Raw genomic sequence first — 47599 nt, 5'->3', positions numbered from 1 at the left:
GCAGGTGGTTTTTTGTTTCGCACGCACACGAGCTCAACTAGGTCTAAAGACAATAATAAAAAAAGTCTCTTACATCTACATGTAAGAGACGAGAATTACCCGCGGTACCACTCTTTTTGATCGGCGATCCACTCAAAAATATCAATTTTTCGTAGAAACACGCTTCAAATGGGCCAATCATCCATCTTGCACCATCATGGACTCGCTACCAATCAACTACCATTTTACTTCTTTTCTACGGTTAAGCGGGTGACGAGAATCGAACTCGCGACATCAGCTTGGGAAGCTGGAATTTTACCACTAAACTACACCCGCAAGACAAATTATAGTATAGCATAAAAAATTCCATGTGTCAGCCGCTTTTTAACTGATTTTTTTCATATTCTTCAGTCGGACGATTACTCGCTTATGAAAATCATTAACCGCAATTTCATCTTCTTTTTCATGTTCTAGAATCGAAACTAACGCTGAATTTTCATAAATCTTCTCAATATTCCCAGTAAAGTCATGGTTTAAAGCACCAAATTTCTTGCACTTTACTTTTTCACCGATTTTAAACTCATTACTCATTAAAAACCACCCTCAACTAATTATTGTATGATTTTACACCTAAAAGGTTGACTTAACAATCAAAAAACTCATTATTCTTCTAAACAAGGAACTTTTTTGGCAACTTGTTTTTCCTGCGCCTGCCGACTTTGAGCTCGCAGCATTTTAATCGCTTTAAAATAAGAAAACAATAATACTGAACAAGAGCCAAACCAAGCTAAAGGATTAGCAAAACAAGTTCCAATATATCCCCATGAAGTAGCTAATAGTAAAGCCGCCAAACTGCGCATGGTCAATTCAGCTATACCAGCCAATGTCGGGACAATACTTTGACCGAGACCTTGCAAAGTATAGCGTAAAATAAATAACGTTGCCAGTACAAAGTAAAATGAACCATTAACATTAAAGTAGACCTGTGCCAATTGCAGCACTTTAGTAGCGGAACTGCCAACGAACAGTGAAACCATTGCCTGACCAAAAAAGATGACTGAAAAACCCGCTGCAAAACTAAATAGAATTGAAACAAACAGGCACTGTTTAACTCCCTGTAAAATTCGATTATATAAATGAGCTCCATAATTTTGTGCAGTAAAGGTTGCCATCCCAATACCAAACGACATCATTGGCTGAATTGCTAATTGATCAATTTTGCTGGCAGCAGTTGTCGCCGCTACAGCGGTTGTTCCTAAGCCATTCAATGCCGACTGAATCATAATTGAGCCAATCGCAATAATTGAAGTCTGAAACGCCATTGGCAAACCGATATAAAGATGACGACCGATTTCTCTCCAGGTAATTGCTTGAAAATCCTGCTTTGTTACTTGCAATAAAGGAATTCGTCGAATAATATACCAAACACACAAAACCACTGAAAAAACTTGTGCAATTACGGTGGCGTAACCGGCACCAGCAACTCCCATTTTAAAAACCAAGATAAATAATAATTCCAATACGATATTTAACAAAGCTGCAATAATTAAAAAATACAATGGTGTGCGACTATCTCCCAAAGCCCGAATAATATTCGAAAGCAAGTTAAATGCCATCGATGAAAAAATTCCAGCAAAGATAATGGAAATAAAAGTTTGCGCATCAGCTGCAATTGCGGCTGGAGTTTTCATTAATTGCAAGATGTTTTTAACAAAAAACAGACTCAAAGCTGTTAAAACAATAGTCATTACCGTACAAATTACAATATTAACTGCAAAACTCTGTTTAACTTTTTTATAATTATGTGCACCAAAATACTGCGCAGTTAAAATTGATAGCCCTGCCGTCAATCCTTGCGCAAATCCAATAATCAAAAACTGAATACTTCCCGTTGAACCAACAGCTGCTAAGGATTTGACTCCCAGTGTTTGCCCGACGATTAAAGTATCTGAAATGCTATAAAATTGTTGAAACAAGTTTCCAATCAATAATGGAAAAGTAAACATTAAAATCAGTTTGATTGGACTTCCTTTGGTCAGTTCTTTCACTACGATCCTCCTAAAAATTTGACACAGAAAAAAGGCTTGCAAAAATCATGTTTTTAAATCATAGCACATAATTTATGAATTGCAATACCTTCTTAAGAACTTTTTTAATTTATACTATATTTAATTGTTAATTACCATTCCTGACCGTATCTGCTTTGTAAATAATCTTGAATTGCTTTAATAAATGCTTTGGTTGATGGCGTTTGTTTGGCCTCTGTATGAGTTACTAAACAAATCGTTCGATAAAAATGTTCCTTAAAAGGATAGAAAGTTACATTACCGGATAATTTTTGTAAAGCCAGTTCCGGTAAAATACCCAAGCCCAAGCCACTTTCAACCATTGCAATAATTGAAGCATCATCAATACTGTAATCAATCGAATTCAGCGAAACATCATAAGTATCCAAAGCTTTTTTCGTGTCACGATCATAATCGATCTGCTGCAAAATAAAATTTTTACCGCGAATATCATCAGCTGTTACAGTGCGACTTTCTGCCGGTTTAAATTTTTCAGGTGCAACACAATAAATTGGATCACGATGCAGCGGAATAACTTCCAGCTTTTCTTTGATGGGTAACGCACTAAAGCCGATATCCAATGTTCCAATCCGAACTTGCTCTGCAACCGCATTAAAGTTGCCTTGTGAGACTGAAAGTTCAATTTCCGGATAACTTTTTTTAAACTCACGAATAATATCTGGCAGCCAATTAATGCAGACACTACTGAATGCTCCAATGCGAATTCTTCCTTGATTTAAACCATTGATTCTTGCGGACTCTTCAGCTAATTTTGCCTCTGCATTCAAAATGTCTTGAATTACTGGTAAAATCTTTTCACCGTCCGGCGTTAATTTAACACCTGTTCGATTTCGAATAAATAAAGAAAAACCCAATTCTTTTTCCAAATTCGAAATTGAATGACTGATTGCTGACGGTGTCACGTTCAGTTGATTTGCAGCTGCAAAAAAAGTTTTCTGCTTTGCTACCTCGCTAAAAACTTCATACGCAAAAGTTGACATTTGAAACTCCCCCTGTTTCTAAAGTGAATTCAATTCACTTTAGAATGAATAAAATGAATTTTACTTAATTATAAAACTAAGCTACACTAATATCAAGCACAACAATACGAGGAGGAGCTTAATTATGTTGCCAAAAAATGCATTTCGTAACTCTCAAAAATCGTCCGGTTTAGCTGATTTATTTTCATTAAGTGATCAAGCTAACACTATTTCATTTTCCGGCGGTTATCCCGATGCTGCCCTTTTTCCTAAAAAAGAACTTCAAAAAGCTTTTCAAAAACGATTGACAACAGCTGCTCCTGACTTGTTTCAATATCGTTCCGTACTTGGTGATCTTAACTTGCGGCAAAAACTAGCAAATTACGCACAAAGCTTACAAATTGAATGTTCAACTGAGCAAATTATGTTTACCCAAGGCGGCCAGCAGGCTATTAAATTACTAGCAAGCCTTTTTCTTAATGCAGGAGATGGGTTAGCTGTTGAAGGACCTACTTATGTCGGCGCGATTGCCGCTTTTAATGAATATCAACCAACCTATTATGAAATTCCAATGGAAGCAGATGGGATGAATCTGGACGTTTTAGAAGAACAATTACAGACTAACCAAATTAAATTGATCTACACTATTCCAAATTTTCAAAATCCAACCGGTTATTGTATGAGTATCGCTAAGCGCAAGCGTTTGGCTCAATTAGCTGCTGACTACAATGCATTGGTTATCGAAGATGATCCTTACCGTGAATTACGCTATGCTGGACAAGCTATGCCACCAATCAAAGCATTTGATAAAACTGGCAACGTTGCTTTAATTGGCAGCTTTTCTAAAATTTTATCGCCTGCTTTGCGTACTGGTTGGGTAATTGCCAAACGATCAATCATCAATGACTTAGCAAACTTGCGCTTAGCATTTGATTGTCAATCACCTAACGTTGTCCTCGAAGCAATTGATCAATACTTAACTGACAATAGTTTAACTGATCATATTCAGCAGTTACGACGCAGCTACCAGCAAAAATTAGCTACTATGCTAGCTTGTCTGCAAAAATATTTGCCAGATGAATGTCATTTTTCAAAACCACAAGGTGGCTTCTTCGTCTGGGTAACTCTGCCAGCTGGTTTAGATGCCCAAAAACTACTCCAACTCAGCAAAAAAGTAACTTTTTTACCCGGAAGTAGTATGTTTGTCAACTCACATGAAGAAAACCATCTACGCTTAAACTTTACCGGTGTCAGTTTAGACGAGATCCAGTACGGTTGCCAAGAATTAGGAAATTTAATGCGAACAGCACTTCTTACCGTGCAAAATTAAATCAATATTAGTTTAACATTTTCATTAACAATAAAAAAGCTATTTAAACTATTTTAAAAGGCAGCTGGAATAACTATTTAACAGATAGTTGTTCCAGCTGCCTTTTTAGGCTAATTAAAAATCTGATGTGTCGCTTTAGTGCCAATATCGTGCCGATAAAAGCAGTTAGATAATTGCTTTTGGGCAAGATAATGATAAACAGCCGTCTGAGCAGATATTAGGGTATCCGCTTGAGCAACGACTGCTGCCAGTCGCCCGCCAGCGGCTCGTAAAGTAGTTGGTGAATTACCAGTAACATTTGCAAAATCGATTTTAACATCAGCCTGCTCGGCCAGTTCAGGTAACAATTGGCCTGTTTGCGGCGCTTGTGGATAACCTTTAGCAGCAATCACGACTGCTAAACAAGCTTGATTGCTTACGCTGACTGGTGCTAATTGCCGTTCAGCAAGACAATCGGTAATCAATTGTGCAAAATCACTTTTTATCCGCGGTAAAACAACTTGCGTCTCGGGATCACCTAAACGAACATTATATTCAATTACTTTAGGACCTGTTGCCGTTGCAATCAAGCCGATATAAAGAATCCCGCGATAAGCAAATTTTTCTTGTCGCAAGCCTTTAATACTAGGTTCAACAACTTCTGCTACAATTCGCTGATAAAGTCGTTCGCTTAACTGTGGCAAGGGACTATAAGCACCCATTCCACCTGTATTAGGTCCCTGATCACCATCATAGGCTCGCTTATGATCTTGCGCCATTGGTAACAGCTGATAATTATCTTTACCGACAACTGCAAAAAGAGAATATTCTGCACCGCTTAAATACTCTTCCAACACAACCTCGTGCTGCCCTTGAGCAAATAATTGCTTAATTGCTGCTACAGCTGCTGTTCGAGTCAGTGCAACCGTTACTCCCTTTCCAGCTGCTAAACCGTCAGCTTTAACTACTACCGGTAATTTAAACGCTGCTAAGCCAGCTAATGCAGCTGCCGGTTGTGAATATGCCTGATATGCTGCTGTTGGCACTTGGTAACGCTGCATAAACTCTAAAGCAAATTTTTTTGAACCTTCCAGCTGAGCAGCTTTGGCAGTTGGACCAAAAATTTTCAATCCTGCTGCTTGAAAGCGATCCACGATTCCTGCCACTAAGGCGTCTTCCGGACCAACAAAAGTCCAACTAATTTGTTTTGTTACTGCAAATTCGATTAATTTTGAAAAGTCAAGCTCATCAATGGCAACTGCTTGAATTCCAGTAGCTTGCATTCCCGGATTTCCAGGTGCACAAAAAACTTCACTAACCAGCGGACTTGTTAAAAGCTTGCGGCAAATTGCATACTCTCTTCCCCCAGAACCGATTACCAAAATTTTCAAACCTGTCTTACTCATTAAATTGCCCCCTAATTAATGCCGGAAATGTCTGATGCCCGTCGTAACCATTGCAATTCCATACTTATCTGCCATGGTAATTGAGTCTTGATCGCGAATGCTGCCGCCCGGCTGAACAATTGCTTTAATTCCATGTTTGGCTGCATATTCAACACAATCATCCATCGGGAAGAAAGCATCACTAGCTAAAACTGCCTGATCATCGATTTTGCCTGCTGCATGTTTAATGGCAATCTTAGTTGAATCAATTCGATTAGGCTGACCTGCACCGATTCCCAGTGTCTGCTGGCCATTAGCAACCACAATTGCGTTACTTTTAGTGTGTTTAACAGCTTTCCAAGCAAATAATAAATTATCCAATTGCGTTGGTGTTGGCGCTGTTTTGGTCACAACTTGCCAATCTTGTGGATCTTCTGTCAGTGTATCTTGTTCTTGCATTAATAAACCACCCATGATTGAAACTGTCTCTTTGTTCGCTGGTTCATCTTTAGCTGCAAAATCCAACTGCAAAATTCGCAAATTTTTCTTTTTAGCCAAAATATCATACGCTGCTGGCTCAAAATCAGGCGCAATAATAATTTCCAAAAACAATTTATGCATCTTAGTAGCTGTTGCCAAATCAACTTTGCGATTTAAAACAATAACACCGCCGAAAATTGAAATTGAATCGGCTTCATAAGCCCGATCCCACGCTGTTTCTAATTTTTCCGCCTGACCGATTCCGCAAGGATTCATATGCTTTAACGCCACTACTGTTGGCCGTGAAAATTCACGAGCGATCCGTAAGGCTGCATCAGCATCTTTAATGTTATTATAAGATAACTTTTTGCCATGCAGCTGTTTAGCATTGGTAATTGAATATTGCTTTTTCGGTAGAGCATCCCGATAAAACCAAGCCTTTTGATGACTGTTCTCCCCATAACGCATCGTTTCTTCTAATTCATAAGTCAACGTTAATTTTTCTGGCGCTTCAACACCAACCTGTTGCGAGAGATAGTTTGCAATTAATGCATCATAAGCTGCAGTATGGCGAAAAGCTTTAGCAGCTAATTGTGCCCGCGTTTTCAAGTCAACTTTATCTTGCTGATCAAGCTGATCACTGATTATTTGATAATCAGCACTGTCAACCACTACAGTTACATCACGGTAGTTTTTAGCAGCACTGCGCAACATGCTGGGACCGCCAATATCAATATTTTCAATTGCATCCGCTAAAGTAACATTCGGTTTAAGAATAGTTTGCTTAAAGGGATATAAATTGACACAAATTAGATCAATTGGATGAATGCCCAGTTTTTTCATTACTCGTTGATGTTCCGGTAATTCACGCCGCCCTAATAAGCCTCCATGAATAAATGGATTTAGCGTTTTGACCCGTCCATCCAAAATTTCTGGAAAGCCGGTTACATCTTCAACCGAAATCGTTTTAATTCCTGCATCAAGCAATACTTGGCGTGTCCCACCAGTTGAAATAATTTCAAATTGATGTTCACTCAACTTTTTTGCGAAAGGAATCAGGTTAGATTTGTCGGAAACGCTCAATAAAGCTCTTCTCATTGATTTTTCTCCTTTTTTTCAAATACTGTCAATAATTGCTTGACTACCTGCGGATATAGCTGGTGTTCACAAGCATGAACACGGGTCTCAAGTGACTCCAAGGTATCAGTCGGTAAAATCGGTACCCGCTGCTGTGTAATGATCGGTCCTGAATCTAAACCGGCATCAACATAGTGAATCGTCACCCCAGTTTGTTTCCTGCCATCTGCCAAAGCGCGTTCAATCGAATGCAGCCCTGGATATTCGGGCAGATAAGCCGGATGTAAATTGATAATCCGCTGCGGATACTGATCAAGAATTCCATTGCCAATTACCCGTAAATAACCTGCTAAAACAATAAAATCAATTTTTTGTGCTGTCAGTAACTGACTAATCCGCTGTTCATAAGCTGCCTTGTCACCGCACTCTTTTACGGTAAATGACTCCCAGTTAATTCCTAAACACTGGGCGCGCTCAATTACTGGTGCTTTGGGATGATCGCAAAACAACAGCACCAGCTGCCCGGGAATTTGTTTACGTAGAAATTGCTGAGCTAGAATTTCAAAATTAGTTCCATTACCGGAAGCAAAAATTGCTACCCTCATAATTGCGCCTCACTTAATGATAATCTTTGCTTGCTCCGTTGGTCGTGACTGCAATTTTCCAATCAGAAAATTTGCTTGACCGGCCGCTTGCAAGCGCTGCTGAACTTTTTCGACTGCTGTTGGATCGATCGCTAAAACTAACCCGATTCCCATATTAAAAGTATGCAGGCAATCATCCAAGCTTAAATTTCCAAGCTCTTTGAGGTATGAAAAAATCGGCAAAGTTGGCCAGCTGTCAAGGTGAATCACCGCCTGCAATTGATCACCAAACATTCGCGGTAAATTTTCATAAAGACCTCCACCGGTAATATGGCTAATCCCTTTTAATAATCCGGCTTTGATTAATGGTAAAACAGCTGCAACATAGATTTGCGTCGGCGTCAGTAATTCTTCTGCCAAACTGTGTCCTTGCAATTGATCAGGATGATCGTTCAGTTTTAAATGATGATCTTTAAAAAGAATTTGTCTCACCAATGAAAAACCATTTGAATGCAATCCGCTAGCCGGCAACCCAATTAAAAAATCACCAGCTTGCGGCCGATCAGTCGTTAACAAATTACTTTTTTCAGCCGCTCCAACTGCAAATCCAGCTAAATCATATTCGTCAGCCGCATACATATCCGGCATTTCTGCCGTTTCACCACCGATGAGTCCCATGTTAGCCTGACGGCATCCGGCAGCTACCCCATTAACGATTTCAGCCATTTTAGCCGGCTGGTTATGACCAGTAGCAATATAATCTAAGAAAAATAATGGTTCAGCCCCTTGAGCTAAAACATCATTTACACACATAGCCACACAATCAATGCCAATTGTTTCGTGTTTATTAGCCATTTGGGCAATCAATAGTTTAGTTCCCACACCATCGGTCCCTGAAACCAAAACTGGTTGTTGTAAGTCAAGTGCAGTTAAATCAAACAATCCTCCAAAGCCACCAATTCCCCCCATTACTCCAGGTCGGTTGGTTGTAGCAACCGTTTGTTTGATTTTTTTGACCATTTCATAGCCGGCGGTAACATCCACTCCTGCTTGTTGGTAACGATCCATTATTGTATCACCTCACGTGCTTGTTGTTTTTTCAAAGAAGCCAGATAACCAGCTTCATAATCATACAAAGGAGTTGGATAATGCCCGTCAAAATAAGCAACACACAGACCACCATTAGGAGCATTTTGACCATCAGGAAGTGAAATTGCTTTAATTAAGTTATCAATCGTTAAAAATTCAAGTGAATCTGCTCCCATCAACTCACACATTTCAGCAACCGAATAATTAGCTGCCATTAATTCAGAACGAGTTGAAATATCAATTCCATAAAAGCATGGAAATCGCAATGGCGGTGAAGCAATTCGCATATGAACCTCTTTGGCACCGGCTTCACGCAATAAACGAACTATTTGTTTACTAGTTGTCCCACGAACGATTGAATCATCAACGATCGCTACTTTTTTACCTTCCACTACTCCGCGAACAGCTGATAATTTCATTTTCACACCACGTTCACGCAATTCTTGGGTTGGTTGAATAAAGGTTCGCGCAATATATTGGTTTTTAATCAAACCCATTTCATACGGCAAGTTACTTTCCTCAGCATAACCACTGGCTGCTGATAATGATGAATTTGGAACACCAATTACCATATCTGCATCAGCTGGCGCCTGTCGAGCCAGCAACCGGCCCATCATTTTTCGAGCATTATGCACCGTTACACCATGGATAATTGAATCTGGCCGCGAAAAATAAATATATTCCATGGAACAAATTGCTAATTGTGTGTCGGTTGTATAGTGATCTATATGCAAACCTTGTTTATCAATAATAATCAATTCACCCGGCAGTACATCACGAACAAATTTTGCTCCAATCATATCAAAAGCGCAAGTCTCACTAGCAACCACATAAGCGCCATTAGCCAATTGTCCAATTGCTAATGGACGAAAGCCATTGGGGTCTAAAGCGGCAATTAAACAGTCTTTACGTAAAAGGAGAAAAGCAAAACCACCGCGGACTTGATTCAAGCTTTTTTTCAAAGCCGCAACAAAATCTAAGTGTTGATTTTTTCGAATCAAATGAATCAAAATTTCTGTATCAGAACTTGATTGAAAAATGGCTCCGTCATCTTCAAGCTGTGACTTCAGTGTTCGTGCATTGGTTAAATTGCCATTGTGTGCCAAGGCAACATCACCATCATGAAAATGGAATAAGAATGGTTGGACGTTGGCTAAAGTGTTATTACCACTGGTACCATAGCGAACATGACCAATTGCTGAACGTCCTACCAGCTTTGTTAAATCCTTTTTGTCTGCAAATACTTCAGACAACAGTCCGCGATTGCGAAACTGATAAAGCTGCTGGCCATCACTGCTGACAATACCAGCTCCTTCTTGACCACGATGTTGAAGACTATGCAACGCAAAATAAGTTAGGCGACTGGCATCTGCCGCATCAAAAACGCCAAAAACGCCGCACTCTTCATTTAAGCCTTTGATTTCATCAGACATGGTATTGCGTCCTCCCATAATTTCTGTGCCCGTAATAAATCCAATTGATAAGTAGCCGTTAAGGTTTTTAATTCAAATTTCTTTTGTGGAATTACTTCACCGATCAACAATGCTTTGTCCTGCATTAATTCAGTGAATTGTGCAACTTTAGCTGGAGCTACTGAAATTAAAAACCGTCCGGGCGTTTCACTAAATAATTGCGCATCAGTCAATGGTACTGTGACTTGCAACCCCAAATCAGTTGCAAAAGTACTTTCTGCTAAAGCAATTGCCAAGCCACCTTCACTAAGATCATGCACACTACTGGTCAAACCAGCTTGAACGGCATGCAAAACTTGCTGCAAACCAGCAACCTGTTGCTTTAAATCAATGTCTGCCAATTGACCGCTGATCTCATGCTGCAGCATTTTTTGTAATTCACTGCCAGCATAATCATCGGTTGTTGTACCAATTAAAAATAACTTATCTCCGGCATTTTTTAACTTAATAGTTTCATATTTTTGAATATCATTGATCAAGCCAACCATTCCAACCATTGGTGTCGGATAAATCGCCTGTTGATTAGTTTCATTATAGAGAGACACATTACCGGAAATAACAGGAATTTCCAAAGCACGACAAGCAGCTGCCATCCCTTTGACCGATTGATGTAATTCCCAATAAACTTCAGGATCATGCGGATCACCATAATTCAAACAATCGGTAATTCCCAATGGTTCAGCTCCGCTGGCAACCAGATTGGCTGCAGCTTCGAGAACTGCTAATTTACCGCCGATTTCCGGATTCAAATAAACAAACCTTCCGTTACCATCGGTCGTCATTGCCAATCCCTTAGTTGTCCGTCTGATTCTTAAAACGGCCGCATCACTTCCAGGACCAACGACCGTATTAGTTCGAACCTGCGAATCATATGTTTGCGTGATTGAAGTTTTGGCTGCTATCGTCGGTTGCTGCAGCATCTGATAAAAAGTCGCTGCAAAATCAAATTCTGTTGGTTGCCAAACGGGCTGGAGAGCAGCTTGTTGCAAACGACTTGGCATTACTTCAGTTCCTTGTTCTTCTAAGACATCATCGGTCAATGAGCTGACTGGAATATCAGTAACTTTATTACCTTGGTGATGCAATATATACTGATGTCCGGCCGTTACCCGGCCGATAACGACAGCTTCTAAACCATAACTTTCAAATAAATCTTGGACTGGTTTTTCAAAACCTTTTTTTATACAAAGCAACATGCGCTCTTGCGATTCACTGAGCATAATTTCATAAGCTGACATTCCTGGTTCACGTTGCGGTACTTGATCCAACTCTAATTCCATTCCACTATCAGCTTTTGCTGCCATTTCACAGCTTGATGAGACTAAACCAGCGGCTCCCATATCTTGAATACCTATCAGCCAATCTTGATGTTTGTGAGTCAACTCTAGACAAGCTTCAAGTAATAGTTTTTCCATAAATGGATCACCAACTTGCACAGCAGAACGTTGAGTCTCCTTGTCGTCCGCAAAATCAGCTGAAGCAAAAGTCGCTCCATGAATTCCATCACGACCGGTTTTAGCTCCAACATACATTACAGCATTACCGATTCCTTGAGCTCGTCCTTTTTGCATATCAGCTTGGTCCATAAGACCAACACACATTGCATTAACCAGTGGATTGCCTGTGTAACATGGATCAAAAGTTGTTTCGCCGCCAACCGTTGGAATCCCCATACAATTACCATATCCGCCAATTCCTGCTACTATTTCATTAATCAAATATTTAGTTCGTGGTTGATCAATTTCACCGAAATGGAGCGAATCAAGCATGGCAATTGGTCGAGCTCCCATACTGAAAATGTCACGAATGATTCCGCCAACGCCGGTAGCTGCCCCTTCATAAGGTTCAACCGCTGAAGGATGATTATGGCTTTCAGCTTTGAAAACAACTGCTTGCTGATCGCCAATATCTAAAATACCAGCTCCCTCTCCAGGCCCTTGCAAGACCCGTTTCCCAGTACTAGGAAATTCTCGTAAAACCGGTTTTGACATTTTATAAGAACAATGTTCACTCCACATAACGGCAAATAAACCAGTTTCAGTATAATTTGGCAGTCTTCCTAATAATCGTTGGCTGATATAATCATATTCTTTTTCACTCAGCCCCCAAGCTAAATAAGGCTTTTGCTGTTGAATTTGTTCAGGCGTTAATTTCTTTGTCATTAATGTGCTGCCTCCTTAATCGTTTGGCCCGCTAATAATGACTTAAAGAGCCGCAAACCATCAGTATTGCCCAAAAGCTGCTCAACTGCTCGTTCCGGATGAGGCATCATCCCTAAAACATTTCCCCGCCGGTTAGTAATTCCAGCAATATCATTCAAACTGCCGTTGGGATTTTCCGTTGCATAACGAAAAACTACTTGATGGTTGGCCTCTAAAGCTGCTAAAGTTTCCTGATCAGCATAATAACTGCCATCAGCATGTGCAATCGGCAACTGAATTACTTCTCCAGCTTGATACTGATTCGTAAAAACTGTCTGATTATTTTCAACACGTAATGCGACCGTTTTGCAAACAAATTTCAAGGAATCATTTTGTTTTAACGCTCCTGGCAGCAAACCGGCCTCGGTTAAAATTTGAAAACCATTGCAGGTGCCAAAAACGGGTTTCCCTTGAGCAGCAAATTGCTGAATTGCCGGCATAATGTTACTAAAACGGGCAATCGCTCCACAACGCAAATAATCGCCATAGGAAAAGCCGCCTGGCAGCATAACCGCATCAAACCCAGCTAAATTATCTTGCTGGTAAGAAACATAAGCTGCTTCAACTTTACAAACTGACGTCAAAGCTTCATACAGATCGATATCACAATTTGATCCCGGAAAAACAACAACTGCCACTCTCATTTTTGTTCCTCCAATACTTGATAATGATAAGTTTCCAAATTGAAGTTAACTAGCAGTTTTTCAGAAATAGCCGCAATCGTCTGATCAAGATCCGCTGTCTCCAGCAAAGTTACATCGAAAAACTTGCCAACATTAATTTCCTTAACTTGGGGAAAACCCAAACTTTTTACTGCTGTCGTAATAGTTTCACCTTGGGGATCAAAAACTGATTCTTTATAAGTTACATAGATTCTGACTTTTTTCATGCTTTTCCCGCCTCCAGCTTACTAGTTAACCGCCGTAACACTTCTTGATAAACCGGTGCCAGTTCGCCTAAGTCCCGACGAAAAACATCCTTATCCATATGCTGCTGTGTTTTCATATCCCATAATCGGCAATTATCCGGTGAAAATTCATCAGCAAGAATAATTTCACCGGCAGCAGTTTTGCCAAATTCTAATTTAAAATCAACTAATTCCAGTCCAATTTCTGCAAACAACGAACGTAATAACTGATTAACCTGGCGAGAAATTTTCCAAATTTTTTCAATTTCAGCTGCAGTTGCAATTTTTAAGGCATACGCCTGGGATTCATTCATAAATGGATCATCCAGTTCATCACTTTTGTAATATAATTCCTCGACCGGCTTAGTAAATCTCAATCCCTCTTCGACTCCAAAACGTGAAGCGAAATGACCAGCACCGATATTACGAGTTACCACCTCAAGCGGAATGATCTTCACTTTTTTTACAATTTCTTCTGTTGCCGACAATTTCTTGACAAAATGAGTTGCAACACCGTGGTCTGCCAAATACTCAAAAATCAAGGTAGAAATTTGATTATTGAGTTCACCTTTCCCACTAATTTGATCCTTGCGTTTACCATTAAGTGCAGTTGCTTGATTTGTATAAACTACTCGAAGTAATTGATCATTATCGGTTGTCCAAAGTTGTTTTGCTTTCCCGGCATAAATCATTTTTGCCATTAGAAACTGCCATCCTTTCATTAAACACGAATATTATAGTCAATCACGTTATTAATGATCGCTATTTATCATAAAGACTAACAATTTTGTGTCATTTAGTCAATAGGTAAAACACGAACTTAATTTTATTTAATAAGCATTAAGTTAACCAATAGCTAGATAAAAAATAAAAAATCAATTATAGCAGCTGATAAGTCTGCAATAACTGAAGATTAATTTTATTAAAATAAATATTAACAGCCGATATTAGTCATTATTTGCTGCTCGTTAAACTTAAGCTGGTACTTAACATTTAGGCAAAAAAAGACTGGTCAAAATTTATTTGTCCAGTCTTTGGAAGTAATCTTAAGCAAAATCATGCTTGCGCATTAACATCCATATTAAATTAAATTCTATACTGCTTTCATTCTAATCCGACTCGCTGGAAAATTTCATCCACGCGACGTAAATGCCAGTGGTAATCAAACGCATCATCTAGATCAGCCGCCGACAAACGTGACGTAATTTGCGGATCTTTTTCTAATAAAGGACGAAATTGAACCTGTTCATCCCAAGACTGCGCCGTTTTTGGTTGGATTAGATCATAAGCAGCTTCACGGCTCATCCCTTTATCAATTAATTTCAGCAAAACTCGCCCACTATATATCAAGCCAAATGTCCGTCCCATATTACGTTTCATATTTTCTGGAAAAACTGTTAGGGTATCTAAAATCTTGCCGAAACGATGCAGCATATAATCAAGCAAGATCGTTGTATCAGGTAAAATAATTCGCTCTGCGGAGGAATGAGAAATATCACGTTCATGCCACAAAGAAACGTCCTCATAAGCTGTTATCATATGTCCACGAATCACCCGAGCTAAACCACAAATATTCTCTGAGCCGATTGGATTGCGCTTATGTGGCATTGCTGAAGAGCCCTTTTGTCCTTTAGCAAAATGTTCCTCTACTTCACGTGTTTCTGATTTTTGCAGACCGCGAATTTCAGTAGCAAATTCTTCAAGACTGGTAGCAATTAAAGCCAATGCTGCCAAATATTCAGCATGTAGGTCGCGTGGTAATACCTGACTGGAAATTTCTTGAGCTCGAATTCCCAATTTTTGACAAACATATTTTTCAACAAAAGGATCAATATTGGCGAAAGTACCAACCGCTCCACTGATCTTACCAGCTTCAACCCCAGCTGCCGCATGCTCAAATCGTTCAATGTCACGTTTAATCTCCGAATACCAACGTGCTAATTTCAAACCAAAAGTCGTTGGTTCAGCATGTACGCCATGTGTTCGTCCCATCATAACTGTATTTTTGTACTTTATAGCTTGACGAGCAACAATTGCTTTAAAATCAGCTAAGTCCTGTCGCAAGATTTCGTTAACCTGCTTCAACTGATAGCCATAGGCTGTATCGACAACATCAGTGCTGGTCAGACCATAATGGACCCATTTTTTTTCAGACCCTAGTGATTCTGAGACACAACGGGTAAACGCAATTACATCATGATGCGTAACAGCTTCAATTTCTTGAATTCTTTCAACATTGAACTTTGCATGCTGATGTAATTTTTCAACATCTTCAGCTGGAATATGTCCTAACTTTGACCAAGCTTCGTCCGCTGCCAGTTCTACCTCCAACCAACACTGATATTTTCGTTCATCATTCCAGATTGCTGCCATCTCAGGTCGTGTGTATCTTGAAATCATTATTTTCTCCTTTATACTATTCCCAAATTTTAGTTGCTTGAACTTCTGCTAAAGTTGCCGTTGGATCATCAGTCAAAATAGTTATGTGCCCCATTTTGCGATCCCGACGAATTTCTCCCTTGCCATAATCATGAAACTGCCACTGAGGTTTTTGAGAAATCAATTTTTTGACACCTGCTACATGCTGTCCTAAGACATTCACCATAACAACCGGTTTCAGCAAATCGATCTGTGGCAGCGGCCAATTGCAAATTGCTCGGTTATGTACATCAAATTGTGAAAAATTGCATGCTTCAATCGAATAATGGCCTGAATTATGTGGACGTGGGGCAAGCTCGTTAACATAAATCTGCCCATTTTTCCCTAAGAAAAACTCTACCCCTAAGATACCACACAAATTAATCGCTTCAGCAATTTTTTTAGCCATTTGTTGCGCCTGCTGTTGAGCCGGTACTGGGATCCTAGCAGGAACAATACTTTCATGCAGAATTTGATGGTGATGAATGTTTTCACTAACCGGGAAAAGTGAAACGGCACCAGCCAAGTTGCGGCCAACCATAACTGAACACTCATGCGAGAAATCGACCCATCCCTCCAGAATGCATTCGCCATGTGTCAGCAATTGCTTTGCCGCGGAAATGTCAGCTTGATCATGCAACACAACTTGAGCTTTACCATCATAGCCGCCTTCACAGGTTTTTAAAACTGCCGGAAAACCGATTTCAGCCACAGCAGCGGTTAATGCCGCTTGATTTTTGACAGCTGCAAATGGTGCCACTTGCAAACCATTATCACGTAAAAAACTTTTTTCACGCAAACGATTTTTAGTAATTGCTAACAAATGTGTCCCTTGTGGAATTGAAACATCCGTCTGTACCGCTTCTAGAGCTTCTAAATCAACATTTTCAAATTCATAAGTTAAAACATCCGAGCGTTTTGCTAATTCAGCAATTGCCGTCCGATCTGCATAGTCAGCTACAATCTGGTCATCAGCTGCTTGTCCAGCTGAACAATCTGGATTCGGATCAAGGATCAAAACTCTAAATCCAGCTTTTTTAGCTGAAAAAGTTAGCATTTGTCCCAATTGTCCGCCACCAATAATTCCAATCGTCTTTCCCGGTTCAATCATCTTAGTCAAGTTGTTCACCGCTTTTCAATGCTGTGTCATGTTGTCTTTGGCGAAAATCAATAAGTTTGGTAGTCAATTGCTGATCAGCGACTGCAAGAATTTCAGTTGCTAACAATGCAGCATTTTTTGCTCCTGCAACCCCGATCGCCGTTGTTGCCACTGGAACACCTGCTGGCATTTGAACAATTGACAATAATGAATCCATCCCATTAAGCGCATGACTTTGTACGGGTACACCAATTACCGGTAAGGTTGTATTAGCAGCAAGCATTCCCGGTAAATGAGCTGCTCCGCCAGCACCTGCAATAATTACCTTGATTCCACGGCTAGCTGCATCTTGTGCGAAAGAAAACATTTCAGCTGGCATTCGATGGGCTGAAATAACTTTTTTTTCAAAATCAATCCCGAAATCAGCTAAAATTTCGCTGGCTGGTTTCATTGTTTCCCAATCTGAGATACTTCCCATAACAACACTGACTTGTTCACTCAATTTGATCCCTCCATTTGCCATAAGCTTAGCAAATTGAGATATAGTTGTCAAAAAAATATCGAACTTTAATTTGCTTTTTTGGGATTTTATCCGTAAAAATTACTCAATTGTAGTTAAATACCCGCTTAAAGCTTGAATTCAGCCCACAAAAAAACCGTTATTCGACTTATATCCGAATAACGGCTATTATTTTCTAATAATAACAAACCTGACAAACTGCCTTAATCTTCAGCAGCTGTCATTGCCTCTAAAATGGCACCTAAACGATCTTTTTCTGCTGCTAGTTTACGTCTTCTTTCATCGTAAGCATTCAGCAAGTGCCGTCCACGATTGGTTTCGCTGATTCTCTCACAAACTTGATCCAGTTCAGCCAATTTCGCCTCAACTGCCCGATACTCATAGATAATATCAAACTTGTTGCTCATGACAAAACCCCCTAAAAAAAGAATCTGACTAAGTCGACTTGAATAATCTAACACTTTTTTCTTCGTTTGTGAACCTTTTTGGATTTTTTTCTTTTAAAAAAAATTAAATCAGAGATTCGCTGCTTGTTTCAGGCTGGTTTCTTTGATTAATTGTTCAACATCACGAGCAATCATCAACTCTTCATTTGTTGGAATCGTCATGACTTTAACTCTTGAACTAGGTTGAGAAATGATCACCGGTTTGCCATGAATCTGATTTAATTCCGGGTCAAGGTCAATTCCCAGATAGGCAATTCGCTTAGCAATCAATTCTCTGACTTCTGATGAATTTTCGCCAATTCCAGCAGTAAAGATCAAACCATCTAAGCCACCCATTTCTGCTGTGTACGCACCAATATATTTCACGATATCTTTAACAAAGATGTCAATCGCTAATTGTGCTCGTTCATTTTTTTGTTTAGCTGCTGCTAAGATGTCACGCATATCCGAAGAAATACCGGAAATCCCCAACAAACCAGATTTTTTATTCAAATCGTAAATTACTTCTGGCATTGAATGCATATTTAACTTCTGCATCATGAAAGAAATCATCGCAACATCCGCATCACCCGATCGAGTCGCCATTGTAATTCCGGTTAGCGGAGTAAATCCCATTGATGTATCAAAAGATTTGCCATTTTTAATGGCACATAATGAAGCTCCGGCGCCTAAATGACAACTAATCAATTTCAAATCACTTAACGGGCGCTGCATTAGACCAGCTGCTATATTAGCTACATAACGATGACTGGTTCCATGGGCTCCATACCGCCGTACCCCATAATTGTGATACCACTCATAAGGTACACTGAACAAAAAGTTTGTTTTAGGAATCGTCTGGTGAAATGATGTATCAAAAACGGCAACCGATACTGCTTTCGGCAACAATTTGCGAAATGCTTTGATTCCCATTAAATTAGCCGGATTATGAATCGGCGCATATTCAGCCAAATCATTGATTCTGCGAATTACCTGACCATTGACGATTACAGATTTTTTAAAATATTCACCACCAGCAACTACTCGATGACCAACGCCGATAATTTCATTAAAATCAACAATTATTTTAAGTTCCTTCATTAGCTCTAGTAAGCGCTTAACAGCGTAAGAATGATTCTCAATCGGTTCCTCGCTGGTATAATTATCTGTTGTTGATTTAATTTCAATTTTCCCTTGAGCCATCCCAATTCTCTCGAAAACACCCTTTGCTAAAACTTGTTCAGTCGGCATTTCAAATAATTTAAACTTCAAACTTGAACTGCCAGCGTTAATTGCCAATATTTTTGCCATTGCTATCCCTCCAAACGACATTCAAACGCTTTCATAAGTATAATATAACAAATCTCATTCGTTTTTTCACGGTATTCATCAAATAATTTCCAAAATTTAAAAATAACTTTTATTTTACTACAAAAGAAACTACAATAAATTATTATTGGAGGGAGTAAAGTTGAATAATAAACAACAGTTAATTAAGCTTCTATCACAACAAGCAGAAATTCAGGAAATTTTTACAATTTTAAATCAGCAGCAAATTTCTGAGGCTGTTTTATGTGCCGGAGCTGTTCGCAATTTAGTTTGGGATGCACTTACCCAACAAAAATACAATATCTTACGTGAAAATATCGATATTATTTTTGCGGATCAGAGTCTATCCTATGAAAATCTACTAACTAAAAGGGCTATTATTACACAAAAACATTCAAAATATCTTTGGAACATTCAAAATGTTTGTCAAAATGACGCTGCCAGCCATCAACCATTTGGCAAAACAATCGAATCGGCATTAACCACCATCCCCGAAACCTGCAGCGCTGTTGGCATAAGTATCTCAGTTCAAGGTAAATTTGAAATATTTGCCCCCTTTGGACTAGAAGACCTATTTAACTTGGAAGTTCACCCCAACCCCAACTGGTCAACAGACACAACAAAACTTGCAGCTTATCAGCGGCGGCTTCAATGGAAAAATTGGTCAGCACGTTGGTCGAATTTAAAATTTTTTGCAAAATAAAAACTAGGCAAATTGCCTAGTTTTTTTTATTTACCAACCAATCTGAGCTGCATTAGCAGGCAAAGATAGTTTGCCCGCGTCCAACTCTGCAAAAGCCTGGGCTAAAATAGCAAAAGCCTGTTGCAATTGTTCTTCAGTAATTACTAATGGTGGCTGGAAACGCAAAATATTTTCTTTTAGACTGATCATAATCGCACCCAATTCAAAAACACGATAAATCAATTTAGTTGTTGCGGCTGCATCAGGTTTTTTTGTCTGTGGATCAACAATATCAATTCCACCATCTAGACCATACATCCGCCAAGCGCCAATAAAAGCATATTTTTGTGCTTGTTCAGCAAAAAAGGCTACTGCTAATTTACCCAGACGTGCTGAACGTTCTGGTAATTTTTCAGCTTGTATAACATCCAATGTTGCCAAAGCAGCAGCCGTAGTTACCGGATTGCCAGCAGTCGTAAACAAATGCCCCGGTGCTGCTAAAGAATCCATCACATCAGCGCGACCAACAACTGCGCTTAAAGGCAGACCAGATGCAATTGATTTGCCAACTGACATTAGATCAGGTTCAACTCCAAAATGTTGAATTGACCACATTTTTCCAGTCCGACCCAATCCCTGATTAACTTCATCAACCGCAAACAAAATTCCATTTTGATGGGCAAATTCAACAACTCGACGTACAAATTCAGTTGGTGCTTTAACAATTCCGCCATCTCCTTGAATTGCTTCCATCATAATAACTGCCGTTTCTTCAGCCGGCAAGTATGTCTGGAAGGGTTCAAGAAAAGCCGCAAACATTCGATCAACAAAATCTGCTTCACTTTCATTTGGTAAACGATGCCATGGATCAGGATAAGGAACTTTGACAACTCCCGGCAACAAAGGCCCAATTTTGCGCGCCATATTCAAACTGACAGCTGAAGCTGACAAAGAACCATATGTTGAACCATGATAAGCCCCCATAAAACTGACGACATATTGACGACCAGTATAAGCGCGAGCAAATTTAATAATACCGTCATTTGCATCAGAACCGGAATTCCCCCAAGCGACTTTAACTGGTCCACTTATTGGGGCAATTTTTGCTAATTTTTGTGCTAGCTCAGCTGCTGGAACATTGGCAAAATAAGCCGGCGTATATTGAATAATTTTAGCTGCCTGTTGTTGAATTGCCTGAACCACTTTTGGATGTGCATGACCTGTATTGGTTGATGAGGCACTTGCTAATAAATCGATATAACTATTACCATCAACATCTTTTAAAAGTGCTCCCTTGCCTGATTCAATAACAATATCAAAATAATTGATACGGGCAGTTTGTGACAAAGATTTTGCTTCGGCGGCCAACAACGCTTTATTTGTTTTCACCATTATCACTTCTTTGATTTTTAGCTAAATAGGAGTGTCTAATACCATATGAAAAATAGAGAATTACGCCAAAAATAAACCAGAAAAGAGCATACAACTTAGCATCTTTACCTAAGCCCCAAAAAACTAGAAAGGCACCTAAGAAAGCAATTGTCGGCAAAACCGGATAAAACGGCATTTTAAAACTCGGTATCGGTAAATCCTTGCCTTCACGCGGGCGCAGTGCATACATACCCAGTGAAACAAACATAAAAGCAATTAACGTTCCAGCTGAAACTAATTGTGCTAAGAAAGCAAACGGGAAAACAGCTCCTAAAACGATCCCAACAATTGATAAAAGCAACAATGCATGATTAGGTAAATCATTATGATTCAATTTTCCTAACCATTTTGGCAGCATACCATCACGACCAAATGAATACAATAAGCGTGAGCCAGCCAGCATCATACCTATTAAAGCGGTAAACATCCCAACAACAGCAACTGCCTGAACAACAGAAGCAATCGTTCCATGCCCACTTTGACGCAATGCCCAACCAACCGGTTCAGCATTATTTGCATAAGAAGTGTATTTGAACATTCCGACTAATACCAATGAAACACTAACAAACAAAACCACTGCAATTACTAATGAGCCCAAGATTCCTCGTGGCATAGTCTTTTTGGGATTTTTAGCTTCAGCGGAATTCGCTGCAATCGAATCAAAACCAATATATGATAAGAAGATTGACGAAACACCAGCGTAAATTCCTTGCCAACCACCGAAAGCTGAACCATCAGCATTTTGATGATACGCAGGAATAAATGGTACATAATTTGCTGCTTTTAGAGCCGTCATCCCAACAAAAACAAATACTAAAATTGCTAAAACCTTCAAAACGACTAAAACATTTTCGACCCGAGCAGCTTCTGAAACTCCATGTGACAATAACAATGCCACTAAAATAACAACAACAGCTGCAATTAAATCTATCATCCCACCATTTGAACCAAAAGCACCAGCTAATTGTTTGGGTAAAGCAAAACCCAATGGTTGCAATAATCCCTGCAAGTTAGCAGAAAGCCCTGAGGCAACAAACGCCACTGCAATAAAATATTCAGCTAGCAAAGCCCAACCAGCGACCCAACCAAAAAATTCTCCAAAAATAACATTAATCCAAGAATATGCTGAACCGGCAAACGGCATCGTCGAAGCCATCTCAGCGTAAGCAAAAGCAACCAAACCAGCGACAACAGCAGCAACTAAAAATGATAAAGCAACCGCTGGACCAGCATGTTGCGCCGCAACTACGCCCGGTAATGTAAAAATTGAAGTTGAAACAATCGTCCCGACCCCTAAAGCCAAGAAATCCTTGACTGTCAGAACTTGCTTCAAATGTGAATCTTTATCCTGATAAACATTTGGATCCTCTTTCAAAGTCAACCTGTCAAACAATTTTCCCATAAAAACCCCTCCATGATGTAACAACAATTAAGAGAATTATAACAAATATATTAGAAATGTCAATTTATTTTTAACAAATTCCTATGTTAACTTAATCTTTCAATGAAAAATCAACCGTTATTCTTTGTTTTCAAAACATTGCTTTCATTTTAATGGCTATTCAATCAATAAATTAATTTACTTTTAAATAATTAAAAATCAACGTAATAGAAAGTTTTGATAGCGTAATCAGCCAAACGATTTAAAAAAATATTTTGCTTGATATCAATAAAAAAAGCGATCTCAAAATTTTTGAGTGCACAAAAAATAGCCCTTCTAGGCTATAAAATTTGCTATTATTTCGCAATTAGTTCAGAGCAATACCCACTACCGAATTAATGTTGCGTATAACTCTTAAATACATGCTGTGTTAAACGATTAATATAAATAGTTGTAACTGTGTAAAGAATCAGGAAATAAAGTAACACTACCAACTTAACACCCATTAAAGCGATAACAAAACTGGCAAAAATTAAAATTTGACTCAAAATTGTCCACTTTCTTTTTTCATGGATAACATCCAGCAGCTGCTGACTTTTATCTTGATATAACTCATTGAGCCGCGCTTTACCAATCTGGTTACGCAATCGTTTGACGGAAAGACTCAATTTAAAGTTGTAGGAAATCAAACCAATTAAAATTACCATCCCCACTAATTCAGGTTTAGACATATGATCTACCTCCCGTCAAAATTATTATTGGTGAATAATGATTACATCACAACTTGCTGACCGCGTTACAAAATCAGTCACTGAACCGATTAAAAAGCGTTCAACCGGATTAGAACCTGTTTTACCCATTACAATCAAATCTATCGGGTAATCCCGCAGAAAGTCATTAGCAATTACCACCCTTGGTGATCCAAAACGAGCATGAACTTGAACTTGCTCAAAATGATGTTGCTCAACGATCTTGGCTTTCAATTTATTCAAATATTCTTCAATTGCATTAAAAGAAGAATAAATTACATCTCCACTGCCATCCATTATACTACCAAATGCATTACTGAAATTTCTGATATCAATTACATTTAAAATTTCAATTTTTCCATGATTCCTTTTAGCGATTTCTACTGCCTGCTCTAAGGCTTTTTCAGAGTTCTTAGAACCATCGACCGGAACTAAAATATCGCGATATGTCTGCTGCATTGTCTGTCACTTCTTTCTCTTTTGCTAAGTATATTATACCATTATCGATTCTGGTCTGTCCGCTGTCAGCTAATAACTTACAATTCAAAAAAAGGACTCGAATACAACAGCAACTTGCAGCTAATTATTTTAAAATAAATTGATGGCAAGCGGTACGCACTTGCTCTAATTGTTTTATCTGATCAATCCCTTGACTGAAAATTTGAGAAATCTTTTCTAATAAGATCTGGTAATCCGGATCACTCATTTGCTGATTTTTCAATTCAGACGAACATGATTTTTGTAAATTTCTAATTACTAAATCTGCCAACAGTCGATCATTGTTCGTTAAAAACTCAATCGCCTTTTGAGTTTCTGCTAAATAAATTTTAGCTCGATCTAACTGGTAAGTATTTTTATTCATATCTTTCTCCTCCAATGACTGCGCTTACATTTATTGACAATTTTAAAATTTTTCTTCTGCAAAAGCAACTTAAAGTATAACTAATTAATATTTTTCTTGCCATCCTACTTTCTTAAAAAAGAACTTGTCTTATTGGAATAAGTATAATATAATTAGCTTTGTTATTGTTTTGCCCTCGTGGCGGAATTGGCAGACGCGCAGCGTTCAGGTCGCTGTTTGGTTATCCAAGTACAGGTTCGACTCCTGCCGAGGGCATATTTAACTAAAAATGAATCATTTCGAAGTCTTTAAATCATTGATTTAAAGGCTTTTTTATTTTCTAAATTAGCATATCTTAGCATTGTTTATTTTATTTTGTTGCAGTCAATAATTTTACGGTGATTTGCTATTATCCAAGTAAAGCTATTTTTCATCTGCATTTAATCCTCACTTGCCAGATAAATACACAATTTATCATTTAAATACTAAATTACAGCCCAAAGTATAATTTGTAATAAAATAAGCTAGTTTTCCACGCCAGCTTACGTAAAAAATCTATACTATATATATTGCATTTAACATTTTACGTTATTTTGCAAACGCTGTCAATAAAAAGACAAATATCAACATAAAATAATATTTTTCATAGCTATATCCTTATCTTTCTGCATCTTTTTGCACTTAAATTTTGTATTTAAACATAGCTGTTAATATAACAACCGTTGTTGATGAAAAAAGGACTAATTAAAGACTCTTTTTTGTCATGATTCTTATTGCAAAAAATCGCCAAACACAATATGATTCCCCACATCACTGTCGTTTCGTATGTTACACTTTTTAAAAACACGCCTTACCAGTTGGCAAATTTCCCATTTTAAACTATTCTTTTAGTTACCTGCATATTATCAGATCTCAGGCCATAATTGTAAACGATATCATCGATGTTAAAAAAAAGAAGTAACTTAATCGTTACCCCTTTTTAGTGTGTTCTCATTAAGTATCGATGAAAGTTGAACAAAGAAACAAAAACTTTTATATTATTAGCAGCATACAGAAAGTTTTATAATTTTATTGTATCATAAATTATTCTTTTTTCAACAAAATTCATTTTACAATTGCTCTAGTTCACTTACTTTCGGGTAATTATGACCTTACACTTCTGTATTCAAAAGATTAACTGCCTTTCTCTTCGAACCTCTAACAATCATTCGCAAAAACTTAATGCACTTTATTTTTTTATTAACGAAATAGCGGAATCACTAGCGAACTATTTTTTTAAATTAGCCAAATCATTATTTTAATTCATTGATTTTAAGTTTTTTTCTTGTTAATATCAGTATAAATGTTGAAATCATATAAATAGCCCGCTGGCTTATATAGAAAATTACCATTTTCTGTGCTTACAGCGTCAGATTCCGATTTAACATTGGCTAAACCTTTCAACATTGATAACACAAAAAAAGCCCTCCTAAAACTCGCAGAAGGACCGGCAAAATTATAACGAACTTACACCTGTTATATAATTAAATATTATCTAGGAGTGACTCTATGCAACAACCTTATCAAAGAATTCTACTCGCTATTGACTTAAGCAATGATATACCTGACGCACTTGAAAAATCAGCAAGCTATGCCCGCCATAATAATATTCAATTGGATATTTTATTTGTGTTGGACCCAACAATTATTGTTTTTGGTAACGCTCAAGCAGAACTGTCAGACGAAAATCTGTATCATTTAGAGAAAAAAGCCAGTAAACAACTAAAAGAAATCAAAAATAAATTATTAGCAGCTGGATCTTCAGTTTACCAGATTCATACTCACTTACGCTTTGGCGATCCACGAATAATTATTGCACAGGAATTCCCGGCTGAATATCGAAATGACTTAATCATTTTGGGTAAAACACAAAAAAATCACTTACAACGTTTCTTTACAGGTTCCGTATCCAGCTATGTAATTAAAACCGCCCACCCCGACGTAATAATTATGCGCTAATCATTTTTGCTGGGAAATCTAACAGCGGTTCCGTATCCATGAAGCAAAAGATACTTTGGTCCTGGACCCACAGGAACAATTTGCGGAACAAACCGTACTTGTAAAATTCCATCACCATTTTTGGCAAGCACCCGATCGACCAGCTTTGTTTTTACTTCACTATATAAATCGTCATACTCAGCAACCTTATCAATTTCATCAGCTTGCAATGTACGCTTAACGGTTGCATTCACAATCCCTAAAATTACATAAGAACGATTCACATCGCCTGTTGTCAAAAACACTATTTTTCCTCCTCCAACCTGCAGCAACAACGGTAATCGTTAACTAAAAATTCGATAGTTGCGTTTATTTATATTGATTACCTCTTGAGTAGTGCTTTTAGAATTCATTTTTAGCAAATTCTTTAACATGCGTTCAAGTTTCTGATTATCAGTTAACCGTTTTAAAACTTCCTTATCAATTTTGACCGCTAAACGTTCCTTTTTACTAGGTACCAAATAAGTTTTTGAAGTTTCGTCTTCTGCCAGCACATTCGTTTCAAGTTCTTGAATAAAACTTTTCTGCATGCTTTAAACCTCCTATTTATTTATCCATTATTAATTTTACCTCTAAAAACACAAAAATTCAAAGCATCTTAATCGGAAGTGTTCGTTTTCTTAGTTGAAAATACTGTTTCAACTTCTTTTAATGTTTAAAATTAACAACTTATTCGGTATTCAAACAACAAATTTTCTTCACTAACTGCTATCCATAAAAGTGTATTAGAATAAAAGTAGCGATAAATTATTAACGGAGGTTTTTAAATGAAATTAATCAGTTCAAACATCTTACAGCAAATTATTACTATCCGTCCAGCTAACAGTTATAAAGGAACTTTTGGTCGTCTGCTGGCAATCGGCGGTAATATAAACTATGGCGGTGCAATTATCATGACTTCCAGTGCAGCAGTTCATGCCGGTGCTGGTTTAGTAACCTGTGCTTGTCATCCGGCAAATTTAACCGCTTTGCATACAATCGTACCTGAAGCAATGTTTCTCGACTACCAAGATCAAACTGGCTTATCAAATTCAATTCAACAAGCTGATGTGATTGTCATTGGCCCTGGATTGGGGAATGATCAACTCGCTGCCAAGTTATTACTAACAGTTTTGCAGCGAATTACTAAACAACAACAGCTGATAATTGATGGTTCTGCCCTGACAATTCTAAGCCAACATCGAGAATGGTACAAATTATTGCCGCCTCAAACCATTTTGACACCTCATCAAATGGAATGGCAACGGTTAAGTGATATCAAAATTTCTGAACAAAACAACATTGAACAGAATTTAAAGATGCAACAAACATTGGGAGCAACCGTTGTTCTGAAAAAAAATGGTACTGTCATTTATCACTATGATCAAACTGTCACTAAACTAGCTATTGGAGGTCCATATATGGCAACTGGCGGGATGGGCGATACCTTAGCAGGAATTATTGCGGCATTTTTAGCCCAATTCAAACAAGCTGCAACTAATCAAGTTATTGATGCTGCTGTTTATTGCCACAGTGCCATTGCAAAACAGCTAGCTGAAAATAATTATGTTGTATTACCCAGTGCCATTATCAACGCCTTACCGCAATTTATGCGACAAGTTATTACTGATGCTTAAACCCAGCGTTTATACCCAAGTAGAACGCACAAGATGAATTCGTTTTCATTTTGTAACACTATTTTTATAATTCAACCATAAAAAACAAGCACTGAGTAAATCAAAAAGAATTGATTTATTCAGTGCTTGACTACTAATAACGAATCTTACTTAATATGCAACCATTTTCTTAAGCGACTTACGCGTGCACCAATAATCTTGTCTGCTAAACGTGTTTTTAAACACAAGTAAAGGTAAAGAAACGCCCCAACCGATGCTGCAATTACCAACACCAGAAATGACCAGAGCCGATATTCCAAATTAATCACTGAAGATGCAGCTAGGACAATTAACAATGCCACGGCAAAAGTTGCAAACGAAAATAGCAGCAGCCCATCAAATCTTCGCTCTAACCGATCTAGATCAAGATGATATTTATAATAAAAATAACGAATCATCAAAATATTGGAAACCATCATCCCAATTCCGGTTGCCATTACCGGTCCAAAAGCTTGCAACCAAACTGTTAAAGGAACTTGAACCACAACTTTGACTAAAAAACCAATAATAAAATATTTAACTGCTTTTTTGTTTTGATAAATGCCCTGCATTAATGATGACAAAACAATAAACAATCCGATTGGTAAAGCAACATAAGCTGAAAAGCTCAAAACATAAATTCCAGTAATATTGTATTGGTAAAAAACGATATATAATGGTTTTGCTACTGCTGCCATTCCTAAAGAACACGGCAGCATCACGATAAGAAACAACTCCAAGGCATCTGCCAATTGTGTCGCAATTTTTTTATGGTCGTTTTTGGTATAAGCTTCTGATAGTAATGGAACTGCTGTTGCTGCCATCGCCGACGCTAAAGCCACCACGATCATAATCAATTTATTGTCATTTCCAGCAAAAATAGCATATAAATCATTGATCGTTTTCAAACTAATATGTGACAGCGAAATCATTGTTGGTTTAAAAGTAAAATAGTCTAACTGATTATACAAGGTAGTCGAAGCACCAATTAATACAAATGGTACTGATTGCAGCAATAAGTCTGCCATCAAACGTCGATCACTGATTTTTAACTGATTGGTACTTTGAAGTGCATATTGTTTTAATTCTTTGTGTTTACGCCAATAGTACCAACCTAAAATCAGCAAGCCACCTAATGCACCAATAAAAGCCGCAAAGGTTGAATGAATAACCCCTAGTTGATAATTACTATGCATTACTTGCATAATAATATAAGTAGCTGCCAACATATAAATAATTCGCGCAATTTGTTCAACTAATTGCGACATCGCCGATGGGAACATGTCTTGATATCCTTGAAAAAAACCACGAGTTAAACTCATTACCGGTATCAAAATCAACGCCAACGCCAGTGAACGAAAAACGGGAATAACATCCGCTTCCCCTAATGAAAGCAGCGGCGCTAAATACCACATCAGCAAAGCGCTTAAAAAACCAATTGCCAACATTAACAACAGTGACTTCTTATAGAGCCGCTGACCAACTGCGTATTCATTTTGAGCATTATAATGAGCAACTTGTTTCGCAACAGCCGATGGAATCCCTGCAATTGAAATCATTAAGAAAACACTGTAAACAGTGTATCCTTTAGTGTATAGCGCATTAGCAGCCAAGTTATCTTTTCCAAACCAGGTATACCAAGGAATAATATAAATAGCTCCCAAAACGCGCGAAAAAACACTACCAGCGGTCATCCAAGCAGAACCACGCAACATTTTATCTTTTGCTGTTGGTTCTTTTTGCGGACTCTTTTTTGCTTGCATCTCAGTTTGTGAATTAATTGACATTCTTTTATCCTGCCTTTAACCAGTTTAGCTTTAATCGACTTAAAAATTCGCTGCTAAGATTTTAAAACTATAATTTATTTTACTCTTAATTTTCGACTTGTGCCTTTTTTATTGCTAAAGTATAAATCAAACTCAAGCCAGCAAACCAAACCGCCGCAAAGATCAATGAAATCAAGGTACTCCGTTCAAATGCCAGTAATACTGTAACCATTAAAAAGAAAATAATTGTCAGATAATTTGAAAAAGGAAATAATGGCATCGCAAATTTTTTGTTTTTGGTTTGTTTTGCTTTGCGACAACGATAGTGGCAAACCATTAAAACAATCCAAACAAAAATAAAACTGACTGTAGCCACCCCAGAAATAATTTCAAATACAGTTTTAGGAATTACATAATTCAATAAAACAATAACTAATAATGTCAATGAAGAAAAAAGCAATGATTTAACTGGAACACTGCGATTGCTGGTCGTCCCAAATGAAGCTGGTGCCTTTTTGGTCCGCGATAAAACATATAAGGTACGGCTAGTACTAAAAATAGCACTGTTACAAGCTGATAAAGCTGCCGTTAAAACAACGAAATTAATTACACCGGCAGCGATTTTTACACCTATACCAGCAAAAACCTGCACAAACGGACTTGAAGTCGTTGTAATCTCATTCCAAGGATAGATGCACATTAAAATAAACATCGAACCCAGATAAAAAAGACCAATTCTAATCGGCAAACTATTAATAGCCCGCGGCAAATCATGTTCAGGATCCGCTGTTTCACCTGAGGTTAGCCCGACCATCTCAATTCCGGTAAAGGCAAAGATAACCATTGGAAAAGCTGCCAAAAAGCCCTTAAATCCTTTGGGGAAAAAGCCACCATAATTAACCAAATTACCTAAAGATACTTGATGTCCGCCTACTTTAGTACCTAACACTAGTAAAACTATCCCCGTCACGATCAAAGCTACAATTGCTAAAACCTTAATGCTGGCAAACCACGACTCCAACTCACCATAAACCCCAACACTTAACAAGTTAAATCCCAATAATACTAAAATAATAATTAATGGTGTTACCCACTGGGGAATAATTGGAAACCAATACCGTAAATAAATCCCACTGGCTGTTAAGTCAGCCATTGCTAAACTTTCCCAACACAACCAGTAAGTCCAGCCAATGACAAATTCAAAACGATCTCCCAAATAACGTCTAACAAAATCAATAAAAGAAGTTAATTTAAGATCTGATAGAACTAATTCACCAATTGCTCGCATCATAAAGAAACAAATTATACCGGCAATCAGATAAGCCAAAATAATTGCCGGACCAGCAGCTTTGATAGCACTCCCTGATCCTAGAAAAAGTCCCGTTCCGATTGCTCCGCCGATCGCAATCATTTGAATATGACGATGAGTTAGTCCCCGTGACAATTCATTTTTCATAATTCTTTCCAATCCTCCTCCAAGGTCAGTGATTTCATCAAAAATGACAACGTATGTTGTAAAGTATATTGAATTATCTAACTAATTGCAAGTTTAAATTAAAAAAAGCTCTAATTGTTTGACCAAAATCAACAGCTAATCATAATTGGTCAAATCAATAGAGCTCTTTTAAGAAAAAACTAATGTTTAAAAAATTCCGATCAGTTTACTTAACAACTACACTAACCAATTTATCAGGTACCACAATCACCTTGACAATCTTTTTATCAGCAATTGCTGTCTTTATCTTGGCGTCAGCCAAAGCTTGCTTTTGCAATTCAGCTTTAGCCGTTCCCTTAGCAATTGTTAGATGCTGTCTAACCTTGCCGTTAACTTGAACAACTACTTGAACTGTATCTTCAACCAACTTGCTTTCATCATACGTTGGCCATTTTTCGTAAGTAATAGTCCCCACATGACCTAGTTTAGTCCACAATTCTTCTGCTAAATGCGGAATAACCGGTGAAATCATTTTGACGAAACCTTCCATATACTCCAATGGCAATGCATCAGCCTTATAAGCTTCATTAACAAAAACCATCAACTGGGAAATTGCCGTATTAAAATGCATTGCAGTATAGTCTTCAGTCACTTTCTTGACTGTCTGATGATATACATGGTCCAATTTACCGTCATTTAATGTTGTAACCCGATCACGCAGATTATCCTGATCATCGATTAAAAGCCGCCAAATCCGCTTGATGAACTTATTGGCTCCATTTAAACCATCCTCGCTCCAAGCAATTGAAGCATCAAGTGGTCCCATAAACATCTCGTATAATCGTAATGTGTCTGCTCCATATTTTTCAACAATTTCATCTGGGTTAACTACATTTCCCTTAGACTTCGACATTTTCTCATGATTGTCACCTAAAATCATCCCTTGATTAACTAACTTATGGAACGGTTCTTTAGTTGGAACGACCCCGATATCATATAAGAATTTATGCCAAAAGCGTGCATACAGCAAATGCAAAACAGCATGCTCAGCTCCACCGACATACAAATCAACTGGCATCCAATCCTTCAATTTTTGATAATCGGCGATTGCTCCTTGGTTATGTGGATCAACGTAACGTAAGAAATACCATGAACTACCTGCCCATTGAGGCATAGTATTAGTTTCGCGTTTACCTTTTCGACCATTCTTATCCACAACATTTACCCAATCATCCAAGTTAGCCAGCGGACTTTCACCAGTTCCAGAAGGTTTAATGTCCTTAGCTTTTGGCAAACGTAATGGTAACTGGTCTGCGGGAACCAATGTTGTTTCGCCATCTTCCCAGTGAATAATCGGAATTGGTTCACCCCAATAACGTTGACGTGAGAAAAGCCAGTCTCGTAAATGGTAGTTAACCTTTTTCTTGCCAATCTTTTTTTCTTGCAGCCAATCAATTATCTTATCAATTGCGTCTTGTTTATTTAAGCCATTTAAGAAATCAGAATTAATATGTGTCCCATCACCAGTATAAGCTTCCTTAGCAATATCGCCGCCCTCAATTACTGGTACAATTGGCAAATTGAATTTTTTAGCAAAATCATAATCCCGATCATCATGAGCCGGTACGATCATTACTGCTCCGGTTCCATAGGTTGCTAAAACATAGTCTGCAATCCAAATTTGAACTTTTTTACCATTAAGCGGATTAATCGCATAACTGCCGGTGAAGACACCAGTTTTTTCTTTAGCTAAATCGGTCCGTTCCAAATCAGATTTATGGGCTACCTTGTCAATGTAAGCATCAACTACTGCTTTTTGCTTAGGAGTTGTTAATTCCTTAACTAAATCTAATTCAGGCGCCAATACCATTCCGGAAACACCAAAAATGGTATCTGGTCGAGTTGTAAAGACCTCGATTTTAAGATTTTTTTTACCAGCAACAGCAAATTTGATACTAGCACCGACTGAGCGGCCAATCCAATTGCGTTGCTGTTCTTTAATATTTTCCGGCCAATCCAAATCATCCAAATCATCAATTAGGCGATCAGCGTATGCCGTAATTTTAAGTACCCACTGGCGCATTGGTTTACGAACAACTGGAAAGCCACCACGTTCAGTTTTACCGTCAATAACCTCTTCGTTAGCAACAACCGTTCCTAAATCTGGACTCCAGTTTACCGGAACTTCCGCTTCATAAGCCAAACCCTTTTCATAAAGCTTTTCAAAAATCCATTGTGTCCATTTATAATAAGAAGGATCTGTTGTATTAATTTCCCGATCCCAATCGTATGATAAGCCAAGAGACTTTATCTGACGTCGAAAATTATTAATATTGACTTTGGTAAACTCCCGTGGAGAATGTCCGGTGTTTAGCGCATATTGTTCAGCTGGCAACCCAAAAGCATCCCAGCCCATCGGATGCAGTACATCAAACCCTTGCATCCGTTTCATCCGAGCAATAATGTCAGTTGCGGTATAACCCTCTGGATGGCCAACGTGCAGCCCTTGACCAGATGGATAGGGAAACATATCTAGTGCATAATATTTCTTTTTATCAGTATTTTCCGTCGTTTTAAAAGTTTTGTGTGCTTCCCAATAATGCTGCCATTTTTCCTCAATCTTTTGATGATCATACGCCATAATAAATAGATCCTTCCCTTTTAAAAAGTTAAAAAAAGTCCTATACTGACCAACGCCAATATAGGACGAGTAAATAAAACTCGCGGTACCACCTATTTTCCAGTCATACAACTGGCACTTTAAAGTTTGCTAACGGTAAAACAACCGTTCCCGCCTACTTTATTCAACAGGAATTATTTAAGGTGAGTTCGTCTGAAACGGAAAATAGGCACTTTCAGCCACGATGCCCTCTCTACAAAATACCGACCTCAGCTACTATTCCTTATCTAAATTATATATTGCTATGTTGCACTCATAATAGCAAAAATTTAAACCTGCTGCAACTGATTTCTTAGAATTTAACTTAAACTTGTAATTCTTTTTTTAACTGGTCAACCTTGTCTGTATGTTCCCAAGGTAAATCAATATCAGTTCGACCAAAATGTCCATAAGCTGCTGTTTGTTTATAAATTGGCCGTTTTAAATCTAACATTTTGATAATTCCAGCTGGGCGTAAGTCGAATACCTTGCGAATTGCCGCAACCAAATCTTGATCTTTAACCTGACTAGTTCCAAAAGTGTTAACCGAAATCGAAACCGGCTGAGCAACACCGATTGCATAGGCCAATTGAACTTCAACTTGTGAAGCAATTTTAGCAGCAACAATATTTTTAGCGATATAACGAGCTGCATAACTAGCTGAGCGATCAACTTTAGTTGCATCCTTACCTGAAAAAGCTCCACCACCATGATGAGCAGCTCCACCATAAGTATCCACAATAATTTTCCGACCAGTTAAGCCGGCATCGCCTTGCGGACCGCCAATTACAAACCGACCAGTAGGATTAACAAAATACTTTGTCTTATCATCCAACAACTTAGCTGGAATAACCGCTTTAATGACTTTTTCAATAACATCATGGCGAATTGTTTCAAGAGAAGTATCAGCACTATGCTGTGTCGAAACAACTACTGTATCAACTCGAGCTGGATGATTGTTTTCATCATATTCAACTGTTACCTGAGCTTTGGCATCCGGTCCAAGATATTCCAAAACCCCTTGTTTTCTAATTTCAGCTATTTTACGCATCAAACGATGACTAAGCGCAATTGGTAGTGGCATCAATTCCGGTGTTTCATCAATCGCATAGCCGAACATCATTCCTTGATCACCGGCACCAATTTGATCAAGCGGGTCACCTTCACCCTTGCGCTCTTCCAAAGACTGATCAACACCCTGCGCAATATCTGGTGATTGCTCATCAATGGCCGTCATGACAGCACAATTATCACCATCAAAACCGTATTTGCCATCGGTATAACCAATATCCTTAATTGTTTGCCGAACTACTTTTTGGATATCAATGTAGGCACTTGTTGAGATTTCACCAACAACTACCACCAAACCCGTAGTTACAGTTGTTTCACACGCTACTCGCGCGTCTGGATCTTTAGCTAACAGAGCATCTAAAATTGCGTCACTGATTTGATCTGCAATCTTATCCGGATGTCCTTCTGAAACTGATTCTGATGTAAATAAATGTCTTTCTGACACAAAAATTCCCCCATTCAAAAATTTGGTTACAAGGCAGCTTCACATAAAATGAATCCTCTCGGGAATGTGCTGTAACATTTTTATTTTAACACAAAACAACTATCGATTTACGATCTTTTTGTATAAAAAATGCTTTTCATGTTAACAGCTCCAACCTGAAATCCAGTGTGAAAGTTTAGCTTATCAGCTTAATTTTGATTCGCATAAATTCAGTTTAGTGTTATTTTTCTGAAATTTTCAACTTTAAATAATTTCAAAAAGAATAATTTAATGTGACTTAATCAAAGGTAAAAAAAACCTGTTTCAAACAATTGTTTGAAACAGATCTTCTTTACTTTAGCAAACAAATTATTTAATTGATGGTGTTCCCAACCAACCAATAATTTCTTCAACTGTATCAGTAATTGCTTGTGCTCCGTCAGCTAAAAGCTTACGTGGGTCATAGCCCTTACCCTGCTGATCTTTACCAGCTTCAATATATTTACGGGTTGCAGCAGCAAAAGCCAACTGGCATTCTGTGTTGATATTAACTTTTGAAACACCCATCTTAATAGCTTTAACAACTTGTTCCTGAGGAATTCCAGAACCACCATGCAATACTAATGGTGTTTCAATAACATCTGCTAATTCCTTTAAGCGATCAAAATGCAGACCCTTCCAGTTTGCTGGGTATTTACCATGGATATTACCAATACCACATGCTAAATAGTCAACACCGGTAGCAGCGATTTTCTTTGCTTCTTCAACATCAGCAAGTTCGCCTTCGCCGATAATTCCATCTTCTTCACCACCGATAGAACCAACTTCTGCTTCAACCGAAATGTTCTTAGCATGTGCTAATTTAACAATTTCTTTGGTCTTTTCCAAGTTTTCTTCGAATGGCAAATCATGGCCATCAAACATAACTGAAGTATAGCCAGCTTCGATACATTCTTTAGCAGCTTCATAGTTGCCATGATCAAGATGCATGATAACTGGTACAGTGATGTTCATAACACGCATTTCATTTTCAACCAAGCTCTTAACTAACTTGTAATCACCCATGTACTTTGCAGCACCCATTGACACCTGAATCAAAACAGGCGTCTTGGTTTCTTGAGCAGCCTTCAAAATGGCACGAGTCCATTCCAAATTATTTGTGTTAAAAGCACCGACCGCATAATGACCCTTACGAGCTGCAGTAAAAATCTCATTACCGTTTACGAATGACATAAAACAGCCTCCTAAATTATATTACTCTTTTGAGTACACTTTTATTTTAACACAAAAATAAATGAAAACGCAGGATTAATTTGAAAGTTTTTCACTAAGTTTTCAAAAAATTTAATTTTGTTTTTTGGTAGCATGTTTCTGTACTTTAACGGGATCTACCAACGGACAACCAGTATCATCGCAATCATGGCAGCCGGCACTGGCATTACGCTTAATAAAACGTGTGTAAATAACGTAGCCGACTCCTGAAAAAATTAGCACTGCTAAAACAATTGTTGCAATCATTTTAAAGCTCCCTCTCCAATTTCATTTTTTACTTGATATAAATCATCACTGGCATTGCGTTTGAAGAATAAGCAATACAAGATAATCAAAACTGCGGTGGCTGTTAATACAACACTGGCGAACGACCAAGTAGTAACCATTTGAACGCTTTGATAAATCAACATTGCAGTTAAATAAGCCAGCGCCGTTTGGTAACCAAGCGCTCGCAATGTCCATTTTGTATTACCGAATTCTTTATACATTGTACCAATAGCAGCAAAACAAGGTGCACATAATAAGTTAAAGGCTAAGAATGAGTAACCGGCAATCGCTGGGTAAGCTTGCCGTAACGCAGCTGAGAATGCAGATGCTGTTGAGCTGCCAAAAGTTATCCGCAGTGTCCCAACGCAATTTTCTTTAGCAATTAAGCCTGCGATTACTGCAACGGTCGTATGCCAATCGCCAAAACCAAGCGGGGCAAAAATCGGAGCAACTACTTCACCGATATAACGAAGCATACTATGGTTCTGATCTGTCATTTTCAAAGTAAAGGTAAAACTTGAGAAAAACCAAATCAATACACACGAAGAAAAAATAATTGTCCCAGCTTTTTTAATAAAGCTTTCAGCTCGACTGATAACCTGTCGTAAAACATTGCCCGGCTTCGGAAAATGATATGCCGGTAATTCCATAACAAATGGTTGCGGCGGTCCAGCAAACAAACGAGTTTTCTTTAAAAAGATTCCCGAACCGACAACTGCAAGCATCCCCAAAAAATAAGCCGATGGTGCAACCCAACTTTGATGTGGGAAAAATGTTCCAGAAATCAGCGCAATTACTGTTAATTTAGCCGAACAAGGCATGAAAGTCGTCAACATAATGGTCATTTTGCGATCTTTTTCGTTTTCAATTGTTCTAGTCGACATAATTCCGGGAACTCCGCAACCAGTTGAAATCAACATGGGAATAAATGATTTACCTGATAAATTAAAGCGATGAAAAATTCGATCCATAACAAAAGCAATTCGCGCCATATAACCGCAATCTTCTAAAATTCCCAAACATAAAAAGAGCATCATTATCTGTGGTACAAATCCTAAAACCGAACCCAAGCCATTAATAATTCCGTTAAGAACCAACCCCTGCATCCAAGCCGCTACATGCCACTGAGTCAACCAGCCTTGAACGGCATCGGGGATAATTTTACCAAACAAAACATCATTAACCCAATCTGTTCCCATTGTTCCGATCGTTTGAATTGACAAATAGTAGACTAACCACATTACAAAAAAGAAAATCGGCAGCGCCAGCCAGCGATTGGTAATAATTCGGTCTACCCGATCACTCATGCTAACAACAAAATCAGTTTCATCAACTACCGACATTTTAACAAATTGTGAAATTAAATCGTAGCGGGCATTAACAATGATACTATCGCTTGTATCTTGAAAAACTTTTTCAGCGGTAATAATTATTTTTTCAATTTCTTTGCTTTTTTCGGCAGTTAAATTCAGTTCTTGGTTAACTTGTTCATCTCGTTCAAATAGCTTAATTGCATACCAGCGCAGCCTTTCTGTTGAAACGATTCCTGTTATCTGCTGGCTGATCATCGTTAGAGCCGACTCTAAACGATCATCATATTTAGGAAATGAATAGGTTGTTTTTCTTTGTGTTTCTGCTATCATTGCCTGTTCCAACTGTGGCAAATTCTTTCTTTTAAGTGCTGAAATTCCAACCACTGGAACTCCCAGTAGATAAGATAATTTTTTCAAATTTACTTTTCGTTGTTGTTTTTTTAACATATCGATCATATTAAGAGCAACAACTAATGGGCGACCAGTTTCCATCAATTGCAACGTCAAATATAAATTTCGTTCGATATTAGTTGCATCAACAATGTCAACTACTGCGTCTGGAGTTTGCTCAACCAAATATTTACGTGATACGACTTCTTCAGCCGTATATGGTGATAACGAATAAATTCCTGGTAAGTCCTGGATCATAAATTGTTTATTACTGCGCAAAAGTCCTTGCTTTTTCTCAACAGTTACTCCTGGCCAGTTGCCGACTGACTGATTTGAACCGGTCAACCAGTTAAATAGTGTCGTTTTCCCGCTATTCGGATTGCCGGCTAAAGCGATCATCTTCATTTGCTTACCTCCTGCACCATGATATAATCAGCTTCTTGTTTACGAACACTTAATTTATAGCCTCGTACTATTATTTCTATCGGATCGCCTAAAGGAGCAACCTGATGAACTTCAATCATCGTATTTTTGGTCAGCCCCATATCCATCAAACGTCTCTTTACTGGCCGATCACCGATAATTTTACCAACAATTGCTGATTTTCCAACTTCCAACCGTGATAACGGCTTAGTTGCTACGGTTGCTAACTCATCAATCCCCTTAACCAAAATGTTAGTTGCTAACGTATGACTGACAGCTAAACGCTGCCCACGTAAAAAGATAACTAATCCACTAGTATTTTCCGAAGGCGTAACAACGGTTAAATTCGTATTCAAAACCATCCCCAATTCCGCCAAACGCCGAACAAAACGTGGTTCACCGACAATATCAACTACAATATACTGACCCTTGGTTTTAACTTCTGCTAAAGATTCCATATCTCCACTTCCAGTCATAAATGAGAATCATTTTCATTTAACTTTAAATTAGCATATTTTATTTTAAATTTCAATCTGATTTTGAGCTTTTCTTTTTTATTTTAAAATCCAAAGTGATAAAAATGCTGTCAAATATACTGTTTTAACTCCAACAGATCAAAAATATTTTTAATTACCTCAGGCGATTGCAAGCCATATTTACATGGAAAATGTCAAAAACAAATTGACATCTCTCTAATTTAAGTTCACTTTTTTACCCATATAATCTAACATTTATATCATTTGCTGGTCAACCTCTGGAGTAATTAACGCAAATTACACTGTCGATATTAGCAATCAATTTCAGGGATTTTCTTATAAATAAAAAAATCCCCTAATAAAGGGATTTTTGAGTTTTTGAATTGTAGTTTTCTAGTACTTCAACTATTGACCAAATTTAAGTAATCGGACTTAAACTGTCATAAATTTAAATTTTTAAGACCAGCCGCTACCCAATTCAACAATTTTGCCGGAATTAGTATAAACGATCCATTCGGCAACATTAGTTACATAATCACCGATTCGCTCAATATGGGCCGCAACTACAATGTACTCCGTTCCGACATTAACAAAATCCGGATCCGTCTGCATACAACTCATCGCTTCTTTCCGAATCAGCCGCAAATAATCGTCTGTTTTAGAATCAGCTTGAGCAATTTGCCGAGCTGATTTTTCATCGTTGTTCACGTAAGCATGAATTACCTGCTGCAGCATTTCATAAGCATGCTGACTCATTTCAGCAATTGCATCTTCAATTAATGAATTTTTCTTATCCGCAGGGATTCGTAATGTTGCCCGGGCAAAACTAGCCGCATGATCGCCAATTCGTTCAAGATCTGAACTGGCTTTTAAAATTGTAATTAAAATTCGCAAATCACTTGAAACCGGCTGCTGTAAAGCAATTACTTGGGCGGCTTTTTTTTCTAGGTAGATTTCTTGCTGATTGATCTGTAAATCATGATCGACTACTTGTTTAGCCAATTGTTGATCTTGTTGTTTAAAAGCTTGGGCTGCCCGTTTAATTGCAGTTGCCACTTCAAGCCCCATTGATGCAAAGTCTTGATGCAAACTTGCTAATTGCTTTTCTAAGATTTTTGCCATTCTTTTTCCTCCTTAACCAAAACGTCCGCTAATATAATCATCAGTTGCTTGCTGCTGTGGCCGCATAAAAATATCCTTGGTTCTTCCCGTTTCAATCAATTCACCATTTAAGAAAAAAGAAGTTCGGTCTGAAATTCGGGATGCTTGCTGCAAATTATGTGTCACAATAATAATTGTGTACTCATCCCTAATCGTCAACAGCATGTCTTCAATTAAACCGCTAGACACCGGATCAAGTGCACTCGTTGGTTCATCTAATAAAATTACATCCGGTTTAACCGCTAAAACACGAGCAATACAAACCCGTTGTTGTTGACCACCGGAAAGTGACAGAGCACTTTTATGCAGATCATCTTTAATTTCATCCCAGACAGCTGCTTGTTTTAAGCTTTGTTCAACCCGCTTGTCCAACAACTGTTTATCTTTAACTCCGGCAATTCGCAATCCATAAGTTACGTTATCATAAATTGAAAATGGAAATGGATTTGGTTGTTGAAAAACCATCCCAATTTTTTTACGCAATTCAACTGTATCCATTTTAGGACTGTAAATGTTTTTACCATTAATCTGGATGCTCCCAGTCATCGTAACACCTGGAATTAAATCGTTCATCCGATTTAAAGTTCGCAAATAAGTTGATTTCCCACAACCAGACGGACCAATCAAGGCATTAATTCCCTTAGCCGGAAAAGACAAGTTGATCCCTTTTAGAGCTTCTTTTTCACCATAATACAAGTGAACATCTTTCGTTTCAATAAATTCTGCCATCAACTGTTCCCCCTAACCAAAGTTACCCGAGATATAATCATTTGTCGCCGTTATCTTCGGAGTAGTAAATAAATGTTTGGTTTTATCATACTCTAAGATATGTCCTAAATGAAAGAAAGCTGTGTAGTCGCTAATTCGTGAAGCCTGTTGCATATTATGCGTAACTATAATAATAGTGTATTTTTTCTTCAGTTCAATTAAGGTTTCCTCAATCTTACTGGTCGAAATCGGATCCAAAGCACTCGCCGGCTCATCTAACAATAAAATGTCTGGTTTCATAGCAATTGTTCTTGCTATGCATAGTCGTTGCTGCTGACCACCTGATAATGCCCAAGCACTTTTATCTAAATCATCCTTAACCTCGTCCCACAAAGCAGCATCTTTCAAGCTGGATTCAACGATCTGGTTCAATCGCTGCTTATCTTTGATGCCATTTTGTTTTAAAGCAAAAGTAATATTTGATCTAATTGATTTCGAAAACGGATTCGGCCGTTGAAAAACCATTCCAATATGTTTACGCATCTCGTAAACGTTTATTTTCGGACTGTTAACATCTAATCCGCGATAGATAATTTTACCTTTAACTTGAGCAATATCATCATTCATTCGGTTCAAAGAACGCAAATAAGTCGATTTTCCAGAACCAGATGCTCCAATTAAAGAGGTAATTCGATATCGTTCAAATTGTAGATTTCCATTGAAAATTGCCTGCTTTTTTCCATAAAACACTTCCAAATTTTGTGTAGCAATTGCAATCTCGTGTTCTTCTGGAGAAAAATTTAAAATATTATTTTCATTTAAATTATACTTTCCAACATCCATTTAGCCATTTTCCTCCTATCTGTTCTTTGTCGCAGTTAATTTGCGATACAATGCATTGCCCAATAACCTTGCGAGCAGATTAAAGAATAAAACAGCAATGATCAAAACAGCTGAAGAGCCAGCTGAAACAGCACTAGCATCTGGCATAACTCCTTCTGAATTGATCTTCCAAATGTGAACTGCTAAAGTTTCAGCCGGACGCATTAAATTCAAAGGACTGGCTGAATTCAGCGGATTCCATTGCGTAAAGTCAATATTAGTAGCACTTTGCCCAGCGGTATAAATCAAAGCCGCCGCTTCGCCAAAGACTCTCCCAGCTCCTAAAACAACCCCCGTAATAATTCCCGGCAAGGCTTCCGGTAAAACGATTCGGGTGACAGTCCGCCATTTGGACAAACCTAATGCCATCCCGGCTTCACGTTGCAAATCAGGAACTGCTGTTAAAGATTCCTCAATGTTTCTAGTTAATAACGGTAAATTAAAGAAGGTTAATGCTATAGCACCAGCAATAATTGAAAACCCCATCTTCATTTGTACCACAAACAGCAAAAAACCAAATAATCCAACTACAACGGATGGTAATGAACTTAATACTTCAATTGCCATCCGGACAGTTGCTGTTAAAAAATTTTTAGGAGCATATTCTGCTAAAAAAATCCCAGCACCCAAAGAAATTGGAAATGAAATTATCAAAGTCAAAAATAAAAGATATATTGAATTAAATAATTGAACACCAATTCCGCCGCCACTAGTAAATGACTGTGATGGAGCAGTTAAAAAATGCCATGAAATGTGAGGTACGCCGGCAATCAAAATATCGCCTAAAAGGAACATCAAGATGAAAACAACTAATAAAGCAATGATCCTAATCGTTGTCAAAGCAATTCTATTTTGTATTTTAGTTTTCATACTACATCCTTCCTTTTCGACCAATTAAGCGAACCAAAATGTTAAATAACAGTGACATCAGCAACAATACCAGTGCTAAAGACCAAAGAGCATTATTTCCAACTGTCCCCATAACCGTATTGCCGATACCCATGGTCAAAATACTGGTTAAGGTTGAAGCCGAAGATAAAAGATTTTTCGGCATAACGGCTGCATTACCGATAACCATTTGAACGGCTAAAGCTTCACCAAAAGCTCGCGCCATTCCAAAAATAATAGCAGTTAAAATTCCAGAAGTTGCTGAACGCAAAATAACTTTATAAATTGTCTGCCATTTAGTTGCACCTAAAGCCAATGAAGCTTCTTTATAAAATCGTGGTACTGACCGCAGACTATCAACTGTCATTGAAGTAATTGTTGGTAAAATCATTACAAACAAAACAAATGAACCTGATAGAATTCCATAACCAGAACCACCAAAATGATTTCGGACAAAAGGAACAATCACTGATAAACCAATAAAACCATAAACAACCGAAGGAATGCCGACTAACAATTCAACAACACTTTGAAGCAACCGTTCACCGCGTTTGGAAGCTAGTTCAGTCATGTAAAGTGCTGTTCCAATCGCAAATGGAGTTGCAAATAAAGCTGCTAAAATCGTTACTCCAAATGAACCCACAATCATCGGCAAAGCTCCAATTTCCGGTTGACCTTTCGCATTGTTAACAATCGGATTCCAAGTTTTACCAGTTAAAAACGTCCAAAAATTACCATGATCAACCGTAAAAGTTGCAATTCCTTTTGAAGCGACGAAGAAAAAAATTGATAATACAACCAAAACAATTAACAGAATACAACTGTAAGAAAGAATTTTCCCCAGTAAGTCTTGTCTGGTTTCTCTGGAACTATTTTGGATTTTATTTTTTATTGGATCCATAAACTTCACCTTTCTATCAAAAATTGGGAGTAAACAAAACAACATCCGCCGCTGCTTTGTTTGCTCCCTCAAGCACTAATTCACTAATTTCCAAATCAGTAAGCAAGTTGCCCCGATAATAATCAGCCCACCGGCAACTTCCATCAATTGAGACCATACTAATTCAAAATGAATATATGCTATTAATGCGATGGCTGTTAAAATAAACAGTCCGATTTGTAAAATAATCAGTGCGACTGCCATTTGAGCTCACCGATTTCTTATTTCGACGTTACCTTACCTGAAGCATCTTTTTGGACGTGCATATTACCAATTGAGATATAGCCCAAATCTTTGACCAGACTCTTTTGAACTTTAGCTGAAGTCATATAGTTCAAAAAGCTCTTAGTAACTTTATTCGGCTGTCCCTTAGTATACATATGCTCATAAGACCAGATTTTCCATTTATTGTTAGTTACATTTGCATCAGTCGGTTTAACTCCTCCGATTGAAAGTGCTTGAATGTCAGATTTGATATATGAGAAGGCTAAGTAACTAACTGCCCCCGGTGTTTGAGCAACCATTTTTTGAACAGTTCCGTTAGAATCCTGTTCCTGTGATTTTTTAGCTGTTTGACCATTCATAACTGCACCTTCGAAAGTTGCTCGCGTGCCGCTTCCTTCAGGTCGATTAATTAAAACAATACTTTGATCTTTGCCGCCAACATCTTTCCAGTTAGTGATTTTCCCAGTAAAGATTTCACGCAACTGATCCATTGTTACATTCTTAACGCCAGCTTGCTTATTGACAACTGGAGCCATTCCAACAACAGCAACCTTGTGGTCAACCAGCTGCTTAGCTTTAATACCACTTTGCTGCTCAGCAAAAATGTCTGAGTTGCCAACGGTCACTGCTCCTGATTGGACCTGACTAAGGCCGGTTCCAGAGCCCCCACCTTGAACAGTGATATTTACCTTGGAATTGTCAGCTTGATAATTTTCAGCAGCTTTTTCAACTAATGGTTGCAGTGCAGTTGAACCAACAATCGTAACTTTACCGGAAACTGCCGTGCTTGATGATGCCTTAGATGATGAATTCGCACTTGAATTTGCTTTGCCACATCCAACTAAAAGCGCTGATGTTGCCAGAATAATCGTAGCCATTTTGGTGAGATTTTTCATAAACTTTTTTCTTCCTTTCCTTGTTACAAATTAAGTTTATTACTCGAATGTAAAGAACATGCACGTGTTTATGTAACGGTTGTGTAAAGAAATCTTCGTTGCTTATCAATTAAGCTGTCAACATCCATAATCAATGGTAATCGCCAAAATTTATTTCATATCAAGCATTAAAAGCTTGAATTATTTGTATTTTTAATGTCTGTAATTGTGATATGGCTAATATATGGCAATTCAAGTTAAATCTAAATTACGATTTACTTAAAACAGCAAAAAATAAATTTACTGAACAAAAAAAGAGCGGATTACTCCGCTCTCAAATGAATGGGTCTATACTTTCTGTATATTGTCGGAGCCATAAAACCAATCGAAGGAATCAATCGTAAAATCAAAGCACTTAAACGTATCTGTTATGGATTCAAAAATATGGATCATTTTTATGCCAGAATCATTTTGATTTTAAAATAAAGAAGCCCCCATTTTGAGGACTTCCTAGCTCCACCACTATAGTTTGACGGAGACCCATTTTTTATTGTTCAGCACCAGTTACTTGGTTAAAATGATAAGTTTTCCCATTGATTTTCTGGGTACCATAGACCATTTGACCTTGGCCATTGTAATAAACAGTTTTGTGCTGTTCTGGAATAGTCTGTAAACCGGTCTTCATTGCGCCAGTTCCTTTGTCAAATAAGTACCAGTGACCGTTGATCTTTTGCTGACCATACTGCATTTGACCGTTGGAACTATAGTAGACTGTCTTATGTTGGTCGGAAATTGCTTGTAAGCCAGTCTTCATTGCTCCGGTTGCTTTGTCAAATAAGTACCAGTGACCGTTAATTTTTTGCTGACCATATTGCATCTGACCATTGGAATTATAGTAGACTGTCTTATGCTGTTCTGGGATCGTCTGCATGCCCGTCTTCATTGCTCCGGTTGCTTTGTCAAATAAGTACCAGTGACCGTTAATTTTTTGCTGACCATATTGCATCTGACCATTGGAATTATAGTAGACTGTCTTATGCTGTTCTGGGATCGTCTGCATGCCCGTCTTCATTGCTCCGGTTTGTCAAATAAGTACCAGTGACCGTTGATCTTTTGCTGACCATACTGCATTTGACCATTTGAATTATAGTAGACTGTCTTATGCTGGTCTGGAATCGTCTGCATGCCTGTTTGTTTAACACCATTTTTATACAGATACCAGTGACCATTTTCGTTAACTTGGCCGTTCTTGTTAGTTGGTGTATTCCCATTAGTTTGCCCATTTTGATTGCTTGGTTTATCTTGTAAACCTTTGATAGCAGAATTCAATGTACTTGCAGCAGAGTCAACTTGAGCTTGGGTTGTATTGCTATTCGCAGCAATAGATTGAGCATTAGATAATGCAGTCTTCATAGTATTAACAGAATTGTCAGTATACTTAGATGTATCACCATTTAAAATTCCTTGAGCTTTAGAAACTGCAGCATTTAAAGCTGTTTTATCAACCTGAGCCTGAGTAGCAGGGGTAAATGCACCACCATTATTGTAATCAGCTTCTGTGATATTATTTAAAATTACGGTTTCATCAGAAGGTACAGTTTCCACAACAGTATTTGTAATTGTAACATATTGAGTATTAATCTCACCGGCTACAACTGGTTGCATACCTCCAATAGGTGATGGTCCAGTTGAAACCATTGCTAAAAAGAAGTTCTCTTCAAAGTTAGAATTAGAATCACCAGTTGACGAATGACGGACTACTTGGGTACCGGCAGGGTATACATGACCAGTAGGGCCTTTCATTGCAACCTTTAATGTACCATACTGTAATGCAACTTGTGACTTAGAAATAGCAGCGGCTTTAATTGTTGTATTAGGTTCATGATTAGTAACTCCAGGTACTTGAGCTAAAGGAGCCATTGTTGTTAAAGCAGTTACTCCAATCGTAACTGCCGTAGCTGTAATAATCTTCTTGGTACTTTTCTTTTTATTTTCGTTCACTTCATTTACCCCACTTTTTATTAAGTTTTTAAATTCATACCAGTTCAAGCTTAAAAAGAATTAATTATCAAAAGGGGAGTTAATCACTAATTTGGTTAACTCCTTTTAATTAGTGCTGATTTTTATTGTTCAGCACCGATTATCTTATCCAATAAGTGCCAGTGACCATTAATCTTTATTATATGGTTTACTTTTATTTTAATCAATCAAATTTTAATCTATTTTATTACCCTTTTTATTTTTAATTCAAAACAAAAAAAGACTCAAGCTGCTTTAAAACAACACTTGCGTCTAAATATTAATCTTTAAAAATACCCCTGAGCGTAAATCATTTCAATTTATTAAATC

The 47599-nt window shown here is 38.0% G+C and carries 44 protein-coding genes, 2 tRNA genes, 2 pseudogenes, 1 riboswitch and 1 other annotated feature; of the genes and pseudogenes, 6 read left to right on the top strand and 42 right to left on the bottom strand.

The window, feature by feature from the left end:
- Window positions 1-244: 244 nt before the first annotated feature.
- The 4 genes from FC89_RS11690 to FC89_RS11675 all read right to left on the bottom strand — a co-directional run bounded on the left by FC89_RS11690 (window position 245) and on the right by FC89_RS11675 (window position 3046).
- Window positions 245-315, bottom strand: a tRNA-Gly gene (locus FC89_RS11690).
- Window positions 316-363: 48 nt separating this feature from the next.
- Window positions 364-570 carry a hypothetical protein gene (locus FC89_RS11685; RefSeq protein WP_057872714.1) on the bottom strand — a complete coding sequence of 69 codons (207 nt, stop codon included), beginning with the start codon at window positions 568-570 and terminating at the stop codon, window positions 364-366.
- Between the two features lie 71 nt (window positions 571-641).
- The gene (locus FC89_RS11680; protein WP_057872713.1) at window positions 642-2027 is read right to left on the bottom strand and encodes an MATE family efflux transporter; all 1386 of its coding nucleotides are present in this window, start codon (window positions 2025-2027) and stop codon (window positions 642-644) included.
- A 131-nt stretch (window positions 2028-2158) separates the two neighbouring features.
- Window positions 2159-3046, bottom strand: a complete 888-nt coding sequence (locus tag FC89_RS11675; RefSeq protein WP_057872712.1) for a LysR family transcriptional regulator — start codon at window positions 3044-3046, stop codon at window positions 2159-2161.
- Between the two features lie 124 nt (window positions 3047-3170).
- On the opposite strand from FC89_RS11675, the gene FC89_RS11670 reads away from it, so the two are divergent.
- The gene (locus FC89_RS11670; protein ID WP_057872711.1) at window positions 3171-4355 is read left to right on the top strand and encodes an aminotransferase-like domain-containing protein; all 1185 of its coding nucleotides are present in this window, start codon (window positions 3171-3173) and stop codon (window positions 4353-4355) included.
- A gap of 110 nt (window positions 4356-4465) precedes the next feature.
- Here FC89_RS11670 and purD read toward each other — a convergent pair whose 3' ends face one another.
- From purD to FC89_RS11600, 14 genes are all read right to left on the bottom strand, one after another.
- On the bottom strand, window positions 4466-5740 hold the full coding sequence (gene purD / locus FC89_RS11665; RefSeq protein ID WP_057872710.1) for a phosphoribosylamine--glycine ligase: 1275 nt from the start codon (window positions 5738-5740) through the stop codon (window positions 4466-4468).
- A 15-nt stretch (window positions 5741-5755) separates the two neighbouring features.
- A complete protein-coding gene (purH, locus tag FC89_RS11660) occupies window positions 5756-7297 on the bottom strand; it encodes a bifunctional phosphoribosylaminoimidazolecarboxamide formyltransferase/IMP cyclohydrolase (RefSeq protein WP_057872709.1) in 1542 nt (513 codons plus the stop codon).
- The gene (gene purN, locus FC89_RS11655; protein ID WP_057872708.1) at window positions 7294-7881 is read right to left on the bottom strand and encodes a phosphoribosylglycinamide formyltransferase; all 588 of its coding nucleotides are present in this window, start codon (window positions 7879-7881) and stop codon (window positions 7294-7296) included. The genes purH and purN overlap by 4 nt, the downstream gene beginning before the upstream one ends.
- 9 nt (window positions 7882-7890) lie before the next feature.
- Window positions 7891-8928: a phosphoribosylformylglycinamidine cyclo-ligase gene (purM, locus tag FC89_RS11650; RefSeq protein ID WP_057872707.1), complete on the bottom strand. Its 1038-nt coding sequence runs from the start codon at window positions 8926-8928 to the stop codon at window positions 7891-7893.
- On the bottom strand, window positions 8928-10382 hold the full coding sequence (gene purF / locus FC89_RS11645; RefSeq protein WP_057872706.1) for an amidophosphoribosyltransferase: 1455 nt from the start codon (window positions 10380-10382) through the stop codon (window positions 8928-8930). Before purF ends, purM begins: the two co-directional genes overlap by 1 nt.
- Window positions 10358-12583 carry a phosphoribosylformylglycinamidine synthase subunit PurL gene (gene purL, locus FC89_RS11640; RefSeq protein WP_057872705.1) on the bottom strand — a complete coding sequence of 742 codons (2226 nt, stop codon included), beginning with the start codon at window positions 12581-12583 and terminating at the stop codon, window positions 10358-10360. Before purL ends, purF begins: the two co-directional genes overlap by 25 nt.
- Window positions 12583-13266 carry a phosphoribosylformylglycinamidine synthase subunit PurQ gene (purQ, locus tag FC89_RS11635; RefSeq protein WP_057872704.1) on the bottom strand — a complete coding sequence of 228 codons (684 nt, stop codon included), beginning with the start codon at window positions 13264-13266 and terminating at the stop codon, window positions 12583-12585. Before purQ ends, purL begins: the two co-directional genes overlap by 1 nt.
- Window positions 13263-13511: a phosphoribosylformylglycinamidine synthase subunit PurS gene (purS, locus tag FC89_RS11630; protein ID WP_057872703.1), complete on the bottom strand. Its 249-nt coding sequence runs from the start codon at window positions 13509-13511 to the stop codon at window positions 13263-13265. The genes purQ and purS overlap by 4 nt, the downstream gene beginning before the upstream one ends.
- Window positions 13508-14230 (bottom strand): phosphoribosylaminoimidazolesuccinocarboxamide synthase, encoded by a 723-nt coding sequence (purC, locus tag FC89_RS11625; RefSeq protein WP_057872702.1) that lies wholly within the window; start codon window positions 14228-14230, stop codon window positions 13508-13510. The genes purS and purC overlap by 4 nt, the downstream gene beginning before the upstream one ends.
- 403 nt (window positions 14231-14633) lie before the next feature.
- Window positions 14634-15929 (bottom strand): adenylosuccinate lyase, encoded by a 1296-nt coding sequence (gene purB / locus FC89_RS11620; protein WP_057872701.1) that lies wholly within the window; start codon window positions 15927-15929, stop codon window positions 14634-14636.
- Window positions 15930-15945: 16 nt separating this feature from the next.
- Window positions 15946-17058, bottom strand: coding sequence for a 5-(carboxyamino)imidazole ribonucleotide synthase (gene purK / locus FC89_RS11615; protein ID WP_157060730.1), 1113 nt, complete (start codon window positions 17056-17058; stop codon window positions 15946-15948).
- Window position 17059: 1 nt separating this feature from the next.
- Window positions 17060-17548: a 5-(carboxyamino)imidazole ribonucleotide mutase gene (purE, locus tag FC89_RS11610; RefSeq protein ID WP_157060729.1), complete on the bottom strand. Its 489-nt coding sequence runs from the start codon at window positions 17546-17548 to the stop codon at window positions 17060-17062.
- Between the two features lie 221 nt (window positions 17549-17769).
- Window positions 17770-17973 (bottom strand): hypothetical protein, encoded by a 204-nt coding sequence (locus FC89_RS11605; RefSeq protein WP_057872699.1) that lies wholly within the window; start codon window positions 17971-17973, stop codon window positions 17770-17772.
- Between the two features lie 108 nt (window positions 17974-18081).
- Window positions 18082-19302 carry an acetate/propionate family kinase gene (locus FC89_RS11600; RefSeq protein ID WP_057872698.1) on the bottom strand — a complete coding sequence of 407 codons (1221 nt, stop codon included), beginning with the start codon at window positions 19300-19302 and terminating at the stop codon, window positions 18082-18084.
- A 160-nt stretch (window positions 19303-19462) separates the two neighbouring features.
- Here FC89_RS11600 and FC89_RS11595 point away from each other — a divergent pair, with 160 nt between their 5' ends.
- A complete protein-coding gene (locus FC89_RS11595; protein WP_057872697.1) occupies window positions 19463-20023 on the top strand; it encodes a nucleotidyltransferase family protein in 561 nt (186 codons plus the stop codon).
- Between the two features lie 30 nt (window positions 20024-20053).
- On the opposite strand, the gene FC89_RS11590 is transcribed toward FC89_RS11595, so the two are convergent.
- The 5 genes from FC89_RS11590 to FC89_RS11570 form a co-directional block, all read right to left on the bottom strand.
- Window positions 20054-21394, bottom strand: a complete 1341-nt coding sequence (locus FC89_RS11590) for an aspartate aminotransferase family protein (protein ID WP_057872696.1) — start codon at window positions 21392-21394, stop codon at window positions 20054-20056.
- On the bottom strand, window positions 21378-22835 hold the full coding sequence (locus tag FC89_RS11585; RefSeq protein WP_057872695.1) for an APC family permease: 1458 nt from the start codon (window positions 22833-22835) through the stop codon (window positions 21378-21380). Before FC89_RS11585 ends, FC89_RS11590 begins: the two co-directional genes overlap by 17 nt.
- A gap of 374 nt (window positions 22836-23209) precedes the next feature.
- Entirely contained in the window at window positions 23210-23545 is a 336-nt protein-coding gene (locus FC89_RS11580) for a hypothetical protein (protein ID WP_057872694.1), read from the bottom strand.
- A 24-nt stretch (window positions 23546-23569) separates the two neighbouring features.
- Window positions 23570-24022 carry a universal stress protein gene (locus FC89_RS11575; protein ID WP_057872693.1) on the bottom strand — a complete coding sequence of 151 codons (453 nt, stop codon included), beginning with the start codon at window positions 24020-24022 and terminating at the stop codon, window positions 23570-23572.
- 124 nt (window positions 24023-24146) lie between these two features.
- Window positions 24147-24425 carry a hypothetical protein gene (locus tag FC89_RS11570; protein WP_057872692.1) on the bottom strand — a complete coding sequence of 93 codons (279 nt, stop codon included), beginning with the start codon at window positions 24423-24425 and terminating at the stop codon, window positions 24147-24149.
- Between the two features lie 171 nt (window positions 24426-24596).
- Between FC89_RS11570 and FC89_RS11565 the strand changes: the two genes are divergently transcribed.
- Together FC89_RS11565 and FC89_RS11560 are read left to right on the top strand one after the other, a co-directional pair.
- Window positions 24597-24680, top strand: a tRNA-Leu gene (locus FC89_RS11565).
- Between the two features lie 1272 nt (window positions 24681-25952).
- Window positions 25953-26402, top strand: coding sequence for a universal stress protein (locus FC89_RS11560; RefSeq protein ID WP_057872691.1), 450 nt, complete (start codon window positions 25953-25955; stop codon window positions 26400-26402).
- On the opposite strand, the gene FC89_RS11555 is transcribed toward FC89_RS11560, so the two are convergent.
- Entirely contained in the window at window positions 26399-26686 is a 288-nt protein-coding gene (locus FC89_RS11555) for a hypothetical protein (protein WP_057872690.1), read from the bottom strand. The two genes, FC89_RS11560 and FC89_RS11555, sit on opposite strands and share 4 nt — an antisense overlap.
- 39 nt (window positions 26687-26725) lie before the next feature.
- A complete protein-coding gene (locus FC89_RS11550; RefSeq protein ID WP_057872689.1) occupies window positions 26726-26971 on the bottom strand; it encodes a hypothetical protein in 246 nt (81 codons plus the stop codon).
- Between the two features lie 237 nt (window positions 26972-27208).
- Here FC89_RS11550 and FC89_RS11545 point away from each other — a divergent pair, with 237 nt between their 5' ends.
- Window positions 27209-28057 carry an NAD(P)H-hydrate dehydratase gene (locus FC89_RS11545; RefSeq protein ID WP_057872688.1) on the top strand — a complete coding sequence of 283 codons (849 nt, stop codon included), beginning with the start codon at window positions 27209-27211 and terminating at the stop codon, window positions 28055-28057.
- Window positions 28058-28203: 146 nt separating this feature from the next.
- On the opposite strand, the gene FC89_RS11540 is transcribed toward FC89_RS11545, so the two are convergent.
- The 15 genes from FC89_RS11540 to FC89_RS11480 all read right to left on the bottom strand — a co-directional run bounded on the left by FC89_RS11540 (window position 28204) and on the right by FC89_RS11480 (window position 45271).
- Window positions 28204-29862 (bottom strand): putative polysaccharide biosynthesis protein, encoded by a 1659-nt coding sequence (locus FC89_RS11540; protein ID WP_057872687.1) that lies wholly within the window; start codon window positions 29860-29862, stop codon window positions 28204-28206.
- An 85-nt stretch (window positions 29863-29947) separates the two neighbouring features.
- Window positions 29948-31297, bottom strand: coding sequence for an amino acid permease (locus FC89_RS11535; RefSeq protein ID WP_057872686.1), 1350 nt, complete (start codon window positions 31295-31297; stop codon window positions 29948-29950).
- A gap of 205 nt (window positions 31298-31502) precedes the next feature.
- Window positions 31503-33917, bottom strand: a complete 2415-nt coding sequence (leuS, locus tag FC89_RS11530; protein ID WP_057872685.1) for a leucine--tRNA ligase — start codon at window positions 33915-33917, stop codon at window positions 31503-31505.
- Between the two features lie 58 nt (window positions 33918-33975).
- Window positions 33976-34192 (bottom strand) — a binding site (T-box leader).
- Window positions 34193-34260: 68 nt separating this feature from the next.
- On the bottom strand, window positions 34261-35451 hold the full coding sequence (gene metK, locus FC89_RS11525) for a methionine adenosyltransferase (protein ID WP_057872684.1): 1191 nt from the start codon (window positions 35449-35451) through the stop codon (window positions 34261-34263).
- A riboswitch (SMK box riboswitch) is annotated at window positions 35449-35531 on the bottom strand. (Overlaps the previous gene by 3 nt.)
- Window positions 35532-35799: 268 nt before the next feature.
- On the bottom strand, window positions 35800-36663 hold the full coding sequence (gene fba, locus FC89_RS11520; protein ID WP_057872683.1) for a class II fructose-1,6-bisphosphate aldolase: 864 nt from the start codon (window positions 36661-36663) through the stop codon (window positions 35800-35802).
- A gap of 111 nt (window positions 36664-36774) precedes the next feature.
- On the bottom strand, window positions 36775-36948 hold the full coding sequence (locus FC89_RS12665) for a FeoB-associated Cys-rich membrane protein (protein WP_157060728.1): 174 nt from the start codon (window positions 36946-36948) through the stop codon (window positions 36775-36777).
- A complete protein-coding gene (gene feoB, locus FC89_RS11515; RefSeq protein WP_057872682.1) occupies window positions 36945-39077 on the bottom strand; it encodes a ferrous iron transport protein B in 2133 nt (710 codons plus the stop codon). Before feoB ends, FC89_RS12665 begins: the two co-directional genes overlap by 4 nt.
- Complete coding sequence (locus FC89_RS11510; RefSeq protein WP_057872681.1) at window positions 39074-39553, bottom strand: FeoA family protein; 480 nt, start codon at window positions 39551-39553, stop codon at window positions 39074-39076. Before FC89_RS11510 ends, feoB begins: the two co-directional genes overlap by 4 nt.
- 474 nt (window positions 39554-40027) lie before the next feature.
- Window positions 40028-40693, bottom strand: a complete 666-nt coding sequence (gene phoU, locus FC89_RS11505) for a phosphate signaling complex protein PhoU (RefSeq protein WP_057872680.1) — start codon at window positions 40691-40693, stop codon at window positions 40028-40030.
- Between the two features lie 12 nt (window positions 40694-40705).
- Window positions 40706-41461, bottom strand: a complete 756-nt coding sequence (gene pstB, locus FC89_RS11500) for a phosphate ABC transporter ATP-binding protein PstB (RefSeq protein WP_057872679.1) — start codon at window positions 41459-41461, stop codon at window positions 40706-40708.
- Window positions 41462-41473: 12 nt separating this feature from the next.
- Window positions 41474-42283, bottom strand: coding sequence for a phosphate ABC transporter ATP-binding protein PstB (gene pstB, locus FC89_RS11495; RefSeq protein WP_057872678.1), 810 nt, complete (start codon window positions 42281-42283; stop codon window positions 41474-41476).
- A 15-nt stretch (window positions 42284-42298) separates the two neighbouring features.
- A complete protein-coding gene (pstA, locus tag FC89_RS11490; protein WP_057872677.1) occupies window positions 42299-43192 on the bottom strand; it encodes a phosphate ABC transporter permease PstA in 894 nt (297 codons plus the stop codon).
- 1 nt (window position 43193) lies between these two features.
- Complete coding sequence (gene pstC / locus FC89_RS11485; protein WP_057872676.1) at window positions 43194-44111, bottom strand: phosphate ABC transporter permease subunit PstC; 918 nt, start codon at window positions 44109-44111, stop codon at window positions 43194-43196.
- Window positions 44112-44186: 75 nt separating this feature from the next.
- Window positions 44187-44354 (bottom strand): hypothetical protein, encoded by a 168-nt coding sequence (locus tag FC89_RS12660; protein WP_157060727.1) that lies wholly within the window; start codon window positions 44352-44354, stop codon window positions 44187-44189.
- 17 nt (window positions 44355-44371) lie between these two features.
- Window positions 44372-45271 (bottom strand): phosphate ABC transporter substrate-binding protein, encoded by a 900-nt coding sequence (locus FC89_RS11480; protein WP_057872675.1) that lies wholly within the window; start codon window positions 45269-45271, stop codon window positions 44372-44374.
- Between the two features lie 321 nt (window positions 45272-45592).
- Between FC89_RS11480 and FC89_RS12470 the strand changes: the two genes are divergently transcribed.
- Window positions 45593-45736: a transposase gene (locus FC89_RS12470; protein WP_083485491.1), complete on the top strand. Its 144-nt coding sequence runs from the start codon at window positions 45593-45595 to the stop codon at window positions 45734-45736.
- A gap of 61 nt (window positions 45737-45797) precedes the next feature.
- Here FC89_RS12470 and FC89_RS12725 read toward each other — a convergent pair.
- Both FC89_RS12725 and FC89_RS12875 read right to left on the bottom strand, forming a co-directional pair.
- Window positions 45798-46495 (bottom strand): annotated as a pseudogene (locus FC89_RS12725) (N-acetylmuramoyl-L-alanine amidase family protein); the annotation flags it as partial.
- A gap of 72 nt (window positions 46496-46567) precedes the next feature.
- Window positions 46568-46915: pseudogene (locus FC89_RS12875) on the bottom strand (hypothetical protein); the annotation flags it as partial.
- Window positions 46916-47599: the final 684 nt, after the last annotated feature.

The organism is Liquorilactobacillus ghanensis DSM 18630 (genome assembly GCF_001435235.1).
Taxonomy (GTDB): domain Bacteria; phylum Bacillota; class Bacilli; order Lactobacillales; family Lactobacillaceae; genus Liquorilactobacillus; species Liquorilactobacillus ghanensis.
Note: the sequence above shows the minus strand (reverse complement) of the source record. Positions and strands in the feature narration are given on the sequence as shown.

What these genes read in the sequence shown, in the direction of transcription:
- FC89_RS11675 (WP_057872712.1), bottom strand. Translation starts at nt 3,046, where the DNA reads ATGTCAACTTTTGCGTATGAAGTTTTTAGCGAGGTAGCAAAGCAGAAA.
- purC (WP_057872702.1), bottom strand. Translation starts at nt 14,230, where the DNA reads ATGGCAAAAATGATTTATGCCGGGAAAGCAAAACAACTTTGGACAACC.
- FC89_RS11510 (WP_057872681.1), bottom strand. Translation starts at nt 39,553, where the DNA reads ATGGAATCTTTAGCAGAAGTTAAAACCAAGGGTCAGTATATTGTAGTT.
- FC89_RS11590 (WP_057872696.1), bottom strand. Translation starts at nt 21,394, where the DNA reads ATGGTGAAAACAAATAAAGCGTTGTTGGCCGCCGAAGCAAAATCTTTG.
- FC89_RS11545 (WP_057872688.1), top strand. Translation starts at nt 27,209, where the DNA reads ATGAAATTAATCAGTTCAAACATCTTACAGCAAATTATTACTATCCGT.
- fba (WP_057872683.1), bottom strand. Translation starts at nt 36,663, where the DNA reads ATGTCATTCGTAAACGGTAATGAGATTTTTACTGCAGCTCGTAAGGGT.
- FC89_RS11575 (WP_057872693.1), bottom strand. Translation starts at nt 24,022, where the DNA reads ATGCAGCAGACATATCGCGATATTTTAGTTCCGGTCGATGGTTCTAAG.
- FC89_RS11550 (WP_057872689.1), bottom strand. Translation starts at nt 26,971, where the DNA reads ATGCAGAAAAGTTTTATTCAAGAACTTGAAACGAATGTGCTGGCAGAA.
- purL (WP_057872705.1), bottom strand. Translation starts at nt 12,583, where the DNA reads ATGACAAAGAAATTAACGCCTGAACAAATTCAACAGCAAAAGCCTTAT.
- FC89_RS11480 (WP_057872675.1), bottom strand. Translation starts at nt 45,271, where the DNA reads ATGAAAAATCTCACCAAAATGGCTACGATTATTCTGGCAACATCAGCG.
- pstB (WP_057872678.1), bottom strand. Translation starts at nt 42,283, where the DNA reads ATGGATGTTGGAAAGTATAATTTAAATGAAAATAATATTTTAAATTTT.
- purH (WP_057872709.1), bottom strand. Translation starts at nt 7,297, where the DNA reads ATGAGAAGAGCTTTATTGAGCGTTTCCGACAAATCTAACCTGATTCCT.
- purN (WP_057872708.1), bottom strand. Translation starts at nt 7,881, where the DNA reads ATGAGGGTAGCAATTTTTGCTTCCGGTAATGGAACTAATTTTGAAATT.
- purM (WP_057872707.1), bottom strand. Translation starts at nt 8,928, where the DNA reads ATGGATCGTTACCAACAAGCAGGAGTGGATGTTACCGCCGGCTATGAA.
- phoU (WP_057872680.1), bottom strand. Translation starts at nt 40,693, where the DNA reads ATGGCAAAAATCTTAGAAAAGCAATTAGCAAGTTTGCATCAAGACTTT.
- FC89_RS11580 (WP_057872694.1), bottom strand. Translation starts at nt 23,545, where the DNA reads ATGTCTAAACCTGAATTAGTGGGGATGGTAATTTTAATTGGTTTGATT.
- FC89_RS11570 (WP_057872692.1), bottom strand. Translation starts at nt 24,425, where the DNA reads ATGAATAAAAATACTTACCAGTTAGATCGAGCTAAAATTTATTTAGCA.
- FC89_RS12470 (WP_083485491.1), top strand. Translation starts at nt 45,593, where the DNA reads ATGGGTCTATACTTTCTGTATATTGTCGGAGCCATAAAACCAATCGAA.
- FC89_RS11670 (WP_057872711.1), top strand. Translation starts at nt 3,171, where the DNA reads ATGTTGCCAAAAAATGCATTTCGTAACTCTCAAAAATCGTCCGGTTTA.
- purK (WP_157060730.1), bottom strand. Translation starts at nt 17,058, where the DNA reads ATGATTGAACCGGGAAAGACGATTGGAATTATTGGTGGCGGACAATTG.
- purD (WP_057872710.1), bottom strand. Translation starts at nt 5,740, where the DNA reads ATGAGTAAGACAGGTTTGAAAATTTTGGTAATCGGTTCTGGGGGAAGA.
- purB (WP_057872701.1), bottom strand. Translation starts at nt 15,929, where the DNA reads ATGATTTCAAGATACACACGACCTGAGATGGCAGCAATCTGGAATGAT.
- leuS (WP_057872685.1), bottom strand. Translation starts at nt 33,917, where the DNA reads ATGGCGTATGATCATCAAAAGATTGAGGAAAAATGGCAGCATTATTGG.
- FC89_RS11560 (WP_057872691.1), top strand. Translation starts at nt 25,953, where the DNA reads ATGCAACAACCTTATCAAAGAATTCTACTCGCTATTGACTTAAGCAAT.
- pstA (WP_057872677.1), bottom strand. Translation starts at nt 43,192, where the DNA reads ATGAAAACTAAAATACAAAATAGAATTGCTTTGACAACGATTAGGATC.
- FC89_RS11600 (WP_057872698.1), bottom strand. Translation starts at nt 19,302, where the DNA reads ATGGCAAAAATATTGGCAATTAACGCTGGCAGTTCAAGTTTGAAGTTT.
- pstB (WP_057872679.1), bottom strand. Translation starts at nt 41,461, where the DNA reads ATGGCAGAATTTATTGAAACGAAAGATGTTCACTTGTATTATGGTGAA.
- FC89_RS11605 (WP_057872699.1), bottom strand. Translation starts at nt 17,973, where the DNA reads ATGAGCAACAAGTTTGATATTATCTATGAGTATCGGGCAGTTGAGGCG.
- FC89_RS11685 (WP_057872714.1), bottom strand. Translation starts at nt 570, where the DNA reads ATGAGTAATGAGTTTAAAATCGGTGAAAAAGTAAAGTGCAAGAAATTT.
- purF (WP_057872706.1), bottom strand. Translation starts at nt 10,382, where the DNA reads ATGTCTGATGAAATCAAAGGCTTAAATGAAGAGTGCGGCGTTTTTGGC.
- purS (WP_057872703.1), bottom strand. Translation starts at nt 13,511, where the DNA reads ATGAAAAAAGTCAGAATCTATGTAACTTATAAAGAATCAGTTTTTGAT.
- FC89_RS12660 (WP_157060727.1), bottom strand. Translation starts at nt 44,354, where the DNA reads ATGGCAGTCGCACTGATTATTTTACAAATCGGACTGTTTATTTTAACA.
- FC89_RS11585 (WP_057872695.1), bottom strand. Translation starts at nt 22,835, where the DNA reads ATGGGAAAATTGTTTGACAGGTTGACTTTGAAAGAGGATCCAAATGTT.
- pstC (WP_057872676.1), bottom strand. Translation starts at nt 44,111, where the DNA reads ATGGATCCAATAAAAAATAAAATCCAAAATAGTTCCAGAGAAACCAGA.
- purQ (WP_057872704.1), bottom strand. Translation starts at nt 13,266, where the DNA reads ATGAGAGTGGCAGTTGTTGTTTTTCCGGGATCAAATTGTGATATCGAT.
- FC89_RS12665 (WP_157060728.1), bottom strand. Translation starts at nt 36,948, where the DNA reads ATGATTGCAACAATTGTTTTAGCAGTGCTAATTTTTTCAGGAGTCGGC.
- feoB (WP_057872682.1), bottom strand. Translation starts at nt 39,077, where the DNA reads ATGAAGATGATCGCTTTAGCCGGCAATCCGAATAGCGGGAAAACGACA.
- FC89_RS11540 (WP_057872687.1), bottom strand. Translation starts at nt 29,862, where the DNA reads ATGTCAATTAATTCACAAACTGAGATGCAAGCAAAAAAGAGTCCGCAA.
- FC89_RS11535 (WP_057872686.1), bottom strand. Translation starts at nt 31,297, where the DNA reads ATGAAAAATGAATTGTCACGGGGACTAACTCATCGTCATATTCAAATG.